Source organism: Marinagarivorans algicola (genome assembly GCF_001292705.1).
GTDB lineage: Bacteria > Pseudomonadota > Gammaproteobacteria > Pseudomonadales > Cellvibrionaceae > Marinagarivorans > Marinagarivorans algicola.
Window position 1 is genome coordinate 1 of sequence record NZ_LGAK01000039.1, and the last position, 49,915, is coordinate 49,915.

Genomic DNA, 49,915 nt, shown 5'->3' on the forward strand with positions numbered 1-49,915 from the left:
ATATATTGTAATTTTTTACTATTGAGAGATACCGAAATTGGCTGCTAATGAATTATTGATTAGGCCGCTTAAGCCATCGGTAAAGTCTGTCCGGCGCATCGATACTGAAACTGGATGCTTAAACGCCCAAAAAATAACCCATGAGCATCCTGCTGGGTGAAGTTTTTCAGTTTGGCTCAATAGTCACATCATTTTTAATTATGTGAAAGCTTACGTGGTGTGAATATAAATAAAGCGCTCATTCCCCACGATAAATATATACTTTATTTTTGGTATTAACATGCAGCTGCGTTTAGCCCATAAGTTTATCGTTAAGAGCGTGTGCATGAGTTGAATAGCAGTCATTTTATGGGTTGGTTAATTCGATTTTAGCTCGTTAAGTTGTAATAAAATTATTTTAATAAAAATTGACCAAGAGTAATGAGTGTATGACGATCATTTCGGTGCTTGCTGCTCAATATTAACCGTTTCGTTATGTGGCCATCGGCGCTACGGCATGTTTACTACTGGCGTGCGGCGCCGCGAGCAATAGCTCAGCTGCAAACTTCACTATCATCAAGGCTAGCTCAAGTGCTGACTTTAGCTCAGCCACTGATACGAATGCAATGTCTTCTCGCTCAGCGTCAAGCGCTAGCAACCCCGATAACATGGCTGAGCTCAAAAGTTATAGGGTATTAACGGTGCGTGTTGAGTACGCCGGTGTGCCTTTTCCACAGCAGCTTGAAGCGATGGATGCCGGTGGTACAGTACTTTACTGATAACTCATACAGTCGCGTTCTGACGTTATTGGCGACTTTAGTGAGGGAATTATTTAGATTCTTACGGCGATGATTACGATACTATGGGCGGCGGCTCGAATGGTAGTGCTGCTCTAAATGTTGAATATAAAAGGCGCTTGGGCTGGATTACCGATTCGGCTTTACATGTGGGTAAAAAATATATTGATGAGCTGGATGGGGGTATTTAGTTTAGAAACTTTACCGATGAATGAGGGCGTCTGGGATCATAACGGTTATGTTGAGGTAAAAATTGAACTTCTCCGATAATAAAATATTGATGTCAGAGTGTTTGTTACGGCGGTATTTATGCCGCGTATAAAAAGCGAGGGTTGTGTGGCTTGAACAGCGCAGAGGGTGACCGATTGACTTGCCTGAGTAAGATGGCAGTAAACTGACCGGAGCGAAATAAACGCATTTAAAAGTGCGGGGTTATTGAGCGAGCTCGATAAGAGGGGCCACTGTCACAGTGCAATGGCCCAAAACTAACGAGTAGCGTTTTTTTGCGGATCGGCCTTAGGCTTTAGCGGCAGATGCAGCTGGCGTTGCTGCTTTTAAATTTTTAGGGGCTAAGCTTTCTTGGCCACTGACGCCGGCATTAATGCGCTCGATAGCGCCGCCTGATTTTAAAAACTCGGCGGTTTGATCGGCAATGCTTTGTGATGACTCTACGGCGGCAGGTTGCTTCTTTTTACCTGCGGTTGTTCTTGGTTTACTGGCCATGATAGGTGCCCTTATCGGTTTCATTCGTAGGCATCGCAGCCCTTATTAGCCCTCCACTATACACTATTATTACACCTAGCGTTTTTGGTGGATGATTAATGGTATTTGACAGTCATTATGCTTCTTACGATTAGGATGAGTATGATATTTATTGTGCCTGATGTTCCTTGGTGGTTGCGTAAGCGTTCAATGCGGTTTCACGTGCGGTTTTATGATCGACAATAGGCATTGGATAATTTTTGCCAAGAGTCACATTGGCTGTGTTTAAAATGGGTTCTGGCGCTAGCCAAGGCGTGTGAATATATTTATTAGGCAGCGCTGCGAGCTCCGGAATGTATTGCCGGATATAGTCACCGCCGGCATCAAACTTTTCACTTTGGGTGATGGGGTTAAAAATCCTAAAGTAGGGCGCGGCATCTGCACCGCAGCCTGCAACCCACTGCCAGCCTGCAGTATTATTGGCTGGGTCGGCATCGAGCAGGGTATCCCAAAACCAGTTGGCGCCGTGCATCCAGTGAATTTGTAAATGTTTGGTTAAAAACGAAGCGACCACCATCCGTACGCGGTTATGCATCCAGCCGGTTTGCCATAGCTGGCGCATACCGGCATCGACAAGAGGGTAGCCGGTTAAACCTTGCTGCCAGCGTTTAAGATGTTGTTGTGCGGCGGCGGTTTGAGTATTTCGCCAAGGAAAGTGAGCGAATGCAGGCTTAAAAGGTGCCTGGGTAATATGCGGGTAATGATGTAATAAATAATAGCTAAAGTCTCGCCATACCAGTTGCCGTAAAAATGACTGAGCCTCACCTTGCGGCCAGGCTTGGCTCACGTACTGCCATAAAAAGCGCGGGCTAATTTCGCCAAAACGCAGATGCGCGGCAAGGCACGATGTACCATCAACACTGGGTGTATCGCGATCATCGGTGTATTGGTTTAGGGTATTTACGACATGCTGCAAGCGCTGGTGTGCACCTTGTTCGCCAGGGGTCCAGTGCTGGGCAAAATCTTTTGCCCAATTAGGGGTTGTGGGCAGCCAGCCGAGGGACTCTAGGGTGCTTTGGGCGCACACGTTGTGGGATTTCCACTGTGCTTTTTTTAGCAGTGTTTGCGTATCGAGCACCGCTGGCTGCCCCATGACGGCCAAGCACGCGCGGTAATAAGGCGTAAACACTTGAAACGGGTTCCCTTGCTTATTCAAAATGCCGGCAGGCAAGTTGAGCAGCTGCCCGCCAAATTGTTTGCAAGTAATGCCTTGTTCTTGCGCTTGTATATTCAGTTGCTTTTGCTGCTTTTGCAGCCAAGGCTCATGGCTATGACTAAAATGAATATACTGGCACTGGTATTTTTGTGCCAGCGCAACAAGGCTTTGTGGTTCACCTTGATGAATCAGTAGTTCACCACCGAGCTGCCTAATTTGCTGATTGAGCGCGCTCAGGCTGTAATGTAACCACCACAAAGCTGCACCTGTAGCTTGAGCTTCGAGCACAGCCTTTTGGTTGAGAGTGTGAGCATCGGCCCCTGAGCGCGTTGCTTGGTGTTGCGCATGGGGCGGCGCAAGATAAACCGGTAGTATATCTTCGCCTCTTTCTAGTGCTGCGTGCAAAGCCGCTTGATCATGCAGGCGTAAATCGTGGGTAAACCAGACAAGTGTAGTCATGGGTGTTTGTTTCCGAGGAGTAATCCAAGCGGTATATACTTAAACAACGGTGAATTGGATGAGTAGCGCAAAAAACGCTAATGGAGGCGAAGGTGAAAGGGTTATGGGTTAAGTTAATAATGCTTGGGTGCATTGGCGTAGGAATCATTCATTATATGATATACATTAAAACAGGTAGTAGCCCGCTTAAAGGTTTACACATGACGTGGCCGGCGATGCCATGGTTGGCTGATTTTAGCTTTTCAGACCTGTCATTACCTGAGATACGCCCTACATTGACCGACCAATTAACCGATGAAGAAGCTCAAGCGGCCAAGGTGTATAAGTGGGTTGATGCGCAAGGTGTGATTAATTATACCCAGTACAAGCCCGATGAAATAACAGCAAAAGCGCTGAATATTACCGAGCTAATGGTCGACCCTAATACTAATATTATTCAAGCCGGTATTATTCAAGCGGATACTGTTCAAGCCGAGGCGGCCTCATCAGCTGCCAGTAGTCAAGCCATAAAAGCGGCCCCGACCCCAGCGGTGACGTTATTGCCCGACCCTCATAATGTTAAAAAACTCATAAATGATGCAAAGGGTGTACAGGCGTTAATGGATGCTCGTGCGGAGCAGTTTAAGCACGTTGAGCAATAGCTTTTCTTGGTGCAGTATTTCTCGATGCCATAGCGCGCGATAGTGATAGCGCTATGGCATGTCTGCTCTTAACACAAGTTCTGACAAGACGCGCTCGGAAGCATGAGGATCTTCAATGTTTGATTCGATAAGCTTTCTTAGGTGCGTGATAGAGTCCATATCGATACTGGTACAGTGTAGACCGAGCGCACGATGACTGCTGTGTACTAGGGCTGCCTGCATCGAAATAGCCAGCTCCGGCGATAAAATGATTTTGACACTGCAAGGCATATCGCTGCGTAAATGATAGTGCTCGGGTGTTTTGGCGAGTAAACCATTGAGTGAAATATCAATAAGCTCGGTAATAAAGCTTTTATTGCCTTGACTGATAATCGCCTGAGCTTCGAAGGTGACACGGCTGTATTGGCGGCGCTCTTCTTGTTGCGATGACATACTTACTCCTGTTGACAATCAGTCGTTGGATTTTCACTTCAGGGCTATCATTTGTGCCCGAGCCACTACTGATATTAGCGGAGGTATTGCTCGCTTGCCGATAAAAGTCTCTGTTTCGGTATGATGTGCATGGCTATATTCTTGTTTGTTGTTGCACCTTCGAGTTAAGGAATATTTGGTTATATTTTGATGATTAAAGTTTCGCTCTGAATTGCTTTTGCTACGCTTTAACTGGAATGTTAATGATTGATGCCAATTCCTTTAAAAATAGCGCTCAAGTTAATCAATACTTTGGTGTTGTTAATTTGGTGTTGTTAATAGGACGATGCTTGGACGAAACGAGAGAATTAAAATATGAAAAATACGAATAGCGCAGTACGTGAGGTTGTGGAGTCATTATTTGAAACCGCCATGATCGATGTCTTCTCGCCGGTTGGCTTGGCGCTTAATGGTGTGATTGATGATGCGTCGTCATGCTCTAAGCAAGTCATCGGTGACAGCGTACTGTCGGTGCTTAGTGCATCGGGTAACGGAATACAAATATTATGTTCCATTAATGCTGGTTTTAGTACCTTAGAGGCTTTATATCCTATGGGTAAAAATCCCAGTAGCGATGAGCTACGAGATTGGTGCGGCGAGTTAAATAACCAGATTGTTGGCGCAGCAAAAAACCAAATGTTGGCTTACGACTGTAAAGTACTTATGGGCTTACCCACCTTAATTCAAGGGGAGAACCTCGCAAGTGTTAACTCTAGTGATGCTCTAATCAGCAAACGAACATTTTTATCAGCCGAAGGAGAAATTATTACCTATTTAAGTACGGTTATCGAGCCTGGATTTACAATTCTTGATACACCGGATGAGTCATTAACAGGTCTAACTCAAGGTGGCGAATTAGATTTTTTCTAGCAGTTTAATGACTAGGATGCTTAAAACTTCGGTTAATTTTTATTTTTAAGCATCCTAGTTATTGCGGCTAAGTCGAAATTTAATCATTGCTACCTAATCTTCATACTAATAAGCGGCATCTGTATACGCCGAGCTAGTAAAAACCACATGAGCGCTACGCAAACCGCTGCCTATCAACTGAGTTAACCCATAATAAAATTCATAGTAATCCCCTTAAGAGCCTCTGTCTTTTAGCAGGGGCTTCTTTGTGCTATTGCAAAGAATTATCTCATCTATTACTTCATCTTTACCTATGCCCCCTATTTATATTCCGCACCTGCATGGGCGCAAAGGCTGCCTGTGCTCTAGCGCGCGGCGCATTTGCCCAGTTTATATCTATTTTTTTGATGTTTATGATGAAGTAATTAAATCATTGCCAGCGGCTATAACCTTTACACTAGCGCCATATTCGCTGGGCGCTAGCTTAAAAGTTTGTAACTATTCAGCCAAGCTGAAAAAACTCACCTGATAGGGTACTGATGGGTTATTTTCTGGGCATTTAAGCGCCGGGAGTGCTTATATAGCGCCCATGGATGGCTTGAGCGGCCCAGACAATGATTCATTAGTGCCCAATTTCGGTACCTCTGATCTGAATAGTTACAAAAGTTTAAAGTGCGCAGTATAAAAACCGTTGGTTGACAGGCATTGAGCTTAAACATATTGAGCTTAAAAACAGTCAGTTAAAAACAGTCAGTTAAAAACAGTCAGTTAAGGGGGGTGTGTGTGACTATCCGTAATATTGTAGAAGTGATTCAAGCAAGGCAGGCTTCAGATGGTGATGGCGTTAAGTTACTGAGGGTTTTTGGTGGACGAGGACCTGAGCGTTTTGATCCGTTTTTAATGCTCGATGAATTTGGCTCTCAAGAGGCCTCTGATTATATCGGTGGGTTTCCCTCTCATCCGCATCGTGGCTTTGAGACTGTTACTTATATGCTAGAGGGCAAAATGGAGCATAGAGACCACATGGGGAATGTTGGCTTGCTTGGTGACGGCGATGTGCAGTGGATGAGTGCGGCAGGCGGTATTATTCACTCCGAGATGCCAAAGCAAACTCAAGGGCGCATGCGAGGGTTTCAGTTATGGGTAAATTTGCCTGCTAGTCAAAAAATGCGCCCAGCGAGTTATAGTGATGTAAAAGCGGCAGATATTCCGGAGTATGCACTCGATGGCATCACCATCAAAGCGATCGCTGGCGTCACGACGGTTAATAATTATAAGGTCATTGGTTATTTTACCGAGGTCGATACTCAACCTATTTATTTAGATGTGCGTTTGGCTGCGGGGCAAACCATGACGCTGCCTGCAAGCGCAGAGCATACAGCGTTGGTGTATGTCTTTGAAGGCTGCGTCACTATCGGTGAAGGCGATGCCCGTCTTAGCTCTCAGCACCTTGCTAGGCTTGAGGATAGCGGCGACATTGTTATTGTTAATACAGCGCAAAAAGCAGCGCGTTTATTGGTGCTGGTGGCCAAGCCACTGCATGAGCCCATTGTGCAGTACGGCCCGTTTGTCATGAATACCCAGGCGCAAATAGAGCAGGCTTTAGCCGATTACCGCAGTGGTACTTTAGGGGTGGCTCGCTGAGCACTTAATGGGGCGCATAAAAAAGGGAAGGCTAAGCCTTCCTTTTTTGTATCGCGTTACTGACTTTTATTTGTTGGCTTCACAAAAGCGTTCAATCAAGCGCGCGGTAGAGGAGTCCCAGTCGCCAGGCACATCGGTGGTCTCGATGGCATCATTCACATGATTACCCAGCAATTTGCCCAGCTCTACACCCCATTGATCAAACGAGTTAATATTAGACAAAATACCAATGGTAAATACCTTATGCTCATACGCCGCAATCAATGCGCCTAATGTTTCTGGTGATAAGGTTTCCATAAGTAAGGTATTACTTGGGCGGCTGCCAGGATGTACTTTGTGCTCGGCTAGGCGCTCGATTTCGTCTTCACTGGTACCTGCAGCACGTAGTTCAGCTTTGGTGGTTTCTAAGTCGCGGCCGGTTAATAGTGCTTGGCTTTGAGCAACACAATTAGCAAACAGCAAGCGATGCTGATGATCGAGAGGGTGATGCGCTTTAAGTGTTGCAATAAAGTCGATAGGCATTAATACCGTACCTTGGTGCAACAGTTGGTGGAACGAGTGTTGACCATTAGTGCCTTCGGTGCCCCAGACGACAGAGCCTGTTGAGTAGTCTACGCGATCGCCTTCGCGAGTGACGCTTTTGCCGTTGCTTTCCATCTCAAGCTGTTGCAAATAAGCCGGCAACATTTGCATATGATAGGCATAGGGTAAAACCGCTTGTGCTGTGGTATCAAAAAATTGCGTGTACCAAAAAACCATCATACCCATTAATGCGGGTAAGTTTTTTTCGAGTGGGGCGTCGGCAAAGTGCTTGTCCATTGCATAAGCGCCGGCGCGCAACGCATTAAAGTTATCCATCCCTACAGCAAAGGCAATAGGTAAACCAATGGCTGACCACAATGAATAACGGCCACCCACCCAATCCCAGATGGGATAAACATTTTCGGCAGCAATGCCAAAGTCTACGGCCTTATCCACTTTTGATGAGATTGCAATAAAATGCTTAGCAAGTTCATTTTCTGCGCAGCCACCGGCTAGCATCCAGCGGCGTGCAGTTAAGGCGTTTTCGAGGGTTTCTTGGGTTGAAAATGACTTAGAAGCGACAATAAACAGCGTCGTAGCTGGGTTTAAGCTATTGGTTAAGTCATGAATTTCTGCGCCGTCAACGTTGGCAACAAAGTGTAAATTGACGTGCCCAGTATGATAAGGGGTTAATGCTTTTGTGACCATGCGTGGCCCGAGATCGGACCCACCAATACCAATATTCACAACGTCGGTAATAGCTTCGCCTTTAAAGCCTTTCCACTCTTTGCTATGCACTCTGGCAACCAGTTTCTCCATGCGTGCAAGTGTTTCTTGTACCGATTTATGCGCGTCATTTTCGGGCTGACCAATATGGCGCAGCGCCGAGTGCAATGCTGGGCGGTCTTCGGTATTGTTGACGTGCTCACCTTTAAAAATGCGGCTGATTGCGCCTTTAAGGTCGGCTTGCTCGGCAAGCTTAACGAGTTCAGCAAGGATGTCGGTTGAAATATGATTTTTAGAAAAGTCCAAATCAAGGCCGGCTGCACTGGCGCTAAAGCGTTCTGCGCGAGTGCTATCTTGTTCGAATAACTCGGTTAAGTGACGTTTGCTAATTTGCGCTTGAAGTTTTTCTAAAGCGCTCCAGTTACTGTAGGTATTGGCTAAAGCATTGGGCATATGACCCCCTTATTAGGTTGACCTTTTGGGTGTTGAAAAGCTGCATTAATGATTGTGTATTCAGCGTATTTGATAAATGTGGCTAAAGTCACGTTTATAGATCATAGCGTTAATCTGGCAAGATCCAATGATTGGATCTTTAGTGGCTTCTGGCTACCGCAAATTGTGCCAAACTGGCCATGGCTTGGGTAAAGCTATTGCTGGGTAAGTTAGCCAAAGCCTGCTCTGCCTTGTGGGCGTGATTTTTTGCAGCTTGGTGAGTGTAATCTAATGCACCACAATTTTTCACAATGGTGACAATCGAAGCTAATGCACTGGCATCGCCTGCGCTAACGGCTTTGCGAATCAGTGCTTGCTCATGCGCCGGGGCATGCTCCATGGCATAAATCAGCGGTAGCGTAGGCTTGCCTTCGGCCAGATCATCGCCGACGTTTTTACCCAGTGTTTCGCTATCGCCTTCGTAATCGAGCGCATCATCAATTAACTGAAATGCCATGCCTAAATGATGACCAAAATCGAAGGCGGCTTGTCGTTGTGTCTGTGTTGCACCGGCAAGAATAGCCGCTGACTCACAAGCAGCCTCAAACAGTGCGCTGGTTTTTTTGTGAATTACGGTTAAGTAATTGGCTTCGCTGACGCTTGGATCTTTAGCGTTAACCAGTTGTTGTACTTCCCCTTCAGAAATGATGTTTGTGGTGTTTGACAGAATCTCCATAATGGGCATGCTGCCGAGTTTGACTAGCATTTGGAAAGCACGTGAGTATAAAAAGTCGCCCACCAAAACCGCCGGGGCATTACCCCATTGGGCATTGGCAGTTAGGCGGCTGCGGCGCATATCCGATACATCAACGACGTCATCGTGTAATAAAGTGGCGGTATGAATAAATTCAATGATAGCGGCAAGCGAATGCATTCGAGTGCTATCGCCTTTAAAGTGCAAGGCATTAGCAGTGAGTAAAACTAATATTGGGCGCAAGCGTTTACCGCCGGAGTCTACAATATAGTGACCAATGTTCTCAACCAAACCTACATCAGAGTGTAATTGATTAATAATCAAGCGGTTGGTGGCGTCAAAATCGGATTCAACAGGCGTTAAAAATGGCAACATGGCCAGCGGGCCCCTTTGGCTGTTGGCAAATGGGGTGAGATGCTAGGGGGCGGGGGAGTAACTGTCAAGTAATCCGGCGGGCATTATGGAGGTTTATAGCTACACTTAGCTTAATGTATTGATTCCATTTATGAAGGAGAGGTTCTCGTTATGTTGCAAACAATACAGGCCAAGGTAATCGCCCTATTGGCCGCCTTTTTTTTGCTGCAAGGGCTTGTGCTAATAGTGATTGGTGCCAAGTTAAGTGGTGTTTCTGCTGAATATCGCCATATGATCGAGTTTGAATTACAGCAGCAGCGGCGCATCGATACGTTAAATTTAGCCTTTAAAACACAAGTTCAAGAATGGAAAAACACGCTTTTAAGAGGTCATACACAAAAGGATTTTGATCAATACTGGGGGCGCTTTGAAGCTCGACAGCGAGAGATTCAGGCCTTGGTTCAAAGCTTAGCGACCGGTATTACCGATACTGAAACGGCCAAAACGATTCAGCAGTTTGGGCGTGTGCATGCCGATATTTTTGCCCAATATCAGCAAGGTGCTGAGGTTTATCAGGCGCTAGCGTTTGATTTCAAAGCGGCTGATCGTTTAGTTAGAGGGCTTGATCGCGAGCCTAGTCAATTACTCGAGTCATTGGCTAGTCAGATTAATGCGAGCGTACTCAGTGACACTCAAGCGCTGAATGCCTCGAGCGATACGCTAACAACGATGGTTTATACATTTATTGTGATGATGTCTTTGAGTGCTTGCATTTTGCTTGCATTATTTATCAAAGTTGTCTTGGTACGGCCGGTCTTAAAACTAAAAACATCTGTAGATAGCATGGCCAGCGGAGATTTCTCACAAGCTATAAGAGCCGGTGGTCGCGACGAGGTGGGACGCTTATCTAAAAGCCTTAATGATATGCGCATAGAGTTATGCAGCATGCTGGGAGTGATGGTTGGGGCTTCTCATCGGCTAACAGATTCGGCAGGGGTATTAACCCGTGCAGCGCAGGGGATTGACGATGATACGCATCATGCGCAAGATCATGCTGGGCAAATTGCTGCCGCCATGACACAAATGAGTGCCTCAATCGCGGAAGTGGCGAGTAATGCCTCGGTAGCTGCCGATGCGACAGATCAGGCTAACCAAGGCGCTGGCGAGGGGATGCGCATTATGGAAGAGGCCATAGTGGCAATTTCAGCCGTTGCCGATGAGGTGGTTAAAATATCTGCTGATATGACTCGCTTAGAGCAAAACACCACCAGTGTTGGCGCGGTACTCGATGTGATTAAGGGTATTGCAGAGCAAACGAATCTACTGGCGCTTAATGCGGCCATTGAAGCTGCCCGTGCTGGTGAGCAGGGGCGTGGCTTTGCCGTGGTGGCCGACGAAGTACGAGCACTGGCTAAGCGCACGCAGGAGTCAACGGAAGAAATACACCATATTATTGAAGCTGTTCAAAATGGTGCTAAAGCCGCCGCAAGAGGGATGGATGCGGGTAATCAAAAAACAGAGCACGCAGTATCATTGGCGCGCGATGCCGGAGATGCGATTCGTAAAATCGTTAACCAAATTGATCGTGTTCAGGGTATGAGTTCGCAAATAGCGACTGCCGCAGAAGAGCAATCGGCCGCGACAGAAGAGATCAATCGCAATGTAGTCAATATGACTAACCTCTCTGAAAAAGCCCACGAAAGCGCAGCAAATACACATAGCATCGCCACGGGGCTCGGTGGTATTGCCGGAGAATTGCATGGTATGGTGGTGAAATTCACGCTACCGAATTAACGGCACAGTTGAGTGCAAACTGTACGTTTGAAGGCCAATACCAAAAAGCAGTTTTTATATGCCTACTGCACTGGGGTTAGTATCATTTGTTGTGTCTTTAGCGCGCTCTTGCCAGATATGTCCTTGGTAATGTGCAAATACCTGCAAAAAAAAGTGGTTAAAGCTTGCTCAGCTTGCACATATTGCGTAAAATTCGCGCCCATTTTGCGGGCTTTATAAGCTCTATTCTTGAAGATATCACTTTATCGGTCATATACCTCATAAAGTGTTTTTTAAGAACGATGTTCTCGATATGGGTTTGTTACGCTTTTGTATAAACCTGTTTATTAAGACGCTAAGTAAAGTACGTAAAAAAGCAAACGACGCAAGCTTTGTACCGCGCAACCATGGGGGTTGCAGGTTTAAACTCGGCTTTATTGGCCGCCTCAGTACTGAGTGCGATTATATAGAGCAAAGTGCTTCGCGACGTCCACACTACTGGAGCATATGTAATGTACGCAGTAATTGTATCTGGCGGTAAACAACACCGTGTAGAAGAGGGCGAAGTTTTACGCCTAGAAAAAATTGAAGCCGAAACCGGTGCAACTATTTCTTTCGACCAAGTGTTGATGGTTGCAAACGGCGATGACGTTAAAGTAGGTACTCCTGTTGTTAGCGGCGCGACTGTTGAAGCAGAAGTTGTTGCGCATGGTCGTGGTGATAAAGTCACTATCATCAAATTCCGTCGTCGCAAGCACTCTATGAAGCGTCAAGGTCATCGTCAGTGGTATACAGAAGTTAAAATCACTGGAATCAAAGGTTAAGAGGGTATAGACAATGGCTCATAAAAAAGCTGGTGGTAGTACGCGTAACGGACGCGATTCCGAGAGTAAGCGCTTAGGTGTTAAACTTTTTGGTGGTCAAGCGGTAGTTGCGGGCAATATTCTTGTTCGTCAGCGCGGCACTCAATTTCACCCAGGTGAGAACGTAGGTATCGGTAAAGACCATACTTTGTTCGCTAAAACTGACGGTGCTGTGAAGTTTGAGATCAAAGGTCCTAAAAATCGTCGTTTTGTAAGCATTGTTGCTTAATTAAAAAACGCTCGGTGAGTAAGATCTAAGGCCCCGTCTAGTGATGGGGCTTTTTTGTTTGTGTATTATGTTTAATGTGCTGGTTAGGTGCATGAGCGTAAATGCATTATTTATTGCTAAAACACTTGCCTTGTTGGTCGATATTATGTGATCGGGTATCGCTAGTCATGATATGACGGGTCATTAATCGTTCATAAAATGCAGTTATTGAAGCTATCAAGTACTTTAGCAATGATTGATGCTGTGATTGTAGAAAGCGCATTGGCGCTTTGAGTGTTAATCTTTTTTTTATAGGTAAAGTGGTATGAAGTTTGTTGATGAAGCCCCCATTTTTGTGCAAGCTGGTAAAGGCGGTAACGGCTGTTGTAGTTTTAGGCGTGAAAAGTATATTGCCAAAGGCGGCCCCGATGGCGGTGATGGCGGTGATGGCGGTTCGGTATATCTCGAGGCGGACGAGAATTTAAATACGCTAGTGGATTACCGCTTTACTAAAAAATTCTTTGCTCAAAACGGTGAAGGCGGGCGCGGTACCAATTGTACTGGGCAAAAAGGAGACGACTTAATTTTGCCGGTACCCATTGGGACCTCGGTTATTGATGAGGAAACCGGTGATGTGCTCGGTGATTTGACTGAAGTGGGTCAGCAAATGCTGGTGGCTAAAGCGGGCTGGCATGGGTTAGGTAACACTCGCTTTAAATCGAGTGTGAATCGCGCACCTCGTCAAATTACAGAGGGTACCGAAGGCGAAGCACGTAGTATTAAGCTCGAACTCAAGGTGTTGGCTGATGCGGGTATGTTGGGGTTGCCGAATGCGGGTAAATCGACGTTTATTCGCGCCGTATCAGCGGCCGAGCCCAAAGTGGCCGACTACCCTTTTACAACATTAGTGCCTAGTTTAGGTGTGGTCAAAATCAATAAGTATCGCAGCTTCGTTGTGGCTGATATTCCAGGGTTAATCGAAGGGGCGTCAGATGGCGCAGGTTTGGGGATTCGTTTCTTAAAGCACTTAACGCGTTGCCGTGTATTATTACACCTCGTCGATATTTACCCCATTGATGGCTCAGACCCCATTGATAACGCGATCAGCATTACACGCGAGTTAGAGCGCTTTAGCCCTACATTAGCCAAACGCGAGCGCTGGTTGATCTTGAATAAAGCAGATTTGCTGGATGAAGCGGAGCTTGAAAGCCGCAAGCAAAACATTATCGAGGCGCTCGATTGGACCGGCCCTGTGTATGTGATTTCGGCGGTTAATCGACAAGGTACCGATGTTTTATGTGGCGAATTACTTAACTACCTCGAAGAGGTATGGGAAATCGAACGCGCCGATCCCGAAAAAGCAGCAGCTGAGCAAGTGTTACAGTCGAAGATGCAGCGTGAGGCACGAGAGCATATTCAAGCCCTACGCGAGAAACATCATGCGGCACGCAAAGCTATCCGTGAAGCCAAAAAAGAAGACGATGACTTTGATGACGATGATTATGATGTCGAAGTCACTTACGCACCCTAAGTCATCGATTCGGTGTGATAGGGTGCTGTATAAGCACCATGGCCGAGCAGGCGCGCTGTATTGTAGGTTTTGATTTAGCCAGAAAACCCTATACCCCATGCCGCTTGATACTTATCAATGCGCAGTTAACCCGCTGAATATGGTGACCCGGTGAATAATAAACATCGTCCCGATACCCCACATTTATCACGCCAACGCATAAAGCAAAGCCGTCGCTGGGTGGTTAAAATTGGCAGTGCATTACTGACTAATGACGGTACGGGTTTGGCGCGTGAGCGTATAGAAGAGTGGGGTTGCCAAATAGCCGCACTGATTAAGGCTGACTATGAGGTGGTGCTGGTTTCTTCGGGAGCTGTTGCTGCAGGCATGACGCGCTTAGGCTGGACGACACGCCCATCGTCTATTCATGCGCTGCAAGCCGCTGCAGCAGTGGGGCAGGCGGGCCTGATTCAAGCTTATGAAGCGGTTTTTTCACAGTACGGGATCACTACGGCTCAGGTACTGCTCGATCATGATGATTTTTCTAATCGCCAGCGCTATTTGAATGCCCGCACAACTTTAAAAACACTAATCGCTATGGGTGTTGTCCCTATTGTTAACGAAAACGATACTGTGGTGACTGATGAAATTCGTTTTGGTGATAATGATACTTTAGGTGCGCTAGTCGCCAATTGTATTGAGGCTGATAGTCTGATGTTGCTTACAGATCAAGCCGGTATGTTTGATGCCGATCCACGCGCTAACCCCAAGGCTAAAATCATTACTGAGTGTTGTGCTCGCGATGCTGGTTTAGATACGAAAGCGGGTGGCGGTGGTTTACTGGGTACTGGTGGTATGCAAACCAAAGTACGCGCTGCCCGATTGGCAGCTAGATCGGGTGCTGATACCGTTATTGTCGGTGGTCGCTTGCCTAATATTATTACTCAAGTGGCTGCTGGCGAGCCTTTGGGTACATTGCTATATGCTGAGCAGGCTCCTATTGCTGCCCGCAAAAGCTGGCTTGCCGGGCATTTACAAGCGCGAGGCGAGCTCACTTTAGATGCTGGTGCGGTGACAGTACTGCGTGAGCAAGGTAAGAGCTTGCTGCCTGTTGGCGTTAAACATGTTAAAGGCTTTTTTACTAAGGGTGAGCTTGTTATTTGCCTTGACGACAAAGGGCATGAGGTGGCGCGTGGTTTGGTGAATTATAGCAGTGACGAGGCGAGTAAAATCATGGGCAAAACCAGTTCAGATATTGCTTTACTCTTGGGTTATAGCGATTTTGATGAATTAATTCATCGCGATAATTTAGTATTAGTTTAAGCGTTTAATATTAGCTTGATTGTGAGTGGGTATTGAGCGAATCTCTGTTTATATATGTTGTGTACTAATGCCATTTTCATTTTTCTTATTTTTGTTATGTAGCGAGTCAGAGGGGTCCCGTTAAGGCGCTCCCAGATGATCGACGAGATCGTTTTAGTGCTGACGATTGCATATCCCTATTAGTTTCTACTCAGTGAGGCCTACCCGTTAGGCTGAATCTTTTTTATCTCTTTCGACGGAGGAGCCCTGTGGCTACTTTTAAAAAACATATTCACGCGATGAGCGCCTACAAGCCCCCTCTTGATGGTCGTGATCCTGCAAGCCATCTATTGCTCGATTTTAATGAGCGCACGCTACCGGTGAGTGAAGCGGTCACGCAAGCGCTTGTTGAATATATTCATGCGGGCCGCTTGCAGATGTATCCGGCTTATGCTGATGTCGAGACCGTTATTGCAGAGTATTGTGGTGTGAAAGCTGAGCAGGTCATGATTACCAATGGGTCTGACCAGGGAATTGATTTAATTATTCGCGCATCGTGTAGCCCTGGTGATGAAGCCATTATTCCTAGCCCCAGTTTTGCTATGTATCACCAGTGTGCAAAAGTCGAAAACCTGACTGTTATTGAGCCAACGTACACATTAAGTGAAGGGTTTCCTCTGGCTGGCATACTTAAGGCGATTACCTCCAAAACGCGTATCATTTGCGTTGCTAACCCGAATAACCCTTGTGGCACAGGTGTTAGTCGTGAGGCTATTGCACAAATATTAGCGGCCGCACCACACGCTACGTTGCTCATTGATGAATGCTATTTTGAATATTCTGGTTTGACCGTATGTGATTGGGTTGAGCAATATTCCAACTTAGTGATTACCCGAACCTTTTCAAAAACTTGGGGCTTACCTTCTTTGCGTCTAGGCTTTGTCGTGAGTTGCCGTGAAAATATTCAAGCGCTGTTAAACGTGCGAGGCCCTTACGACATTAATCAGCTAGCGATTGTTGCGATTCGTGCAGCCCTTAAAAATCCAGCGTATACACACGATTATGTCGCCGAAGTCATGCAAAAAGCCAAGCCTGCGCTGGAGCAATTTTTAACATGTCACCACATTACATTCTGGCCTAGCAGTGCGAATTATATTTGGTGTTTTCCACCCAACCCTAAAGCGCTTAATGAGGCTTTAGCCGCTGCGGGAATATTGGTACGCCCTAAGCCCAACGCACAAGGTGAAATTGGGCTTAGAGTGACGATAGGCACTGTGGCGCAAACCGAGCGAGCTATGGCTGTTTTCAAGCAGCATTTAGGCGTATAAATAGGTACGCTTTGCGTATCTGCTGGACTTGTTTTTAATTTTTAAGTGATTAAGTAATTATGGAAACCATCATTATTGTGCTGGCTTTGTTGGCGCTTTTAGGTATTGCCTTTGAAGAGGTTATCCATCTCAATAAAGCGAAAAGTACATTGTTTTTGGGGTGTTTGAGTTGGTGCGTATTGTTTATTTTCGCCTCACAAAATGGTCGCCTTGAGCACACCAAAGAAATGCTCAATGAAAATTTATTAGATATCGCCTCTTTGTGGTTATTTTTAATGGCTACAATGACCTTTGTGGCTTATCTAAATGCCCGAGGTTTAGTGGGCGATGTTGTGAGTCGCGTATTACCCGGTGAATTAACCCTGAGGCAGCTGACTTTACTGCTGGCAGTATTTGCCGTCATTTTATCAATGCTTTGCGATAATATTACAGCCACCTTAGTGACGCTCGGTGTGGTGCAGGCGTTTAAATTAGAGGTTAAAGAGCGAGTTAAGTTGTGTGTGTTGGTGGTGTTTGCGGTTAACTCCGGTGGCGTTATTTTAATCACCGGTGACGTGACAACGCTTATGATTTTTAGTGCAGGACACGTCACCATTGCCGAGCTCTTAGCCTTGGCGGCGCCGACATTAGTGGGTGTTGCAGTATTGGCTGTCTTGATGAGTATTGGGCGTAGCCGGCGTGTGGTGGCCGAAGTTAACGCGCACACGATTGAGCCATTAGATGTTGTGATTGCCGGCCTGTTTTTTAGTACAATCGTATGCACAATGGTGTTTAATATATTTTTTGGTATGCCACCGGTGCTTACTTTTTTAATGGGGCTTTCGGTGATGTTTTTGATTGGCGGCGTGGTGAATAAATACCACCAAGAAGTGCATTTGCTGGAATATGTACGCCAAATTCAATTCGACACATTAATGTTCTTTTTAGGTATTTTATTAATTGTTGGCGCGCTAAAAGAAGTGGGCATTTTACTGTGGGTGACGGATTTTTATTTTGCAGTAGATCCTAATATTTCTAGCTTTGCTATGGGTGCGCTGTCTTCGTTTTTAGATAACGTACCGTTAACGGCGGCTTTACTTAAAGCCGAACCTAATTTGTCAAATCCTCAGTGGTTGGCATTAACCTATGCAGTTGGTGTAGGTGGCTCTTTGTTGGTTATTGGCTCAGCTGCAGGTATTGTTGCCATGAGCAAAATGCGTGAGCTCACCTTTATGCAATATGGAAAATATATTCCGCAGTTACTGATCGCGTATACTGCCGGTTATATTGCAACACTATTGCTGTTAGCAGAGTAATATTTGGTTAACCGGGATCATTAGCGGGCAGGTCATCATGCATAAACACTGACGACAAGGAGACGTACTCTGTGTTTATGCATGATGACCTGCTCTATTTAACGATATTTTATAGATAATAGAGGTGTTTATGTCTGAATTACCTAGCCCTTTGGTTCAGTCTGGCGAGCTGGAGCGAGCTTTACAGCAGGGCCCGCAGCGGTATCAAAATTGGCAGCGCAATACTGCTGCTTTAGTCTTAATTCTATTATCTTTGGTGATGCTATACCCCGGTTTAACACAGCCCATGATGAACTTAACCATTGAGGCCTCTTTGCCATTAATTGGACGTATGGAATTTTACAATCAAACACAAAGTATTATGCAATCGGTACGGTCTTTATTTGATAGCGGCAACCAAACGGTAGCCATACTCATTTTATTATTTAGTGTGATTGTACCTTTGCTTAAAGCTATTTTTTTATTGCTGGCATTTACCTTACCGATGCCGGATGTGCGCTATTATTTACATAAGTTGGTTTTAATCATCAGCAAGTGGTCTATGGCTGATGTCTTTGTTGTAGGCATTTTTATGGCCTATATGGCGGGTCAAGCACATCCCAGTGCCACGGCTAGCTTACATAATGGATTTTATTATTTTACAGCTTATTGTATCTTGTCTATTTTAGGCGCACAGCTGATGCGCATTGAGCGCAGGCCTTCGTGATTGTATAGCGATTGTATAGCAAGCCCCTTGCGGGGCTCTATAGCGTCTAAGTTATACTTTTTTGTAACTATTCAGCCGAACCCAAAATAACCTCTCAGCAGGGTGCTGATGGGTTATTTCCTAGGCATTTAAGCACCGGGAGCGCTTATATAGCGACCATGGATGGCTTGAGCGGCCCAGTAAATGATTCATTAGCGCCCGATTTCCGGACCTCTGAATAGTTACCCTTTTTTAAGCTATTCTTGCGTTCTATTCCTATCTTAAGCGCTTTCTGGTGAGTGCGTATTTTTGATATTGGTCATGACATCTTCAAGACTGCTGTTAAGTGAAACATTGAGGCACAGACTGAGCTCGTTGCGAATGAGCATGGGTTGTAAATCATCATAATGCAGCTCGAGTACTTTTTTACCCTCGCGTGAAATAAAAATATAGTGTTTTATTGATTTGATAATAGCGGCAAGCTTACAGCGCAAAACCACACCGTTATCATTATAATCAAACCACATGCCCTCTTGAAGCGATTGAATAATTTTGGTGGTAACTGCATGTGCTGGTTTGTGTGTGCGCACCTCTTTTTTAGGTTCACTTGTTAATCCCGCTTCTTTATCTGTATTTACGGGCGGTACTATTTTCAGTGGCGGCATTTGAGTACGTAAAACAGTACTTAGCCCTGCGAGTTTTAATTGCTCTTGAACAGCATGCGCGAGTATCGCCGGTAGCGGGCTGCACTTCTTAAAGGCTAACAAATCGATGAAGTTTTCGATCGCTTGCCCCCAAGGTGGCGAATTCACGCCATGGGTATTGCCTATAACCTCGAGTACATGTACCCAGTCTTGCTTTAGCTCAGCGGCAACCGAATGACTGGGTGCATTATCGTTCATAATGGCATCAATAAGATGCTGAGCCTGAGTGCGAGTGGCTGCGAGGGGGGAGACAGCGCCATCAGGGTTTGTAGGTGTTGTGATAATTTGTGCATTTGTGAATTGTTTAATCAGTCGTGATAGCGTTGTGATTGTGCGCTGTAGGTTAATGTCACCTTCTAAGGTGTTTTTGATGAGCTGGTTAATTGCGGCTTCGGTTGCGTCGGCCAGTGCTAGGTTAGCTTTTGATTGCGTATCTTCGCGGCAGTGTATACCGATGTGTTTAATGTGCAGTAAAACTTGTTTAAAAGGGTTGTCACTGTCTTTACTAAAAGCATCGGGCGTGATGAGTGAGTAGTTAATAGCTGTAATATATATTCTTTTGCATAGCGCATGAAAGTGCGAGCCAATTTTGCCTGCGTTGAGCTCATGATCAAAAAAATATTTAGTGTGTTCTATCGCAGCTCTAGATTGATCAAGTGTGTAGCCTGTAGCCTGTCGTGTATTGCCATTAATGGCTGTGTGTTTATGGGTTTTTATGGTGCGTGGTTTTAACTCTTTGCTCTGTAGTTGCTGGGTATTGGTCTGCGCTCTGGTTGAAAGATCTTGATTTGGCTCGGCGACTGTCGCGCTAGTATCACTGGTATGGTCAAGTTGAGTTACTGGAGAGCTAGCGGCCACGATCGTTACGGGGTCTTTTGGGGCTTGCTCTTGTGCTTCGATGGCCCATTCAAATTCTGCATCTACAATCAGTTCAGGCTTATCGATAGCTGTATCTAAGGTGCCGCTTGGTTTTGATAGATAAGGAGTGAAGAAAGTATTAATCTTTTTATAAAATCCTCTGGCGAGTAGGAGAAACTGCTGTTCGATGTCGGCTTGTAAAGCGCTAGGCTGATAGCCGTAATTCATTGTTAGTGATTGTTCAATAAGCGTGAATACGGGTGCTGGTGCCAAAGGGTTAGAGGCGTTCGGTATATGAATTTGGGTTATGGCGCTTAAGTTGCGGCTGAGCTCGGACACTCGCTCTTCTATTCGCTCATTCCGTGTGTGTGTGACGTGATCTGTAAAAACTTCAGGCGGCGCCTCGAGTGCATGTAGGTAGAGTGCTTTTTTGAGCTTTAATTGTACGATAGCATTGATATTGGCAATGTCTTGATCGTTAGTGTTAAGCGCTGGCAAACTGTTTTGGCATGCACGCTTAATGATCGGAGGGAATAAGTGTTGGCATAACCCTAAAATCTTAGGGAGCAATTCACTGTTATAAATACCTTGTAGTGTCGTCACGGTGTTTTTCAAGTTACTTGGCCTTACGATAGCAGTTTGCAGTACAAATAAGTGCTGGCTGTGTTACGGGTTTATATGTACCATGTTAAACAATTGTATCGTGAAAGGGTTATTTTTTTGGCATCAATATCAACAATAGTGCATTATTGACATGCAAATTTATATTATCTCGACGCTCTATTAAGTCAGCTCAGTGGATAAGTACGGGTGTTGGCCAAGGTATCGCTGTAAGGAGCTTGGTAAAATTGGTGCGCGTCTGGGTGTTGGTATAGATATGGGCATTGCAGTGTAGCAGAGCGCGGTACCTTTGATATCAGTGGGCGTGAGTGTCTATGGTGCAAGCTTTCCTTTTGCCGAATAACTGCCTCCGGCGCTATTGCGAGGAAGTTATTCGGGGGATAGACTTTTAAGTAGAGGCCATTTAGGGTGAGTATTTGCTTGTATTAGTCAGAAGTGCAGCTTGGGTGACTTGTCAGACTAAAGCTCTTCGCTGTCAATATCGTAGTCGATAATAACGGGCTGGTGGCTTGAAAAGCTTTGGCTTTTATAAATTGTGGCGTATTCAACTTTACTTTTTAAGGCGTGACTGATCACTTGAAAGTCGGTGCGCCAACCATCGCCCTCGCCTTGAGTACCCGACGGCCACCAGGAGAATTCATCGTTATCGCTATTGACTAATCGAAAAGCGTCACAGTAACCTACTTGAGCATACAATTGTTTTAACCATTGCTGCTCGTGAGCTAAAAAGCCGGCATCATCGGTATGGTCTTGCCAATTTTGCACGTCTTTACGTGTGTGCGCCATTGCCCAGTTGCCGCAAAATATAAAATGCCGACGCTTGCGCGTGATTTTATGTAATAGCGCTTGCAGATCGTCATAAAAATGTATTTTGTCATCGATAGACTCGGTTTCTCTCAGCGCCGCAGGTGCGAGTAGTGAGCCTATGCTGTGTTGCTCAAAATCGACCTGTAAGTAGCGGCCTTCCATATCAATGCCGCTACTAAAGCCTAAGCCAAATATCAGAGCCTTAGGTTGCTGGCGTGTATAAATAGCAACACCATTGTAATGCTTAATGCCCGAGTCAAAAAAATAAGCAAAGTAGCCCGCGGGGTGAAATATATCGGCATCGAGTTCGGACTCTAATGCGCGTAAATCTTGTAGGCAAATAACATCTGCGTCTTGCTGGGCGAGCCAGTCGTATAGCCCGCGCTTTGCGGCTTGATGTATCCCGTCAACACTCAGTGAGATGATTCGCATTCCAACCTCTTGTTTTGAACGCATTGCGTGTTAGCGATGAACATGCTATTTATCGCGTTTAAACGTGCAGTCTGTGATAGTTTAGTTTAGCCATGCATGATGCGGTTCGCGATTGCGTAAACAGTAAAGGCTAACCACCTATTATAGCAAATCTTGCCCGCAGGTGTGATGGCTGTTGGGCTTGTATGTGTATGAAATGGGTTTAAAAAGCCCGTAGGTCGCAACTTGCTCAGCATAGATTCAGGAAAAGCGGTAGAATATAACGTTTATTGTGTAATTAGGAGTCGAGCGTGGAGTCGTATCAGCAGCAATTTATAGAGCTTGCCTTAGAGTGTCAGGCGCTAAAATTTGGAGAGTTCACCTTGAAGTCTGGGCGCGTTAGCCCGTACTTTTTTAATGCAGGACAATTTAGAACAGGTTTAGCATTGGCTAAACTAGGGCGCTTTTACGCACAGGCTTTAATCGATTCAGGCGTGCCTTTTGATATGATTTTTGGGCCGGCTTATAAAGGTATTCCCTTGGCTGTTGCCACAGCTTCAGCGCTGGCTGATCGGTATGAGCAAGATTACCCTTTTGCTTATAATCGTAAAGAGGCCAAAACACATGGTGAAGGCGGTACGGTTGTGGGCGCTGCTCTTGAAGGGCGCGTAGCTATTGTTGATGATGTGATTACCGCTGGTACGGCAGTACGTGAAGTATTGGCTATGATTAGTGATGCCAAGGCAACCGCGGCGGCGATTGTTATTGGGCTTAATCGGCAAGAGAGAGGCCAAGGCGAGCACTCAGCTATTGCCGAGTTAGAGCAGCAAACAGGTATTCAGGTGGTTAGCCTGATAAAACTGGATGACATTATGAGTTACTTGCAGGCGCGTTCGCAGGAATACCCTGGTATTTATGATAAGGTTTTAGCCTATCGCAAAAAATATGGTGTGAATGAATGATATGGCCAATGCGCGATGGGAAAACCGGTCGCAATAAAATGGATTTAAAGCATAAGTCTTATAGCGGGCTACTACGCCCGCTAGCGCGCATTGTTACCTTGACGGCATGGGTTGTAACGGGCGTTGTCAGTGTTGGTATGACGAGTGATGTTTATGCGCAAGGGCAGTATTATCGCTATGTGAATGAAGAGGGTGTAAAAGTATTGGGTCAGTCGATACCTCCGCGATATGTGGCTAACGGCTACGAGGTTATTTCGGCTAATGGTCGTGTGGTGCAAGTGGTCGAGCCTGCTTTAGACCCTGAGTTAGTTGAGATGCAGCGCGCCCAAGCCGAGTTAAAAGCCAGTTACGAGCTATTGGCCAGACGCTATAGTACGGTGCGCGATATTGAAGCCGCTAAACAGCGCAAGCTTATCCATGTTGAGGCCAGCATATTGTTGGTTGAGGGGAGTATCGAAGGGATTCAAGCAGAAATCGATGACCTCACCGTGCGGGCTGCGAACTTAGAAAGAGCAGGTAAAGTGGTACCGAATAATGTACTCGATACACTCAGTGCCTTGAACGAAAAAATGACGGCCACTCAAGCGATCTATCAGCAACGCAAACATGAAAAAGAAGAAATAGTGACCCGTTTTACACAAGAAAAACAATTGTTTACTCAGGGGGTGGAGCGCTTTAACCCAGAGGCAATGCATAAGCTGCAGGCTGCTGAAGAGGCCGACGATTCAGGGTCTAAAGCTGACACGGGTGAGCTTGAAGGCTCGTCTGTGAATAAAAAGAACGAAGGTGCCCAGCAAACCCTTTCAGGACTATAGTTGTACGTCAAGGCTGCAGTTGTTCCAAGGCTGTAGCTGTTCCAAGGTTTTCGTTGTATGTCAGGGTTTTAGTTGCACGCTTGGGTGCATACAGCTAAAAGTAATGCGTCAGTTGGTTAATGATATAAAATTTTGCTGGGCACTTCACTTAAAAGGCACTTATCTAAAAGGCGCTGGGCGCACTTCTAGATAAGTGCCTTTTGGGGTTATATGGGTGGGTGATCGAAGGTGACTTATAGGGTGTTATTAATAAGTCCAAGACTTAGGCATTGCCATTTTTTTTGCCAAGAGTTGCTTGCGATTTCTTTAAAATGGCTGCGAACAAAGGCTGCAATATGGCCCTCAACGCAAGCTTGTACAAGGCTAACGGTTTCGTTAATTGACAGTTGTAGATGTAATCCTTCGGCAAGCTCGGCTTTGCGCAGTATTTGGCGCATCTCGGTATTTAAGCGATCAAAAAATTTGCGCACGCGGGCATGCAAGCGATCTCGTTCACCGCTGATGGCATCGCCGGTGAGTAGGCGTGTAATACCGGGGTTGCGTTCGCAAAACATTAAATACACATAAGTAATGCGCTCCAGTTTTTCAAAGGCACTGAGTTGGTCGTTGGCAATAAGGCTGGCGCGGCTGAGCACGGCATCTTCTGCAAACTCAATCAGCCCCTCTAGCATTTTTGTTTTACTGGGGAAGTGGCGATATAATGCCGCCTCTGATACGCCTACGCTCTTGGCCAGTGCCGCGATACTGATGCGCTCGCCGGGGTTGTCCTCTAGCATAAATGCAAGAGTTTCTAAAATTTGTTGTTTACGTGATGTTTTAGGGTTTACAGGGGGCGTATTTGTCATTACATACTCAAGCTGGTTTAAATGTTGATGCGGGGCGTTAGGAGGCAATGTGCGAGTGGTTATCTGTGATCAGTGTGCCTACGCCTGCATCGGTAAATATTTCGAGTAACACAGCATGCGGTACTCGGCCGTCTACAATATGAGCACTAGCGACACCTGATTTAACTGCGTCTAGAGCGCATTGTATTTTAGGGAGCATGCCGCCGTAAATCGTACCATCACTAATGAGTTCATCCACTCGTGCGGTCGTTAAGCCGGTTAATACATCACCTTGTTTATCTTGCAAACCACTGACATTGGTTAATAGCATGAGCTTTTCAGCCTGCATAACCTCAGCAATTTTGCCAGCGACTAGGTCGGCATTAATATTGTATGACTGCCCATCGTCACCGACACCAATCGGTGCGATGACCGGAATAAAATCGCCCTGCACAAGTAAGTCGATAACACTGCGATCAATGCTCGCCACTTCGCCAACCTGGCCAATATCAATAATTTCTGGTGCTTTCATGTCAGGGGTTTGACGGGTAACGGCCATTTTTTTGGCCCGAATAAAGCGCCCATCTTTGCCGGTAACCCCAATGGCGTGACCGCCATTATTGTTGATCAGGTTAACAATTTGTTTGTTGACTGATCCTCCGAGCACCATCTCTACGACATCCATAGTGGCGTTGTCTGTGACGCGCATGCCGTCAATAAAATGAGAGTCTATATTCAGTTTTGTGAGTAGTTCACCTATTTGAGGGCCGCCACCATGCACAACAATTGGGTTCATGCCTACAATTTTCATCAAGACAATATCGCGTGCAAAACTATTTTGCAGAGCTTGATCGATCATGGCATTGCCGCCAAATTTTACGACAATTGTTTTATTGGTAAAACGTTGGATATACGGTAGTGCTTCAGTTAAAACCTGTGCTATAGCGCTAGCATCACTAATCATTGACATGGATAGCCTCAGTTATGCGCCCCTAGGCGGCGCCTTGAATGTGTATTATTTGCTGTGGTTTAGCCAAGTTGACAAGCCTTTTTTGATTGGGTGCAAATGAATCATTTGGGGTATTTAAGCACTGCCCTTGCAGCGATAGCAAGGATTAGGTTGTGCGCTCGCATAAGGACTGCTTTTATAGTACTGCTCATCAGCGCAACTATAAAAGCATGCCACCAAGACTTTGATGAGTGTAAAGTCGAAGCGTGCAACGCTGCCGATGGTTTGAACGCCCTAAGTGTACTGCGGCAGTGTTACCATTTAGGTGTAAGTGCAGTATCAATTTTTCTTAATTCACGTGTTAGTAATGCTTTGATATCATGTAGCTGAGCGTCGTTTTGCGCTTCTGCGCGCAAGGTTAAATTAGGTGATGTGTTAGAGGCTCGCACGATGCCCCAGCCGTAAGCGAAGTCAACACGAATTCCATCGAGCGTTGTGATTTTAGCTTCTTTAAAATCGGCGCTCTCTTTCAGTGCTTCAATGATGCCAAATTTTGCGCCATCACTTGAGGGTACGAGTATTTCGTTAGTATGCGGTAGCTCAGGGAACTCTTCAAAAATATTGTCGAGAGTGTCGCCAATTAAGCTCACAATTTCAGCGAGTCGTGCGGCAACATATATCCCATCATCAAAGCCAAACCAGCGCTCTTTAATAAAAATATGACCTGAGTATTCGCCGCCAAGAAGTGCGCCGGTTTCTGCAATTTTGGCCTTCATCGGCGCGTGCCCAGTTTTCCACATAATAGGACGCCCGCCAAATTGTGTAACAATCGCATTAATACTACGCGTACATTTCACATCGTACACGACATCGGCCCCAGGGTTGCGGCTGAGAATATCTTTGGCAAATAGCATTAATAGGCGATCTGGCCAAATAATCTTACCGGTATTAGTGATCACTACCAAGCGGTCGCCATCGCCATCAAATGCCACACCAAAATCAGCCTTAGTTTCGGCCACTTTTGCGATTAATTGCTCCAAGTTTTTGGGGTTGGTTGGGTCGGGCCCGTGATTGGGGAAGGTTCCGTCAAGGTCGCAGTTGAGGGCCGTGACTTCACAGCCTATTTCTTCAAAAAGACGCGGCGCAATTTTACCGGTTACACCATTACCGGCATCCACCACAACCGAGAGGTCACCGCCAAGTGCTACGTCGGCAAAAATGGTCTCGATGTAATCGTTGATGATATCGTGACGTCTCTCTGTACCTGTACCGGTGTGGAATTTATTTTGTTCAATGCGCGCTAAAATAGCTTGAATGTCTTCTTCTGAGCGACATCGTCCTTGCATTACACATTTAAAGCCGTTGTATTCTGGGCCGTTATGGCTAGCTGTCACCATCACGCCAGAGCGACTGCTTTCGAGCGTCTCAGTAGCAAAGTACACAACAGGCGTAGGCACGGTGCCAATATTCACCACATGACAGCCTGTGCTTAATATGCCGCGCACTAAATATTCGGTAAGTAGTGGGCTGTGAGTTCTGGCGTCGCGGCCCACAATTAAAGTGTCTTCGCCTAAGTCGAGCGCTTCACTGCCGAGTGCCTGTCCAATAAGTTGAGCTATGTCGATGGTAATATCGTTGTCAACAAGACCGCGAATATCATAAGCGCGAAAGATATGGCTAGGGACTTGGTTGATTGGAGCGGGGGTTGCCTGAGTGGTTGCTGATGCATCATCTTCACGCCCTGCTGCCTGATCGCTCTCTTCGGGTGGCACTGGAGTCTCATTAAATCCGAGTAGATCATCGTCTTCATCAATGGTGATATCGAGAATATCGGTGTCTAAACTGCGTTGCGTTGGCGTAGTGCTTTGGTTAACGGTGGTGCCCATGCGCTGATAGGTTTTGGCAATGGCTGCACGCTTACGCTCATCCCGTAAGCCAATAAATAAGCCCAAGCTAATGGCCAGTGCGATACCAACAATCCAAGTGATGCAGGCGCTAATGGCAAATATGACCCAGTTGGTATCTACCAATTGAGTAATGTTTTTTGAGGCAATATATTCGACTATCCAGGGCGTACCTTTAATGGCTATGCTCGCGGGAGGTAAATACTGGCCCTCACCTTGGCTGAATAATCGGTGTTGCCCACCTTTGTATGTTTGCAATAGTGTGAATTTACCAACATTTTCTAGGCCTTGAGTCATCGCTTCAAAGGTGCGGTCAAGGTGTGCTGTCACCAGTAAAGTGCCTGCAACGGGTTGACTGGGGTCGCTAGGAATCGGTACGGCAAAACTTAAGCGCCAACCTTGTTTGAGTTTGACGGCCTCAGGTTGGACTGCCTCACGATTTTCGATGCGCTGAATAATTTCCATATCCGAAAAGCGTAGTGGCACTTGTGCATCAAGATTGAGCTTGGCTTTGCCAAAAGGAATCAGCCGAATGCTCTCGGCTTCTGGCAAGCTATTCATAATGTTTAAGCGAATACTGCGAAGTTGGCGCTGGTCTTCGTGTTTAAAGGCTTGAGTTAGCTGAGTATTTTGGCCAAAAAACATCAGTTTTTTATTGAGGCTGAGTAAGTGCCCACTAATGTTGGATGAGGCCTTTGTTAAATATTGCTGACTAAATTTATGGCGTTGGCTGTCTTGTTCTGATACTACCAGTGCGTGCCAAAAAAAATAACTGATACTACTGCAAATGATCGTAGCAACCAGCAAGCTACCTGTGAGCCACATTTTAACGGGTGAAAATTGAGATTCTGATGCTGGAGAAACACTCATAGATTAGTGGCTCACTGTCAGTTGGCTAATGTGATGAATAATCGAAGTAGCAATGGCATGCTTGTGGTTTTGCGCGATGCGATGAGTGCCTTGATGAGTAATAATACTAACGGCGTTATGATCGCTATTAAACCCAATACTTTTATCAGAGACATCATTAGCAATAATGGCATCGAGGTTTTTGGCTTGGAGTTTGCCGAGTGCGTACTGCTCAACATCTTGGGTTTCAGCGGCAAAACCAATCACCCAAGGCTTGGGTGTTAGCTGGGCCACATCGGCAATAATATCGGGGTTTTTAATGAGTTCAATATGCATGGTGTCTGAGCTTCCTTTTTTGATTTTTTGCTCTTGCTGGTGTGCAGGCCTAAAGTCGGCAACGGCCGCAGCGCCAATAAATATATCAGCTGTTGCGGCTGCGGTTAGGCAGGCGCTATGCATTTGTTGTGCACTGAGGACGTGAGTTGTGGTGCACGCTGCAGGTGGCGTTAAGGCACTAGGGCCGCTAATCAGTGTCACCCGAGCTCCTGCATCCAAAGCGGCTTGCGCGAGCGCATAGCCCATTTTTCCCGAGCTTTCGTTGCTTAGGTAGCGCACGGGGTCAATGGCTTCTCTGGTGGGGCCTGCACTAATCACAACGTGCAGCCCAGCAAGCTGCTGCGGGCTTGAAGAGGTCGGCTGAGATGTGAAGTGTTGGGTGATGAATTCGGTGATGGTGCTGGGTTCTTCCATTCGACCATAACCTACGTCGCCGCAGGCTTGCTCGCCGGCGGCAGGCCCACACACTATAATATGCGGAAAAGCCGCTATTTTTGCCATGTTACTTTGCGTGACGTGATTGTGCCACATGGCTTGATTCATTGCCGGTGCCACCGCGATAGGGCATGCAGCGGCAAGACAAACTGTGCTGAGCAAGTCGCTAGCAAAGCCATGCGCAAGGCGCGCTAAAAAATCAGCGCTAGCAGGTGCTACAACAATCAGGTCGGCCCAGCGGGCTAATTCAATATGCCCCATGCCGGCTTCGGCGCTAGGGTCGAGGAGCGAGTTGCGCACAGGGTTGCCCGACAGCGCTTGCAGTGTTAGCGGGGTGATAAAGGACTCGGCAGCAGGCGTAGTAATCACTTGAACGTTGGCGCCAAGTTTTGTGAGCGCGCGAATCAGCTCAGCACTTTTATAGGCTGCAATGCCGCCAGTTACGCCAAGCAAAATATTTTTATCGGTTAAGTGGTTCATGCGCTGTGGGTGCCCTCGACTTTTAGGCGTTTAAGATAGCAAATATTACAGCCTTTTCCCAAGTTTCTTGTCCAATAAAATTGTGTTTACTTTCATTGCCAGCTAGCTTTAATTAGGTGTTGGCGTGTTAGTGCTTACTACCTACACGCTGTAAATATAGCAGGTGGGTGTGTTAATGAGTCTGATGAGTTGCTAGGCTCTGTAGTGTCGGGAAATAGGGAGTGTTTATGGCGATAACGGATTGGCCGCGTGCAGAGCGGCCACGAGAAAAACTACTGGCCCGTGGCGCAGGTGCGTTGAGTGATGCGGAGTTGCTGGCGATTTTTTTGCGTACTGGGGTGGCCGGTAAAAGCGCCGTCGATCTCGCACGTGAATTGTTGATGCATTTTGGTTCATTGCAGGTGCTCATGTCGGCCAGTGAGAGTGAGTTTTGTCAGGGATTGGGTTTGGGGCAGGCTAAATTCTGTCAATTGCAAGCCGTGTTAGAAATGGCCGCTAGACACGTTAATGAGCAGCTGTCGCGCAGTAATGCGCTTGACAGTGCTGCTCTGGTTAAGCGTTTAGTTAAAGCGCGATTGGGGGGGCGCAGCCAAGAAGTGTTTGCTGTTTTATTTTTAGATACGCAGCATCGCCTGATTGAATTTGAAGAACTCTTTCGTGGGACCATCGATGCCGCATGTGTCTACCCTCGAGAGGTTGTTAAGCGTGCGCTAACAGTTAATGCGGCGGCTGTTATTTTGGCGCATAACCACCCGTCGGGATGTTCTGCCCCCAGCGGAGCTGATAAGCAAATCACGCACAGGCTTAGCGATGCTTTGGCCTTAGTCGATGTCCGTGTGTTAGATCACATTGTGGTGGGTGACGGCGAGCCTTTTTCGTTTTGTGAAAAAGGCCTAATCTAGTGGCTTTTAAATATAAAAAATTTGCTTAAGAGGGGGTATTCTGGTATAAAACGCGCCTCTTTTCGGCCAGCCCATGGGTTTGCTTGTTTTTTGTTCAGGCTTCTCCGTTTAATTGTGGTTTTGCGTGGCATTGTAAGCGTACGCGGTACACGTGGTGAGTGAGACTGGAGTTTGTAGTTTTTTTGCTTTTTTAAATGCTAGTCTTTGGGTGGTATTTGATTGGGTGTTTAAACTGCAAAGCCAACAGTATCCGGCGGCGAAAGCGATCGGAATACGTCCGACATTTGTGGCTCTTTTTTGTTGCAAGCGGCTTAAACTTTAAACTGCTACACAGAAGAGTGCTTAAGCGATATTTACGATTTAACGATTTAACGAGGCAGAGCAATGTCTAAGGTATGTCAAGTTACGGGTAAGCGCCCAGTAACCGGTAATAACGTTTCTCACGCAAAAAACCACACCAAGCGTCGTTTTTTGCCTAACTTACACTCTCACCGTTTCTGGGTCGAGTCTGAGAAGCGCTTTGTAAAATTGCGTCTTACCTCTAAAGGTATGCGCATTATTGATAAAAACGGTATTGACCAAGTTTTGGCTGATATCCGCGCCCGTGGCGAAAAAGTTTAATAGCGGCATTATTGCTGAACTCAACTTTGCTTAACTAAGCTAGAGGAACCTATCATGCGTGATAAAATCCGTTTGAATTCAAGTGCCGGTACCGGTCACTTTTACACCACTACTAAAAACAAGCGCACCATGCCTGAGAAAATGGAAATCAAAAAATTTGATCCCGTTGTTCGCAAGCACGTAATGTACAAAGAAGGCAAAATTAAGTAAGCACCGCTTAGTTAATTTGCAATCTTAAAGCCCAGCCTAATGCTGGGCTTTTTTGTGGGCGATCATTAATCGCATGCGTACTGATTTTTTACCGATAAAGATAAAGGTGTTGTGTATGCCAGAGCTACCCGAAGTAGAAACCACTTGCCGTGGCATAGCGCCACACACCGAGCAAAAAAATATTGCCAGCATGACTGTGCGTAACGGTCGCTTGCGTTGGCCGGTATTGCCCGAGCTGCCAGCCAAGCTTAAGGGGCGTCAATTGCTTGCGGTGTCGCGCCGTGCTAAGTATTTATTGCTGCGTTTTGATATTGGTACACTGTTGGTGCACTTGGGTATGTCGGGGAGTTTACGCATTGTTGCGCCTGACGCTGACATTGGTAAACATGACCATATTGATGTGGCCTTTAACGATGGCACCACCTTGCGCTATAACGACCCTCGTCGCTTTGGCGCCTTTGTATGGCACGAAGGTGACGATGTGAGTACCAGTAAGTTATTGAGCCACTTGGGCCCCGAGCCCTTAAGTGAGGCCTTCACAGAAAATGACTTGTACCAGCGCGCGCAGGGCAGTACTCAACCCATCAAGAGCTTCATTATGGATGCTAAGGTGGTGGTTGGAGTGGGTAATATTTATGCCAATGAGGCGTTGTTTGCGGCGGGTATCCACCCGTTAAAAGCGGCCAACAAGCTTACCCGACCTAAGGCGCAGTTGTTGGTGGCAGCGATTAAAACCATTTTGGCGCATGCCATTGAGCGCGGCGGCACCACCCTGCGTGACTTTGTCGGCGGCGACGGTAAGCCGGGCTATTTTGCGCAAGAGCTGCATGTTTATGGGCAGGGGGGTAAGCCTTGCAGTGTGTGTGCTAAATCACTGACCGAAAAGCGCCTGCAAAATCGCACCACCGTGTATTGCACCCACTGTCAACGGTAGCCCTATGACTGTAACGACAACCCTCTTCGACCCCCTTGATGCGATTGTATGGCAATTATTGGCGACTATACCTTCAGGCCGTGTAATCACTTATGGAGCCCTTGCAAAGCTTGCGGGCTACCCCAGTCATGCGCGCTATGTGGGCCGCATACTCAAAAACCTGCCTAAGCAAACTACATTGCCTTGGCATCGTGTGGTCAATGCCAGAGGCGAGCTTTCGTTCGCGGTTGATAGCCAGAGGTACTTGCGTCAGAAGGCGCTATTAGAGTCAGAAGGCGTCATCTTCAATGGCCATAAAATAGCGCTGCGGCAATATCGCTGGCACGGTTAGCACTGTAAGGTGTGCGTAGCCGCAAGGCGTAGGTTTTGGTGATTGCGCGGCGCGCCTATTCCTGTGCTAGACTGCGCCGCCATTTTACTAATCCATATACGGAGCAAATATGTCTGATTTTTCTACACTTGAGCAAAAAGTAAGCTACGGTATTGGTCGTCAATTAGGTGACCAATTGTTAGCTAACCCTTTTGATGGAATGGACATTGCCTCTGTTTCTGCGGGCTTAAAAGATGCTTTTGAGGGCGCTGAGTTTGCGGTATCGCGCGAAGACCTTGATGTTGCCTTTAAAGAAATTAGCGCTCGCATTCAAGCGCAGCGCGCTGAGCAATCTAAAGAGCAATCGGTAGTTGGCGATGCATTTTTAGCCGAAAACGCTAAAAAAGACGGCATTACTGTGCTTGAGTCGGGTTTGCAGTATGAAGTCATTGCTGAAGGTACGGGTGAAAAACCTAGCGCTACGAGCACTGTGCGTACTCATTATCACGGTACTTTAATTGACGGTACAGTTTTCGATAGTTCGGTCGAGCGCAACGAGCCTGCCGAATTCCCTGTTAATGGTGTGATTGCTGGCTGGACCGAAGCTTTACAATTAATGCCTGTAGGTTCTAAGTGGCGTTTATTTATTCCGCATAACCTTGCCTATGGTGAGCGTGGTGCGGGTGGTTCAATTGCTCCTTATACCGCGTTAGTATTTGAAGTTGAACTTCTTGATATCGTGGCATAGCGCGTATGTGGTTTAAAAACCTACGGTTGTATCGATTGACCGAAGCCTTTAATACCACAGCCGATGAGCTAAATGAGCGCTTGAGCGCGCATACATTTAGCCCGTGTGGCAAGTTGGATTTAAAGCGACAGGGTTTTGTGCCGCCCCTTGGGCGGCATTCCGAGCTTTTAGTGCATGCTATACCGGGCTACATTATGGTGGCACTCAAAAAGCAGGAAAAAATCCTACCCGGCGGTGTGATACGTGAAGCCCTCGAAGAAAAAATACAGCATATCAGTGAGCAAGAAGGCCGCCGCGTAACTCGTAAAGAACGAGATGGTTTAAAAGACGAGCTTATTTTTGAGCTACTGCCTAAAGCATTTGTAAAAAATGCCACTGACTTTGCCTACATTGCAACAACGCAAAATTATATTGTCGTCAACGCTGGCTCTGCAGGCCGTGCCGAAGATTTATTAAGTGCTCTGCGTGAAGCTTTAGGGACTTTACCTTGTGTGCCTGTCAAGCCTAAAGCACCGGCCACTCAAATATTAACACGCTGGCTGCTTGACATGCCCGAGCGCGGTTTTGAACTTGGTGAAGAGTGCGAACTCACAGCGGCAAAAGATGAGCGTATTGTGCGCTGTAAAAAACAAGACTTAACCGCCGATGAGGTTTTGAACCATATTCACTCCGGCATGGTAGTGAGCAAACTGGCATTTAACTGGAAGGAGATTGTTAGCGGTGTTATAGAAGATGACCTCGCTATTAAGCGCTTGCGCTTTGGTGACGAAATCAAAGATAAAGCCGATGATAGTCACCCAGAAACAGCCGCCGAACAGTTCGATACCGAATTTGCAGTGATGACGTTAGAGATAAAAAGCTTTATTGAAGCACTTGAGCAAGCCTTTGATTTTGAGGCCTAGCTTTTAGCGGATGTACTTTGATGGCCACTGCGGCGTATAAAAAGAGTGGAGGCACTGAAATACTGTGAAGTTATGTGTATTACTTTTAGGTTTGATCGCGATATGGTCTGCCTCAATCCATGCAGTGGCCGCTTCTGATAAAGAGACCAGCGTTAAGGGGCTGGCCAGTCAACAAACCCGCCAACAAGTGCTTGACCGGGTGGGCGCGACAGTGGCACACAATGTTCATGCACGGCAAGAAACTGCCGCGGCCAGACTGTTAGGGTTGGTTTTAGATACTTATATTCCTAAGACGCTGTACGAAGAGAAAGGCATTGCTTGGATGGGCGGCAAGCGCACTTTAACAATCACAAAAGCTGGTGCGGCAGTGCTCGATAGTACAGCATCGGTTATTACGGTGAACTTTCCGCTGAGGGCTGAGCTGCGTGGCAACGTCAATACTAATTTAGTCTTAGTGCAGATTAAAGCGTCGTGTGAAGCTAGCTTTACGGCACCGGCAGCCATTAATTTAACAATAGACTTTCATCAAAAACCGCTCCGTGTCATAGCGGCGATTGATGTAGATGTGCCGCCGGTTATGGCTGATTGCAATGGTTATAAATTATCGGTCGAAGAACTTATTCGCGTGGTGATTGAGCAGCAAAAAACGCGCTGGCAACACGATATACAGCAACAAATTACTGATGGCTTAATGGTCCTCGGGTTATAGTCTTTAAAGTGATTGGCGGCTTTTTTCAGCGCTAATAATGATTGTTTTATTTTTTGAGGGATGAAGGTAATGAAAGATCTTCAGCGTTACATTACAAATATTCGTAATCACTATTTAAATATTTATTTAGATGCTATTGCCGGTTTTACTCAGCAACATCCGCAGGCTGAAGTTGAAGCCTTAGCGAATGTGCCAGCTATTGAAGGGTTGCCCGAAATATTTCGCTGGCGTCGGTTTGATCTAGTCAATCAATCTGCACAGCCCCCCCAAATTGCCAACTTTAACCCTGAGACGCACGTTAATTTCGCGCCAATTAGTGTGACTTGGCAAAAAAAGATGAAGGTGCGTTTTGAGCCTATTGCGTGGAATGATGTTGGTTTTGAATGTACAGGGCTTAATATGAATAAGTCGCAACTTGCCCACTGGGGTGAGCGCTGGATGGACCCTAAAAATACGCGCCCTGTTGACAATCACGGCCTAGGTGGTCGTGTGCACGCATTAACCTTTCCAAGTAAAAAGGTTAATCGCTTAGAGTTTTTTGTCGATTTTGGTTCGGCACCGGTGCAAGCTTTTCAGGAGCTGTTACAGGTATTGATGCTCGCTGACACTAAAAAAGTCCGTATTCGTACGGCCCGCCTTAAAGTACATGAAGAGGCTGAGCAAACTCAAGTCTAGCCACCTTATAAAATGCACCAAAAGGCCTGCTAATCACAAATACTAGCGGGCCTTTTTTGGTTTTTTTTATTTTATGGTTGAATTTTTTTCACTATTCAGAGGTGCCGCAATTGTGCGCTAGTGAATAGTGGTCTGAGTCACTTAAGCCATCTGCGACTTTGTGCTTTTTGACCTTTGTGCTTTTTGACCTTTGTGCTTCTTGACTTTGTACTTCTCGACTTTATGTTCTTGAAAAATCCAATCTTGCATATCCTTGTACCGGTGCACTGCCTAGCGCTTCTTCCCCTGCAAGGCTCTGGTTTAAATGCCAAACAATAATCCATCAGCGGGCTATCAGGTGAATTTTTTCTGCTTGGCTGGATCGTGACGATTTTTTTAAAGGTTATGAGTGGCGCGTTTTTTTTGAACGTTATCTTTTTCATGGGCTAGCAGCCAGCGCTTGCGCTCTAAGCCACCGGCGTAGCCTGTAAGTGAGCCGTTTTTCCCGATAACGCGATGACAGGGAATAACAATGGCGATGCGATTATGACTATTGGCTGAGGCTACTGCTCTTACTGCTGTTGGTCGTTCGATCGCGCTTGCCTGCTCCTGGTAAGAGCGTGTTTGGCCATAAGGAATTTTTTGCAGGCTTTGCCAAGCATCATTTTGAAACGCTGTACCCAAGGTCATTAATGGCAGGTTAAAGTGTGTCCGAGTGCCAGCAAAATACTCCAAGATTTGCTGTTGTGTTTGTTTGGTTAAGTGATTTTTTCCAGTAACAAAAGCCGCCTTTAGGCGCTTTTGCAAGTCTTGGCATTCGATGTCTAGGTTTTTGCGTTCGTCAAACTCTAGTAGGCAAACGCTATTATCAGAGGTACACACCAGCATGCGCCCCAAAGGCGTGCTAAAGCGATGAGTCAAAATAGCGCGAGTCTTCATTTTTGGTGTCACCGAGTCATGAGTTTTTATCAGTATAACGAAAGCTATACCACGAATCACGGCCTGCTCGATGAGTCATAGCCTATGCTAAGGCGAGTGAGTCCATAATAAAAATACGAATAAATCATAGGCACGCGCCCCATTAGCTGCCAAACTTCTCATGATAAAAGCTTATTTCACACTCGACTTGTAAAGTGATACCCCCAATGAATACTGAGCAACTAACCCCTTATATTGAACGGCTTTTAAGTCTACCTAGCGAGCAAGCACTCGCGGCGCCTGTGCGTGAACGTTTAATGCAAGAGGCGCAAGAAGAACTTTCGGCTGAGCAACTAGCGCTTATGCTAGAGGCTTTTCCTGCTGAGCCTAGAATGCTGTTATGGCAACTCATAAAGCATGACGAGTGGCCTGCGGTGTTTATTTGTATGCGAGAGGATTCGCGCCGCGTTATTTTGGATCATTTAGGTGACGCCGATTGCAAAGAGCTACTCATGCTCTTTGATGCCGAAAGTCTACTGGAGGTTTCTGATGATTTAAGTGCCGAGTTATTGGTTTTTGCTCAAAGTAAACTAGATGACAAACAGCAAAAATTATTTGAAAAAGCCCAGTTATATTCCGATGAGCAACTGGGCCATTGGATACGCTTTGACTGCCTGCGCGTATCGGCGCGCGCTAGGGTTGGGCGAGTGCGCAGGCTGCTTGATAGACCGTTGCCAAGCTACAGTAGTGTGGTGTATTTAACCAATGCTCAAGGGGTATTGGTGGGTGAGGTTAAGCTGCAAGATCTTTATCGCGCCGAAGCTGATGTGGTGGTAGGCGAACTGCCCCAGCAAGAGTTGATATTACTGAATGCCAGTGGTGACGTTTTTACCGCAGCCGAGCGAGTGATTCACTCAGAGCAAATGGCCTTACCTGTTATTGATAGCAATGGCGCGCTGTTAGGGTGCTTTGATTTAGCTTTGGCGTATCAAACTCGGCAAGAGGAGCAAGATGCAAAATCGGCAAAATCAGCCGGTTTGAGTGATGAAGAGGATTTGTTTGCGCCTGTACTACGCAGTAGTAAAAACCGTGCGGTGTGGCTGGGTATTAATTTACTGACGGCTTTTTTGGCGTCGTGGTTTATTGGCTTATTTGAGGCAACCTTACAAGAGGTGGTGGCCTTGGCGGTATTGATGCCGGTGGTAGCATCGATGGGTGGTATTAGCGGCAGCCAAACACTTACCGTGATAGTGCGCGGCTTGGCCATGGGGCAGGTGACCGATAGCAACCGTAACGCGCTGCTGCAAAAAGAGCTGCGCGTAGGCGCGCTTAACGGTGTGTTGTGGGCGATTGTGATTGGCATTATTACTTACGTATGGTTTGGCAGCTGGTTACTAGGGGTGACTATTGCCATAGCGATTAATATTAATATTGTGACGGCCGTTATTTCGGGTGTACTCGTGCCTTACATTCTTAAAAAATTAAACTTTGATCCAGCCTTAGCCGGCGCCGTTGTGCTCACGACAGTGACCGATATTGTGGGTTTTGTGGCGTTTTTAGGGCTAGGTAGCTTATTACTTTAAGGCTATTGTTGCGCGAAAGCGGTTGTGGGCCTTGTAGGTGCTTGAGTGGCCCAGTCAATGATTCATTGGTGTGTAACTTAGGTATCTCTAACAGTGGCGGGTGGCTTGGGTCAAAATAGGCAAAAAGCTTATGGACGAATGTCGTGATAGTTGATTGCTGGTGTTTGCGGCAATGGTTATGATGGTGCTTTATTTCGCGTTGTAGCCAGAGCAATCATGACCCCAACTGCCCCTATTCAAGCCGCCCCACAACCGCTAAAGCACTGGCGCGTTGCTGTACCCGAGTCGCGCCAGCTTAATGTGCTTCACGATATGTTAGCAGTGCGTGGTGCCACCGTTGTGCGCTGCCCACTGGTGTCTATTCGCGATAACCCCGATGAGCACACTATTAAAGCTTGGTTACTACAATTTTGCGCCAGTCCACCCGACGACTTAATTATTTTAACCGGCGAGGGCATACGCCGGTTAACGGGCTTTGCTGAGCGCTGGGGTATGCTAGAGCCATGGGCTAGCGCATTGGGAAAAGTGCGTAAAATTGCGCGCGGGCCAAAGCCTGCCAGCGCCTTAAGGCCACACCAATTAAAACCCAATGTATTAGCTGTAGCGCCTACCACCGATGGCGTTATGCAAACACTACAACACGAAGAGCTTGTGGGGCGTAAAATAGCCGTACAATTGTACGGCGAAGAGCCCAATCTTAAACTACAGCATTTTTTGATGGCTAAAGGAGCGCACATTGATACTGTTGCGCCGTATATTTATGCCTCAGACGCCGAAGCCGAGCAGGTGACACAACTCATCGATGACCTGATTAATCATCAGCTCGATATATTGGTATTAACCAGTATTGTACAAATTAAGCGCTTAATGTCGGTGGCTAAAAAGCAAGGGCGTGAAGCACAGCTAATAGCTGCCTTTAAAGCAATTTATATAGCCGCTATTGGCCCTATTGTGGCGCAAATGCTTAATGAGCTTGAAGTACCTATTGCGATAATGCCCGATGATAAATTTTTTATGAAACCGCTCGTGCGCAAAATGGTGACGTTTGTTGCGGCCAATCCAAAACCTTAAAGCGTTACCCTATTGAATATTATTGATGGAGTTGTTATGCCAATAGCATGTGCAAGGCACATTTTAGTAAAAACTAAAGCCGAAGCCGAAAAACTTAAGCAGCAAATTGCCAGTGGTGCCGATTTTGGTCAGGTGGCTAAAAAACATTCTACTTGCAGCTCGGCTAAGCAAGGCGGTAACTTGGGCGAGTTTAGCCCCGGGCAAATGGTAAAAGCTTTTGATAATGTTGTCTTTAAAAAGGCCGTGCTTACAGTGCATGGCCCAATTAAAACGCAATTTGGCTTTCATTTAATTGAAACGATTTACCGCGATTAATTTTTAAAAAGTACTGAACTAATACATTGACTCAATAAAAAGTACCGACTTATGAAAGTATTCTTTTTTGTGGCTGAGCCACAAGACGATAGCGCAACGCAAGACACTCAAAAAATAGCTGAGCAATTACAAGCATGGGTGGGTGAAGATAACCCGCACGCTGTTTTTATTCACACCGAGGCCTGCGAGCAAGGTGGTGCTCGTTTGGGTGTCGAAATGAAAATAAAATTACCCAAGCAGCTCAATACACCTTTAGAGGCATTTTACAAAATTGCTAATGAGTATCAGTGTGACTTTGTTGTGGGCTTTATTGATGGCGATGATTATGAGGAGGTGTGTTTCTTTGGTAAAGAAGAGGGTAAGCCAGACCCCTTTGCTATAGGCTGCTACTTGGGGTTTGAATAATCGAGCGCTGGTCGGCGTTATAAGGTAAGTGCTCAAGCTCTAATTTAGGGTAGGGGCCATAACTTAATGCGTGAATAAACTTAAGTGTCTTGAATCCATCAAACCATTCATGGCTCATGCGCAGTGCTTGCGCTGGGCTTTTAGCTTGTTTGCTAAGGTGCGTGAGTAATTGCTCGATGCCAATGCTTTTTAAAGCGTGCTCGGTCGCTGAGTGTAAAGCCCCTTGAGGCAGTAGTGCGGTGCTGTCTTTATGGTTGCTGCTGTTTTTATGATTATTGTTGCCGATGCTATCAAGTCGCTCATAGAGTCCGGGTAAGCAGGCGAGAGCTATTTTTAAGCATTCAAAGACCTTTGGGTTGTAATCTAAAAAAGCCACATTATTTAATAGTTGTTTAACAGCCGGCCCGGTACCAAAGGGTACGCGTTGCGAGGCTCTGGGTTTGAGCGTTATGGTGTGTGTTAGCTCAAAGACCGGTGCGAGCTTGGCTAATTTATTAAGCAAGTAAAAGTCTTCACCCGCAGCGCGCTTAGGAAAGCCACGCACTTGGCTGTAGTGCTTAGGGTTGGCCGCTATTGCGCTTCCAATGGTATTAAAAGCATAGGGCGAGCCGCTGGCCGCTAGGCCGTCGCGATAATATAAAATGCTCGCTTCATAGAGTTTATTTGCCTGCTGTGTTTGTTTTTGATAAAACCCTTGAGCCTTAGGTAAAAACTGATGATCAATAGCATAAGTGAGTGCGCTGATATTCTCGTCAATACGAGGAGTTTCAAAATAGGTGCTCGGTAGTGTTGCATCGGCATCAGTACAGTGTAGCCAGCCTGTCTGTATAATGTTGCGCTGCATCAAGCTGAGCGCAACATCGCAGCCTAATTTACGTGCGTAACCAACCCCTTGTTTAGGATTAACCCCTGGCTGGCAGCTGTTAATGCATAAAAAGTCGATGTGCCGATGAGTACTCATAGCGAGTTGGTGGGTATTATTGACGGGTGTGCAAATGAAGCCTTGCTTATCACACTTAAAAAAATCAAATAACCGTTGGTTAAGGCGCGTAATGCTTGCGTGCTTATTGGCCGGTTGATTAATCACAAGGCACACCAGTAGGCGCGAGCAGCGCGTAAAATGTTGCTGCATCAATTGCCGAATAAAGGCGGTGCTCTCGTTATAGGCAGGAATAACCAGTGTATGGCTGTAACGCTGAGCGCTTGGCTGAAAGGCGTTGCTCAATGCGCTCGCCAAAGGCTCAGCATACTGCGCTGAGTATTTGGCGGCGTGCTTTTGTGGTGCGGGGGCCGGCGTTACCAAGGTAAGACTTCACCGTTTGCGTGCCAAAAAGTACCGGTGTTTTTGTTGGTGAGCTCGGCAATGCGGGCAATCAATCGCTCGGCGGCAGTATCGGCGCTAATATCGCCGGCGTGGTTAATCATATCGGTTTGCACCATGCCTGGGTGCAAAATAGCCACGTTAATATCCTGATCTTTTAAGTCCATAGCGAGCGATTTCCCCGCAGCATTGAGTGCGGCTTTAGACATGCGATAACCGTAGTAATTACCTGAGCCGTTATCGGCAATAGAGCCCATTCGACTAGTAATTAGCGCAATCTTGCTGCCACTTTTGAGCAGCGGTAGCAATGCGTGTGTAATGGCTAAAGGCGCGAGTGCGTTAATGTTAAATTGCGCTTGTATGGCTTGGGTGTCCATATTGTCTAGTGATTCGTGGCGCAATATACCGGCGTTATTGATAAGAATATCAATGCAGGTATCACCTAAAACGTTATGTACCATGGCGGCAATATTCGCAGGCGCCTCACTCTGGCTGACATCAATGCCTTCGATAATATCCGCTTCGGTGGCTTCAAGTTCGGGTGAGCTTTGGCGGCAAATAGCGGTCACTTGGTGGCCTTGTGCGCGATAGTTTTTGGTCAAGGCAAGGCCAATACCCCGGTTAGCGCCAGTAATTACAATATGCATGTCATTTTCCTTTATCAGGTGATGAAACTCTGTGGGTTGAAACGTGTTGACATCGCAGGGCGTGATGCTTCAGGGCGCGATTGTACCAAGCTAGACTGATATAAAACCAAGTTGTCGAGCAAAAAAGTGCTCTGCAAATCATCGAGTCTCAATAGGTGTTAATGACAAGTAACTATTTAAGGGTGTCTAAACTGTCAGATCAGAGGTGTCGAGACCGCCAGAGGCACCGAGACTGGTTGCTATGCTCTTGACAGTTTGCGCTTGCAAGGTAAGGCTCGTTAGCTTGGTTGAAATTACAATGGTAAAAGTATCGCCCGCAGCCAAAAAAAACGCCCTTCAGGGCGTTGTTATCGTGCGATGTGTTTTTACCAGCTACTCGTTACCGTAGCTCATTAGGCGCTCATAGCGCTTGGCGAGCAATTGCTCAGTGTCGACGGCGCACAGCTCGTCGAGTTGTTTGCTGAGGCGCTCTTTAAGGGCTTCGGCCATCATAGCGGGGTCGCGGTGCGCACCGCCAAGTGGCTCGGGGATTGTTTCATCAATAATGCCTAAATCTTCAAGTTTGCTTGATGTAACGCCCATGGCTTCGGCGGCAAGCGGTGCTTTTTCGACAGTCTTCCAAATAATATTGGCGCAGCCTTCAGGCGAAATAACAAAATATGTAGAGTATTGCAGCATATTGAGGTGATCGCCCACGCCAATAGCTAACGCGCCACCCGATGAGCCCTCGCCAATCACAGTGCAAATAATGGGTGTACGTAAGCGGCTCATGACGGCTAAGTTTTGTGCAATCGCTTCACTGATACCACGCTCTTCACTATCAATGCCGGGGTAGGCGCCTGGGGTATCAATCAGTGTAATAATGGGTAATTGAAAGCGCTCGGCCATTTCCATAAGACGCAAGGCTTTACGGTAGCCCTCTGGGCGAGGCATACCAAAGTTGCGCGAGACTTTCTCGGTAACTGTGCGGCCTTTTTCTTCGCCGATAATCATGACACTGCGACCATTAATGCGGCCAATGCCGCCGATAATAGCGGCATCATCACCAAAGTGACGATCACCGTGCAGCTCGTCCCAGTCGTCAACCATGAGTTTGATGTAGTCGCTGGTGTAGGGGCGCTGTGGGTGGCGGGCAACCTGAACAACTTGCCAAGGGGTCAAGTTTTTATAGATGCTCTCGGTTTCTTTTTTTAGCTTTTGCTTGAGGCTGTTAATTTCGTCAGAGATATCAACATCTTGATCGGTGCTGGCGAGTTTAAGTTCGGCAATTTGGCCTTCAAACTTAGCAATGTCTTGTTCAAAACTGAGGTAATTTAAATTCATTTTCACGTCTACCGCGGTTGTGGTGGTTACGTAGGCAGTCGTTAAGCCATACGCCAAAAATGGCGATAAGTGTATCATTAAGTTTGCTGTGGCTGAACCTATCTATAGAAAATTGATCGACTTAATCATTAGATTAGAAGGATTATTGGTTGCTGCGCACCATATCCAGCAGTACTTTAATGCGTGCTAATAAAATAGCTTTTTGAACGGGTTTGGTCGCAAAGTCGTTGCCGCCGACTAAGAAGCCTCGTGCTATTTCGGTGTCTATATCTTTTGCTGTTAAAAAGATAATGGGTAATTTATGGATAGGCCGCGTTTGGCGAATAATTTCACAGGCTTGGTAACCGGTCATTTTAGGCATCATGACATCTAAAATAATGAGATGAATATTGGGGTTTGACTCGAGTAAGGCCAGAGCTTCGGGCCCGCTACTGGCCTCGAGTGTTTTGTAATTGTGTAGTTTTAAAATGGCTGTTAATACCATCAGGTTTACGCTGTTATCATCGACGCATAATATAGTGGTCTCGGCAGCGTAGCTGGGCGCCGTACTCTTGAGTAACTGTGATGCGCTCATGGTATTCGATACGGGTGTGATTTGCGTATCTTTAGGTGTGGGCGAATGATCCGCGGGTCGATTGTGCTCGTTCGTTGTTGGACTTGCTGTTGGACTTGTTATTGAAGCTGTTGCTGAGGTGTCTGGTGTGGCCGGTGTAGCTGTTACCGATGATGATAATGATGTAGCCGTTGGACAGGCATCGCTTTGATGCTGTACTGCGCAAAGTGTAAAGGTAAATGTACTGCCGCAACCGACTTTGGAATTTAGGGTAATGGTGCCGCCGTGCAACTCTATAAGTTTTTTGGTGATACTCAGGCCTAACCCGGTGCCCTCTTCGCGAGTGTCTTCATTGTTGACTTGATTAAACGACTCAAAAATACTATCGCGGTGCTCTGCGCTGATGCCCACACCGGTATCGCGAATACTAATTTGCAATTGTTGCGTGCTATGTTGTTTAGCATCGAGTGTGATTGTGCCTTGCTCACTGTATTTGATGGCATTGCTCAATAGGTTTAAAAAAACTTGTTGTAGCCGATTACTATCGGCATGGGCTGGCGGTAAATTTTGTGCAATATTGTTGATGATGGTTAAGGGTTTGTGTCCAATTAAAGGCTTGACTAAAGCGATACTGGTTTGCGCTAAGGTATACACATCGATCTGGCTTTTGTGCAATAGAATTTCTTGTTTACCCAGCTTTGACATATCTAAAATGTCGTTCACTAAGTGTGATAAGCGTAAGCCGCTTTGAATAATCATGGTAAATGTATGGTGCTGCGCTGCGCTAAGCTGCGTATGCAGTTCATCGCGCAAGCTTTCGGCCAGGCCAATAATACCATTTAGCGGTGTGCGTAATTCATGAGAGGTGTTGGCTAAAAAAGCATCCTTCATTTTATCGAGTTTAATTAATTGGCTATTAATCGTTTGCTCTTTTTGCAGCTCTAGCTGCTTGCTTTTATAGCGCCATAACAAGTTAATGATACCCAAAAATAAAAGAACATAGCCAGCATAAGCCCAAGGGGTTAGCCAAGGTGGCGGCGCGATATGTATAGCAAGCGTTGTGCTGTTAAGTGGCCATTGCATTTGAGTATTGCTCGCTTGCAGCTCAAAGGTGTATTTACCCGAGGGCAAATTGGTATAAATAGCCGAAGGCGTGTCGTGGGTTTCACGCCAGCTTTTATCAAAGCCATTGAGCCGATAGCGATAGTGAATAAGGTTGGGTGATACAAAATTAAAAGCCGAAAAATTTAATTCAATAATGTTTTGTTGGTGGTTGAGCTTTAAGTGTGTTGTTGTGCTAATACTACGACTGAGTGGGCTATTGATATGGCCCTCGGTAACGACTTCGTTGGCAATTTTTAATTGCGTAATGAGCGCTTGCTGCGGTTGGTCAATAATATCGGCTTGATGCTGCAATAGGTATTGGGGCTTGAAGCGGGTAATGCCATTCGTTGCTCCGGCATAAAGGGTTGCTTTATGGTCAAAAAATGCGGTATTGCGCTTAAAATTATTACTGCTTAAACCGTGGCTTTTTTGTATTGTGGTGATGGTTTTGTCGGGGTGTATGCAGGCAATACCGCTGTCAGTTAATACCCATATATTACCTTGGGCATCTTCTGTAATACTTACAACGTGGCCAGAGGGCAAGCCTTGCTCGGTAGTAATATGTGTAAATTTTTGCCGGGTTTTATCAATAATAGTCATCCCGTCGCCTTGGGTGCCTAGCCAAATATTGTGTTGGCTATCTTCAAATAAACTGGCAATGCGATCGTGAATAATAGAATTTTGATTGGTAGGTTGGTGATAAAAATGTTCAATGTTACCCGTTTTGGGGTTGAGCTTATCGAGCCCACCTAAGGTACCTAGCCATATAAAACCGGCATGGTCTTTAATTATACTTTTAACATGTGGGTGTGAAACTTGATGCTCATTAGCGGGCGTATTGGGTAAAAAGTAGCGAAATTTTTGAGTGCTAAAATGATATTGATTAAGCCCTCCTGTTTCGGTGCCTATCCATAAATAATCGCCATCAATAACCAGGCTCCAAATGTAGGCACTATTAATACTGTTGCCAGTTATGGGCTGAGTGTTAGGCGCGTTGGCGGCCATTTTTATGGGGGCTGTGCCATCGGGCATATAGTGTGTGAAATGCCGAGTTTTAGCCTTTAGCTTGTGCAGCCCACCAGACCAAGTACCGACCCATAAGTCGCCGTTAGTGCGCTCGGCGGTATCTAAAACGGCATTAAATTGCAGTGCATTAGGCGTACCTGGTTGGGCTAAATATTGCTGGCTTATAAGTGTGTTTGGATTAAAAGCGTTAAGCCCGCCCTCGGTGCCTATCCATAAGTGCCCATACTGACTTTGCTTAATTGATAAAATAGCGGAGTCGCTCAGGCTGTTAGGGTCGCCTGTAGTGTGCATGATATGCTCAAAATTTTGAGCGGATACGTCGAGTAAGTTAATGCCCACCGGGTAGGTGCCCACCCATAAATCGCCTATGCGGTCTTGGTAAATACTCCGTACGCTATCGTTAATTAAGCTGCTGTTGCTGTAAGGGTTATGTGTAAAGCGTGTAAAGTCATTGGTTTGGGGGTTGTACCGGTTGAGCCCGCCGTGATCAACCGCGAGCCAAATATTATGCTGCTTGTCTTGCATTATATTCCACACGGTATCGCCGCCTATACTGCGGGGGTTTTGTGCGTCATATGTGTAGTGATAAAAGATATTACGACTTTCATCAAAACGCGAAACACCACCGCCGAGTGTGCTGAGCCATAAGAATCCTTGGTGGTCGCGCATAATGCTTGTAATGTGATTGTGTGCGGGGCCACGGGTGCTATCGGCTGCGTGACTAAATTGCGTAAATTGCGGTTGGCCGCTGGCATGGCTTAGTTTGAATAGCCCGGCGCTTGTTGACCCCAGCCAATAGGTGCCGTCGCTATCACTATAGGTGGTATAAATTGAGGTTGTCGGTAGGGTATAAGGGGCCGGTTGGCTGGGGCTGTAAAGCGTGAGCTGCGTGCGCGAGGGTTGTAAAATGGCAAAGCCTTCGCTGCCGCCCATCAATAAAGCGTTATCGGCGGTGACCGTTAAGCTATTGAGCGATTGCGCAATTAATGTGTGTTGATAAGGGCCTTGGTATTTACTGTTAATAAAGTTGTCGGTTTTAGGATTATAGCGGCTGAGCCCTGCGCTGGTGGCTAGCCACAAAACCCCATCGTGGTCTATGGCGATATCGAGTACGGCATTGCTCGCTAGGCTGTGGGTGTCTTCGGGGTTGTGTTGGTAGCGTTTCAGTGTGTGGCCGTCAAAGCGCGCTAGCCCATGCTCGCCACCTAGCCACATAAAACCGTTTTGGTCTTGCTCAATAGCGTGCACTGTTTGCAGTGACCCGCTGCGTTCGTTTTCGTTGTATAGCAGGCGTTTAAAACGCAGCGAGGCGGGCTGAGTGTGAGGTGCGGTATCGGCCGCTGCGCGCGTGGTATTTGCAGTGAGCGTATGCGTGTATAGCACTAGGCAGATCCCGAGGCTGCACATAAGGGCCGCACGAAAGTTGAAGGCTGTACACATAAGCACCCATGCACCTGCCGCAACGGCTAGGCGTAAGCCCAAGTCATCGGCGCATGGTGCATGTGCGCGCCGCCTCAAATCGTTTTTTTGCTCCCCCAGAGTTTGCATACTCAGTGTGTTGTGCCCCAATACTTGCTTTGTCTAGGCTTTCTAGTGCTTTAAAGTGAGCTTAGCGTGCACTCTCAATAAGTGTAGGCATGAACCGTACAGTTGGAAGACTTTAGGTGCTTAACATGATGGTATTTTGGGTGTTTTAGTCACTGGAGCGCCCCAATGTGGCTTTAGGTGTGACGGGCAATAGTCTGTTTTAATGCATAGTTATGGGTTGTGAGTTGCTATACTGTATGCCCAATTATTAAGGCAGGCGTAAGCTCAATGAATAAGTTAGAAGACGAGATTGTAAGCCCAGCCCAACCAGACCCAAGCGAAGCCCCTTTTCATAAAATGACCCCCGACTTTGTGCTGGATGCTTTTGAGTCGCTAGGGTTTATGAGCGATGCACGCATTTACCCGCTCAACAGCTATGAAAACCGCGTGTACCAAGTGGGTGTAGAAGACAGCGACCCTTTAATTGCCAAGTTTTACCGGCCTAATCGCTGGAGCCAAGCGCAAATATTGGAAGAGCATGCTTTTAGTTTAGAGCTGGCCGTTAACGAGGTGCCCGTTGTTGTACCACTCGAGGTAGAAGGCAAAACACTCTTTAATTATCAAGGTTACGACTTTGCTTTGTTTCCGCGTCGCGGCGGCCGCGCGCCCGAGCTTGATTGCGAAGATACGATTTATACTTTGGGCCAATCGTTAGGGCGTATTCATGCCTTAGGCCAGTTGCACCCCTTTGATCATCGCCCAACATTAGATATGCAAAGTTTTGGTGAGCGCAGCTGTGAATACTTGCTTAGCCATAATTTCATTCCCAATACGTTACTAGAGGCTTACCAAACCATTACGATCCAGCTATTGCAAAAAATACGCGCACGTTTCGAGCTAATCGAGTATACCCCCATTCGCTTACATGGCGATTGCCACCCCGGTAATATTTTGTGGCGCGATGACCACCCAAATTTTGTTGACTTGGATGATGCCCGCAATGGCCCAGCTGTACAAGATTTATGGATGTTATTGTCGGGTGAGCCCGATCGCCAAAGCATTCAATTAGCCAATTTAATTGATGGCTACGAAATGTTTTGTGAATTTAAACCTAAAGAGTTAGGGTTAATCGAAAGCTTGCGTACACTGCGCTTAATGCATTATGCCGCGTGGTTAGCACGCCGCTGGAACGACCCTGCCTTTCCTATGCACTTTCCTTGGTTTAATACCGAGCGCTATTGGGCTGAGCATATTAATGAACTGCGCGAGCAACTGTTTGCCTTAGAGCAGCCCTCGCTCAAATTATCGTTAGGCAACTAAGGAGCGAGGAAAAAATATATTATCCAATATACTTGTTTTCTGCTTCCTCTGCTGCGTTGCTCAAAGCGTTGCATGCCCCGGCATGCGCCCCTTCGAGCGCCTTGCCGAGAAAACAGAACGCTACGTCTAACTGGACAAACTATTATTACCTCGCCCCTAAAGCCAGCGCTTGCTGGCTTTTACATACAGACCAAAGCAGAAACCAAATAGCGGTCGACATAGAGACAAGATTGTTCAGCGCATAAGTTGTTGAGGCTTAGGCTTCAACAACTACCTCGTATGAGGTGAATTTACGCACATTAATTACCGCATTTTCAAAAATCAAATACTGCCCTTTAATGCCGACTAAAGTATCGTTAATTTCTGGCTCTTTATCAAAGTTGTACGATTTTACTTTTTTAGGAAAGTTACTGATTGGGTAGTGAATATCCTGAATAGGTACCTGTAGTACTTCTATCGCATCATCACCGTGTGCCTCGGTGATTGCCGCTAAGGCATCGGCCACTAAAGGAATAAGCTCGCTGGCTTTTGCGCTAAGGTCAACACCTTCATTATTGCCTTTTAGCATAGCTTGCCAGTGGGTTTTATCGGCCACTAATGTTGCCAGTGCCACCTCCACCAAACCCGAAACAAACCGTGTTTTGACTTTAAATATCGGCAGCCCTTGTGTGGCGCCTTGGTCTATCCAGCGGGTGGGTAATTGTGTGTGGCGGGTAATGCCGACTTTAATTCCCGATGTGTTCGATAAATATACATAGTGCGGTACAAAACAATTCTGCTCGCCCCAGCTTGGCTCGCGGCAGGTGCCTTGTGCGTAGTGGCAGGTTTCGGGTTTCATAATGCACATATCGCAACTGGCCAGCTTTTGCATACAGGGGTAGCAATGGCCTTGGCTGTAGCTTTTTTTGGTTTTTTTGCCGCAGTTGCTGCAGCTTATTGTACCGGTATGAGTGATTTTTAGGGTTTTACCTATTAACGGGTTAAGCGCCAATAACTGATCGCCGACTGGGAGTTGGTAAATAACGTTTTGGCTGTCATCTAAAGATGACACCATTTTTTTAAGAGTACCTTGCATAATGTTTTGCGCTTACAATTTTGGGGGTGAAGATTATAGCATTGTGATGGGGAGTGGGGGTTGAGTTGAAGATGCTTGAAGGGGTAGGGCTAACTTGATGGCAGGTGAGAAAATGGACTGCGTACTCCGTTAGCATCTTGTTGAAGTAGGTGTGTGTAAATTTGAGTGCTACTTAGATCGTGTGGCCAAGTTGCTCCTGTACCGTTCTAATATCGGCCCCGCTGGAGTAGTCGGTTTTTATAAAGACGCAAATCGGTTGTGTTATAAGGGCC

46 protein-coding genes are annotated in these 49,915 nt (G+C 46.4%); 29 read left to right on the top strand and 17 right to left on the bottom strand.

Features of this window, described 5'->3' with window-relative positions; all coding sequences use genetic code 11:
* Positions 1-605 precede the first annotated feature (605 nt).
* Positions 606-758 carry a hypothetical protein gene (locus AC438_RS16850; RefSeq protein WP_156312490.1) on the top strand — a complete coding sequence of 51 codons (153 nt, stop codon included), beginning with the start codon at positions 606-608 and terminating at the stop codon, positions 756-758.
* 83 nt (positions 759-841) lie between these two features.
* A complete protein-coding gene (locus AC438_RS17360; protein WP_274377616.1) occupies positions 842-967 on the top strand; it encodes a hypothetical protein in 126 nt (41 codons plus the stop codon).
* Positions 968-1,292: 325 nt separating this feature from the next.
* On the opposite strand, the gene AC438_RS12575 is transcribed toward AC438_RS17360, so the two are convergent.
* Both AC438_RS12575 and AC438_RS12580 read right to left on the bottom strand, forming a co-directional pair.
* Positions 1,293-1,499 (bottom strand): hypothetical protein, encoded by a 207-nt coding sequence (locus AC438_RS12575; protein ID WP_053981616.1) that lies wholly within the window; start codon positions 1,497-1,499, stop codon positions 1,293-1,295.
* A 148-nt stretch (positions 1,500-1,647) separates the two neighbouring features.
* Positions 1,648-3,153 (bottom strand): cryptochrome/photolyase family protein, encoded by a 1,506-nt coding sequence (locus tag AC438_RS12580; RefSeq protein ID WP_053981617.1) that lies wholly within the window; start codon positions 3,151-3,153, stop codon positions 1,648-1,650.
* 200 nt (positions 3,154-3,353) lie between these two features.
* Here AC438_RS12580 and AC438_RS12585 point away from each other — a divergent pair, with 200 nt between their 5' ends.
* Positions 3,354-3,794 carry a DUF4124 domain-containing protein gene (locus tag AC438_RS12585; protein WP_162230739.1) on the top strand — a complete coding sequence of 147 codons (441 nt, stop codon included), beginning with the start codon at positions 3,354-3,356 and terminating at the stop codon, positions 3,792-3,794.
* Positions 3,795-3,845: 51 nt separating this feature from the next.
* On the opposite strand, the gene AC438_RS12590 is transcribed toward AC438_RS12585, so the two are convergent.
* Positions 3,846-4,226 (bottom strand): PilZ domain-containing protein, encoded by a 381-nt coding sequence (locus AC438_RS12590; RefSeq protein WP_053981619.1) that lies wholly within the window; start codon positions 4,224-4,226, stop codon positions 3,846-3,848.
* Between the two features lie 354 nt (positions 4,227-4,580).
* On the opposite strand from AC438_RS12590, the gene AC438_RS12595 reads away from it, so the two are divergent.
* Entirely contained in the window at positions 4,581-5,135 is a 555-nt protein-coding gene (locus AC438_RS12595; RefSeq protein ID WP_053981620.1) for a chemotaxis protein CheX, read from the top strand.
* A 768-nt stretch (positions 5,136-5,903) separates the two neighbouring features.
* A complete protein-coding gene (locus AC438_RS12605) occupies positions 5,904-6,758 on the top strand; it encodes a pirin family protein (protein ID WP_082354146.1) in 855 nt (284 codons plus the stop codon).
* Between the two features lie 66 nt (positions 6,759-6,824).
* Here AC438_RS12605 and pgi read toward each other — a convergent pair whose 3' ends face one another.
* Together pgi and AC438_RS12615 are read right to left on the bottom strand one after the other, a co-directional pair.
* Positions 6,825-8,459, bottom strand: coding sequence for a glucose-6-phosphate isomerase (pgi, locus tag AC438_RS12610; RefSeq protein ID WP_053981623.1), 1,635 nt, complete (start codon positions 8,457-8,459; stop codon positions 6,825-6,827).
* Between the two features lie 139 nt (positions 8,460-8,598).
* Positions 8,599-9,567 carry a polyprenyl synthetase family protein gene (locus AC438_RS12615; RefSeq protein WP_053981624.1) on the bottom strand — a complete coding sequence of 323 codons (969 nt, stop codon included), beginning with the start codon at positions 9,565-9,567 and terminating at the stop codon, positions 8,599-8,601.
* A gap of 150 nt (positions 9,568-9,717) precedes the next feature.
* Here AC438_RS12615 and AC438_RS12620 point away from each other — a divergent pair, with 150 nt between their 5' ends.
* From AC438_RS12620 to AC438_RS12655, 8 genes are all read left to right on the top strand, one after another.
* Positions 9,718-11,340: a methyl-accepting chemotaxis protein gene (locus AC438_RS12620; protein WP_053981625.1), complete on the top strand. Its 1,623-nt coding sequence runs from the start codon at positions 9,718-9,720 to the stop codon at positions 11,338-11,340.
* 491 nt (positions 11,341-11,831) lie between these two features.
* Positions 11,832-12,143 carry a 50S ribosomal protein L21 gene (rplU, locus tag AC438_RS12625; protein ID WP_053981626.1) on the top strand — a complete coding sequence of 104 codons (312 nt, stop codon included), beginning with the start codon at positions 11,832-11,834 and terminating at the stop codon, positions 12,141-12,143.
* Positions 12,144-12,156: 13 nt separating this feature from the next.
* Positions 12,157-12,411 (top strand): 50S ribosomal protein L27, encoded by a 255-nt coding sequence (rpmA, locus tag AC438_RS12630; protein ID WP_053981627.1) that lies wholly within the window; start codon positions 12,157-12,159, stop codon positions 12,409-12,411.
* 304 nt (positions 12,412-12,715) lie between these two features.
* The gene (gene cgtA / locus AC438_RS12635; RefSeq protein ID WP_053981628.1) at positions 12,716-13,921 is read left to right on the top strand and encodes an Obg family GTPase CgtA; all 1,206 of its coding nucleotides are present in this window, start codon (positions 12,716-12,718) and stop codon (positions 13,919-13,921) included.
* Between the two features lie 150 nt (positions 13,922-14,071).
* On the top strand, positions 14,072-15,223 hold the full coding sequence (gene proB, locus AC438_RS12640) for a glutamate 5-kinase (protein ID WP_053981629.1): 1,152 nt from the start codon (positions 14,072-14,074) through the stop codon (positions 15,221-15,223).
* A gap of 248 nt (positions 15,224-15,471) precedes the next feature.
* The gene (locus AC438_RS12645; RefSeq protein ID WP_053981630.1) at positions 15,472-16,530 is read left to right on the top strand and encodes a pyridoxal phosphate-dependent aminotransferase; all 1,059 of its coding nucleotides are present in this window, start codon (positions 15,472-15,474) and stop codon (positions 16,528-16,530) included.
* 59 nt (positions 16,531-16,589) lie between these two features.
* Complete coding sequence (gene nhaD, locus AC438_RS12650; protein WP_202904762.1) at positions 16,590-17,825, top strand: sodium:proton antiporter NhaD; 1,236 nt, start codon at positions 16,590-16,592, stop codon at positions 17,823-17,825.
* Between the two features lie 130 nt (positions 17,826-17,955).
* Entirely contained in the window at positions 17,956-18,531 is a 576-nt protein-coding gene (locus AC438_RS12655) for a paraquat-inducible protein A (protein WP_053981632.1), read from the top strand.
* A 260-nt stretch (positions 18,532-18,791) separates the two neighbouring features.
* Here AC438_RS12655 and AC438_RS12660 read toward each other — a convergent pair whose 3' ends face one another.
* Together AC438_RS12660 and AC438_RS12665 are read right to left on the bottom strand one after the other, a co-directional pair.
* On the bottom strand, positions 18,792-20,687 hold the full coding sequence (locus AC438_RS12660; RefSeq protein ID WP_053981633.1) for a DUF1631 family protein: 1,896 nt from the start codon (positions 20,685-20,687) through the stop codon (positions 18,792-18,794).
* A 465-nt stretch (positions 20,688-21,152) separates the two neighbouring features.
* Positions 21,153-21,932: an exodeoxyribonuclease III gene (locus AC438_RS12665; protein ID WP_053981634.1), complete on the bottom strand. Its 780-nt coding sequence runs from the start codon at positions 21,930-21,932 to the stop codon at positions 21,153-21,155.
* Positions 21,933-22,222: 290 nt separating this feature from the next.
* On the opposite strand from AC438_RS12665, the gene pyrE reads away from it, so the two are divergent.
* Positions 22,223-22,873, top strand: coding sequence for an orotate phosphoribosyltransferase (pyrE, locus tag AC438_RS12670; protein ID WP_053981635.1), 651 nt, complete (start codon positions 22,223-22,225; stop codon positions 22,871-22,873).
* A complete protein-coding gene (locus tag AC438_RS12675; RefSeq protein WP_053981636.1) occupies positions 22,870-23,688 on the top strand; it encodes a hypothetical protein in 819 nt (272 codons plus the stop codon). The genes pyrE and AC438_RS12675 overlap by 4 nt, the downstream gene beginning before the upstream one ends.
* A 233-nt stretch (positions 23,689-23,921) precedes the next feature.
* Here AC438_RS12675 and slmA read toward each other — a convergent pair whose 3' ends face one another.
* The 4 genes from slmA to coaBC form a co-directional block, all read right to left on the bottom strand.
* Entirely contained in the window at positions 23,922-24,533 is a 612-nt protein-coding gene (gene slmA, locus AC438_RS12680; protein ID WP_053981658.1) for a nucleoid occlusion factor SlmA, read from the bottom strand.
* Between the two features lie 37 nt (positions 24,534-24,570).
* Positions 24,571-25,482: an acetylglutamate kinase gene (gene argB / locus AC438_RS12685; protein WP_156312491.1), complete on the bottom strand. Its 912-nt coding sequence runs from the start codon at positions 25,480-25,482 to the stop codon at positions 24,571-24,573.
* A 293-nt stretch (positions 25,483-25,775) separates the two neighbouring features.
* A complete protein-coding gene (locus AC438_RS17230; protein WP_053981638.1) occupies positions 25,776-28,235 on the bottom strand; it encodes a phosphomannomutase/phosphoglucomutase in 2,460 nt (819 codons plus the stop codon).
* 3 nt (positions 28,236-28,238) lie between these two features.
* A complete protein-coding gene (gene coaBC / locus AC438_RS12695) occupies positions 28,239-29,465 on the bottom strand; it encodes a bifunctional phosphopantothenoylcysteine decarboxylase/phosphopantothenate--cysteine ligase CoaBC (protein WP_053981639.1) in 1,227 nt (408 codons plus the stop codon).
* Positions 29,466-29,692: 227 nt separating this feature from the next.
* On the opposite strand from coaBC, the gene radC reads away from it, so the two are divergent.
* The 9 genes from radC to AC438_RS12740 all read left to right on the top strand — a co-directional run bounded on the left by radC (position 29,693) and on the right by AC438_RS12740 (position 35,476).
* Positions 29,693-30,367: a RadC family protein gene (gene radC / locus AC438_RS12700; protein ID WP_053981640.1), complete on the top strand. Its 675-nt coding sequence runs from the start codon at positions 29,693-29,695 to the stop codon at positions 30,365-30,367.
* A gap of 384 nt (positions 30,368-30,751) precedes the next feature.
* On the top strand, positions 30,752-30,988 hold the full coding sequence (gene rpmB, locus AC438_RS12705) for a 50S ribosomal protein L28 (protein WP_053981641.1): 237 nt from the start codon (positions 30,752-30,754) through the stop codon (positions 30,986-30,988).
* 54 nt (positions 30,989-31,042) lie between these two features.
* Entirely contained in the window at positions 31,043-31,198 is a 156-nt protein-coding gene (rpmG, locus tag AC438_RS12710; protein WP_053981642.1) for a 50S ribosomal protein L33, read from the top strand.
* Between the two features lie 115 nt (positions 31,199-31,313).
* Entirely contained in the window at positions 31,314-32,132 is an 819-nt protein-coding gene (gene mutM, locus AC438_RS12715; protein ID WP_053981643.1) for a bifunctional DNA-formamidopyrimidine glycosylase/DNA-(apurinic or apyrimidinic site) lyase, read from the top strand.
* Positions 32,133-32,136: 4 nt separating this feature from the next.
* Entirely contained in the window at positions 32,137-32,463 is a 327-nt protein-coding gene (locus tag AC438_RS12720; protein ID WP_053981644.1) for an MGMT family protein, read from the top strand.
* 109 nt (positions 32,464-32,572) lie between these two features.
* Positions 32,573-33,190 (top strand): BamJ family beta-barrel-assembly machinery protein, encoded by a 618-nt coding sequence (locus tag AC438_RS12725; protein WP_053981645.1) that lies wholly within the window; start codon positions 32,573-32,575, stop codon positions 33,188-33,190.
* 5 nt (positions 33,191-33,195) lie between these two features.
* Positions 33,196-34,092: a recombination-associated protein RdgC gene (gene rdgC, locus AC438_RS12730; RefSeq protein WP_053981646.1), complete on the top strand. Its 897-nt coding sequence runs from the start codon at positions 33,196-33,198 to the stop codon at positions 34,090-34,092.
* Between the two features lie 64 nt (positions 34,093-34,156).
* Complete coding sequence (locus tag AC438_RS12735) at positions 34,157-34,801, top strand: hypothetical protein (RefSeq protein WP_054113215.1); 645 nt, start codon at positions 34,157-34,159, stop codon at positions 34,799-34,801.
* Positions 34,802-34,870: 69 nt separating this feature from the next.
* Positions 34,871-35,476, top strand: a complete 606-nt coding sequence (locus tag AC438_RS12740; protein WP_053981648.1) for a hypothetical protein — start codon at positions 34,871-34,873, stop codon at positions 35,474-35,476.
* 375 nt (positions 35,477-35,851) lie between these two features.
* Here AC438_RS12740 and AC438_RS12745 read toward each other — a convergent pair whose 3' ends face one another.
* Complete coding sequence (locus tag AC438_RS12745) at positions 35,852-36,394, bottom strand: methylated-DNA--[protein]-cysteine S-methyltransferase (protein WP_082354147.1); 543 nt, start codon at positions 36,392-36,394, stop codon at positions 35,852-35,854.
* Positions 36,395-36,600: 206 nt separating this feature from the next.
* On the opposite strand from AC438_RS12745, the gene AC438_RS12750 reads away from it, so the two are divergent.
* From AC438_RS12750 to AC438_RS12765, 4 genes are all read left to right on the top strand, one after another.
* Positions 36,601-37,956 carry a magnesium transporter gene (locus AC438_RS12750; RefSeq protein ID WP_053981650.1) on the top strand — a complete coding sequence of 452 codons (1,356 nt, stop codon included), beginning with the start codon at positions 36,601-36,603 and terminating at the stop codon, positions 37,954-37,956.
* Positions 37,957-38,172: 216 nt separating this feature from the next.
* Positions 38,173-39,027 (top strand): uroporphyrinogen-III synthase, encoded by an 855-nt coding sequence (locus AC438_RS12755; protein ID WP_156317076.1) that lies wholly within the window; start codon positions 38,173-38,175, stop codon positions 39,025-39,027.
* A 36-nt stretch (positions 39,028-39,063) separates the two neighbouring features.
* The gene (locus AC438_RS12760; RefSeq protein ID WP_053981659.1) at positions 39,064-39,342 is read left to right on the top strand and encodes a peptidylprolyl isomerase; all 279 of its coding nucleotides are present in this window, start codon (positions 39,064-39,066) and stop codon (positions 39,340-39,342) included.
* 51 nt (positions 39,343-39,393) lie between these two features.
* Positions 39,394-39,747, top strand: a complete 354-nt coding sequence (locus AC438_RS12765; RefSeq protein WP_053981652.1) for a hypothetical protein — start codon at positions 39,394-39,396, stop codon at positions 39,745-39,747.
* On the opposite strand, the gene AC438_RS12770 is transcribed toward AC438_RS12765, so the two are convergent.
* The 4 genes from AC438_RS12770 to AC438_RS12785 all read right to left on the bottom strand — a co-directional run bounded on the left by AC438_RS12770 (position 39,719) and on the right by AC438_RS12785 (position 47,269).
* Positions 39,719-41,050 (bottom strand): hypothetical protein, encoded by a 1,332-nt coding sequence (locus AC438_RS12770; protein ID WP_053981653.1) that lies wholly within the window; start codon positions 41,048-41,050, stop codon positions 39,719-39,721. The genes AC438_RS12765 and AC438_RS12770 overlap by 29 nt on opposite strands.
* A complete protein-coding gene (locus AC438_RS12775) occupies positions 41,044-41,715 on the bottom strand; it encodes an SDR family oxidoreductase (RefSeq protein ID WP_053981654.1) in 672 nt (223 codons plus the stop codon). Before AC438_RS12775 ends, AC438_RS12770 begins: the two co-directional genes overlap by 7 nt.
* A 372-nt stretch (positions 41,716-42,087) precedes the next feature.
* Entirely contained in the window at positions 42,088-43,038 is a 951-nt protein-coding gene (locus AC438_RS12780; protein ID WP_053981660.1) for an acetyl-CoA carboxylase carboxyltransferase subunit alpha, read from the bottom strand.
* Between the two features lie 142 nt (positions 43,039-43,180).
* The gene (locus tag AC438_RS12785) at positions 43,181-47,269 is read right to left on the bottom strand and encodes a hybrid sensor histidine kinase/response regulator (RefSeq protein WP_053981655.1); all 4,089 of its coding nucleotides are present in this window, start codon (positions 47,267-47,269) and stop codon (positions 43,181-43,183) included.
* A 267-nt stretch (positions 47,270-47,536) separates the two neighbouring features.
* Between AC438_RS12785 and AC438_RS12790 the strand changes: the two genes are divergently transcribed.
* Complete coding sequence (locus AC438_RS12790) at positions 47,537-48,568, top strand: serine/threonine protein kinase (RefSeq protein WP_053981656.1); 1,032 nt, start codon at positions 47,537-47,539, stop codon at positions 48,566-48,568.
* A gap of 256 nt (positions 48,569-48,824) precedes the next feature.
* Here the strand turns inward: AC438_RS12790 and AC438_RS12795 are convergent, their stop codons facing one another.
* Positions 48,825-49,643 carry a DUF2797 domain-containing protein gene (locus AC438_RS12795; RefSeq protein ID WP_053981657.1) on the bottom strand — a complete coding sequence of 273 codons (819 nt, stop codon included), beginning with the start codon at positions 49,641-49,643 and terminating at the stop codon, positions 48,825-48,827.
* Positions 49,644-49,915: the final 272 nt, after the last annotated feature.

Excerpts from the sequence above, each read along its gene's own strand:
- AC438_RS16850 (WP_156312490.1), top strand. The coding sequence starts at position 606 with ATGTCTTCTCGCTCAGCGTCAAGCGCTAGCAACCCCGATAACATGGCT.
- AC438_RS17360 (WP_274377616.1), top strand. The coding sequence starts at position 842 with ATGGGCGGCGGCTCGAATGGTAGTGCTGCTCTAAATGTTGAATATAAA.
- AC438_RS12575 (WP_053981616.1), bottom strand. The coding sequence starts at position 1,499 with ATGGCCAGTAAACCAAGAACAACCGCAGGTAAAAAGAAGCAACCTGCC.
- AC438_RS12580 (WP_053981617.1), bottom strand. The coding sequence starts at position 3,153 with ATGACTACACTTGTCTGGTTTACCCACGATTTACGCCTGCATGATCAA.
- AC438_RS12585 (WP_162230739.1), top strand. The coding sequence starts at position 3,354 with ATGACGTGGCCGGCGATGCCATGGTTGGCTGATTTTAGCTTTTCAGAC.
- AC438_RS12590 (WP_053981619.1), bottom strand. The coding sequence starts at position 4,226 with ATGTCATCGCAACAAGAAGAGCGCCGCCAATACAGCCGTGTCACCTTC.
- AC438_RS12595 (WP_053981620.1), top strand. The coding sequence starts at position 4,581 with ATGAAAAATACGAATAGCGCAGTACGTGAGGTTGTGGAGTCATTATTT.
- pgi (WP_053981623.1), bottom strand. The coding sequence starts at position 8,459 with ATGCCCAATGCTTTAGCCAATACCTACAGTAACTGGAGCGCTTTAGAA.
- AC438_RS12615 (WP_053981624.1), bottom strand. The coding sequence starts at position 9,567 with ATGTTGCCATTTTTAACGCCTGTTGAATCCGATTTTGACGCCACCAAC.
- AC438_RS12620 (WP_053981625.1), top strand. The coding sequence starts at position 9,718 with ATGTTGCAAACAATACAGGCCAAGGTAATCGCCCTATTGGCCGCCTTT.
- rplU (WP_053981626.1), top strand. The coding sequence starts at position 11,832 with ATGTACGCAGTAATTGTATCTGGCGGTAAACAACACCGTGTAGAAGAG.
- rpmA (WP_053981627.1), top strand. The coding sequence starts at position 12,157 with ATGGCTCATAAAAAAGCTGGTGGTAGTACGCGTAACGGACGCGATTCC.
- cgtA (WP_053981628.1), top strand. The coding sequence starts at position 12,716 with ATGAAGTTTGTTGATGAAGCCCCCATTTTTGTGCAAGCTGGTAAAGGC.
- nhaD (WP_202904762.1), top strand. The coding sequence starts at position 16,590 with ATGGAAACCATCATTATTGTGCTGGCTTTGTTGGCGCTTTTAGGTATT.
- AC438_RS12655 (WP_053981632.1), top strand. The coding sequence starts at position 17,956 with ATGTCTGAATTACCTAGCCCTTTGGTTCAGTCTGGCGAGCTGGAGCGA.
- AC438_RS12665 (WP_053981634.1), bottom strand. The coding sequence starts at position 21,932 with ATGCGAATCATCTCACTGAGTGTTGACGGGATACATCAAGCCGCAAAG.
- AC438_RS12675 (WP_053981636.1), top strand. The coding sequence starts at position 22,870 with ATGATATGGCCAATGCGCGATGGGAAAACCGGTCGCAATAAAATGGAT.
- slmA (WP_053981658.1), bottom strand. The coding sequence starts at position 24,533 with ATGACAAATACGCCCCCTGTAAACCCTAAAACATCACGTAAACAACAA.
- argB (WP_156312491.1), bottom strand. The coding sequence starts at position 25,482 with ATGTCAATGATTAGTGATGCTAGCGCTATAGCACAGGTTTTAACTGAA.
- AC438_RS17230 (WP_053981638.1), bottom strand. The coding sequence starts at position 28,235 with ATGAGTGTTTCTCCAGCATCAGAATCTCAATTTTCACCCGTTAAAATG.
- coaBC (WP_053981639.1), bottom strand. The coding sequence starts at position 29,465 with ATGAACCACTTAACCGATAAAAATATTTTGCTTGGCGTAACTGGCGGC.
- radC (WP_053981640.1), top strand. The coding sequence starts at position 29,693 with ATGGCGATAACGGATTGGCCGCGTGCAGAGCGGCCACGAGAAAAACTA.
- rpmB (WP_053981641.1), top strand. The coding sequence starts at position 30,752 with ATGTCTAAGGTATGTCAAGTTACGGGTAAGCGCCCAGTAACCGGTAAT.
- rpmG (WP_053981642.1), top strand. The coding sequence starts at position 31,043 with ATGCGTGATAAAATCCGTTTGAATTCAAGTGCCGGTACCGGTCACTTT.
- mutM (WP_053981643.1), top strand. The coding sequence starts at position 31,314 with ATGCCAGAGCTACCCGAAGTAGAAACCACTTGCCGTGGCATAGCGCCA.
- AC438_RS12720 (WP_053981644.1), top strand. The coding sequence starts at position 32,137 with ATGACTGTAACGACAACCCTCTTCGACCCCCTTGATGCGATTGTATGG.
- AC438_RS12725 (WP_053981645.1), top strand. The coding sequence starts at position 32,573 with ATGTCTGATTTTTCTACACTTGAGCAAAAAGTAAGCTACGGTATTGGT.
- rdgC (WP_053981646.1), top strand. The coding sequence starts at position 33,196 with ATGTGGTTTAAAAACCTACGGTTGTATCGATTGACCGAAGCCTTTAAT.
- AC438_RS12740 (WP_053981648.1), top strand. The coding sequence starts at position 34,871 with ATGAAAGATCTTCAGCGTTACATTACAAATATTCGTAATCACTATTTA.
- AC438_RS12745 (WP_082354147.1), bottom strand. The coding sequence starts at position 36,394 with ATGAAGACTCGCGCTATTTTGACTCATCGCTTTAGCACGCCTTTGGGG.
- AC438_RS12750 (WP_053981650.1), top strand. The coding sequence starts at position 36,601 with ATGAATACTGAGCAACTAACCCCTTATATTGAACGGCTTTTAAGTCTA.
- AC438_RS12755 (WP_156317076.1), top strand. The coding sequence starts at position 38,173 with ATGACCCCAACTGCCCCTATTCAAGCCGCCCCACAACCGCTAAAGCAC.
- AC438_RS12760 (WP_053981659.1), top strand. The coding sequence starts at position 39,064 with ATGCCAATAGCATGTGCAAGGCACATTTTAGTAAAAACTAAAGCCGAA.
- AC438_RS12765 (WP_053981652.1), top strand. The coding sequence starts at position 39,394 with ATGAAAGTATTCTTTTTTGTGGCTGAGCCACAAGACGATAGCGCAACG.
- AC438_RS12775 (WP_053981654.1), bottom strand. The coding sequence starts at position 41,715 with ATGCATATTGTAATTACTGGCGCTAACCGGGGTATTGGCCTTGCCTTG.
- AC438_RS12780 (WP_053981660.1), bottom strand. The coding sequence starts at position 43,038 with ATGAATTTAAATTACCTCAGTTTTGAACAAGACATTGCTAAGTTTGAA.
- AC438_RS12785 (WP_053981655.1), bottom strand. The coding sequence starts at position 47,269 with ATGCAAACTCTGGGGGAGCAAAAAAACGATTTGAGGCGGCGCGCACAT.
- AC438_RS12790 (WP_053981656.1), top strand. The coding sequence starts at position 47,537 with ATGAATAAGTTAGAAGACGAGATTGTAAGCCCAGCCCAACCAGACCCA.
- AC438_RS12795 (WP_053981657.1), bottom strand. The coding sequence starts at position 49,643 with ATGCAAGGTACTCTTAAAAAAATGGTGTCATCTTTAGATGACAGCCAA.